The 43,079-nt window shown below is 32.0% G+C and carries 33 protein-coding genes; 21 read left to right on the forward strand and 12 right to left on the reverse strand.

Going from position 1 to position 43,079, the window contains the following annotated elements; genetic code table 11:
• From purL to ACHZC3_RS02945, 6 genes are all read right to left on the reverse strand, one after another.
• Window positions 1-2,796: phosphoribosylformylglycinamidine synthase (gene purL, locus ACHZC3_RS02920; RefSeq protein ID WP_394758381.1), on the reverse strand; the 2,796-nt coding region annotated here is incomplete at its 3' end.
• A gap of 130 nt (window positions 2,797-2,926) precedes the next feature.
• On the reverse strand, window positions 2,927-4,591 hold the full coding sequence (locus tag ACHZC3_RS02925; protein WP_394758382.1) for a S8 family serine peptidase: 1,665 nt from the start codon (window positions 4,589-4,591) through the stop codon (window positions 2,927-2,929).
• An 82-nt stretch (window positions 4,592-4,673) separates the two neighbouring features.
• Entirely contained in the window at window positions 4,674-6,515 is a 1,842-nt protein-coding gene (locus ACHZC3_RS02930; protein WP_394758383.1) for an endonuclease, read from the reverse strand.
• A gap of 174 nt (window positions 6,516-6,689) precedes the next feature.
• Window positions 6,690-8,546: an endonuclease gene (locus tag ACHZC3_RS02935; protein ID WP_394758384.1), complete on the reverse strand. Its 1,857-nt coding sequence runs from the start codon at window positions 8,544-8,546 to the stop codon at window positions 6,690-6,692.
• 67 nt (window positions 8,547-8,613) lie between these two features.
• Complete coding sequence (locus ACHZC3_RS02940) at window positions 8,614-9,738, reverse strand: endonuclease (protein ID WP_394758385.1); 1,125 nt, start codon at window positions 9,736-9,738, stop codon at window positions 8,614-8,616.
• Between the two features lie 118 nt (window positions 9,739-9,856).
• Complete coding sequence (locus ACHZC3_RS02945) at window positions 9,857-11,071, reverse strand: RsmB/NOP family class I SAM-dependent RNA methyltransferase (protein ID WP_394758386.1); 1,215 nt, start codon at window positions 11,069-11,071, stop codon at window positions 9,857-9,859.
• A gap of 262 nt (window positions 11,072-11,333) precedes the next feature.
• Between ACHZC3_RS02945 and lpdA the strand changes: the two genes are divergently transcribed.
• Window positions 11,334-12,722, forward strand: coding sequence for a dihydrolipoyl dehydrogenase (gene lpdA / locus ACHZC3_RS02950; RefSeq protein ID WP_394758387.1), 1,389 nt, complete (start codon window positions 11,334-11,336; stop codon window positions 12,720-12,722).
• Between the two features lie 220 nt (window positions 12,723-12,942).
• Window positions 12,943-14,853 (forward strand): SPFH domain-containing protein, encoded by a 1,911-nt coding sequence (locus ACHZC3_RS02955; RefSeq protein WP_394758388.1) that lies wholly within the window; start codon window positions 12,943-12,945, stop codon window positions 14,851-14,853.
• Between the two features lie 61 nt (window positions 14,854-14,914).
• Here ACHZC3_RS02955 and ACHZC3_RS02960 read toward each other — a convergent pair whose 3' ends face one another.
• On the reverse strand, window positions 14,915-16,036 hold the full coding sequence (locus ACHZC3_RS02960) for a GTP cyclohydrolase (RefSeq protein WP_394758389.1): 1,122 nt from the start codon (window positions 16,034-16,036) through the stop codon (window positions 14,915-14,917).
• A gap of 2 nt (window positions 16,037-16,038) precedes the next feature.
• The gene (locus ACHZC3_RS02965; protein ID WP_394758390.1) at window positions 16,039-17,019 is read right to left on the reverse strand and encodes a transporter; all 981 of its coding nucleotides are present in this window, start codon (window positions 17,017-17,019) and stop codon (window positions 16,039-16,041) included.
• A 151-nt stretch (window positions 17,020-17,170) separates the two neighbouring features.
• On the opposite strand from ACHZC3_RS02965, the gene ACHZC3_RS02970 reads away from it, so the two are divergent.
• The 8 genes from ACHZC3_RS02970 (at window position 17,171) to ACHZC3_RS03005 (ending at window position 24,052) form a co-directional block, all read left to right on the forward strand.
• Window positions 17,171-17,389 carry a DUF4834 domain-containing protein gene (locus ACHZC3_RS02970; protein WP_394758391.1) on the forward strand — a complete coding sequence of 73 codons (219 nt, stop codon included), beginning with the start codon at window positions 17,171-17,173 and terminating at the stop codon, window positions 17,387-17,389.
• 106 nt (window positions 17,390-17,495) lie between these two features.
• Window positions 17,496-19,913, forward strand: a complete 2,418-nt coding sequence (locus tag ACHZC3_RS02975; RefSeq protein ID WP_394758392.1) for a YfhO family protein — start codon at window positions 17,496-17,498, stop codon at window positions 19,911-19,913.
• A 24-nt stretch (window positions 19,914-19,937) separates the two neighbouring features.
• Window positions 19,938-20,105, forward strand: coding sequence for a hypothetical protein (locus tag ACHZC3_RS02980; protein ID WP_394758393.1), 168 nt, complete (start codon window positions 19,938-19,940; stop codon window positions 20,103-20,105).
• Window positions 20,102-20,566 (forward strand): nucleotidyltransferase, encoded by a 465-nt coding sequence (locus tag ACHZC3_RS02985; RefSeq protein WP_394758394.1) that lies wholly within the window; start codon window positions 20,102-20,104, stop codon window positions 20,564-20,566. The genes ACHZC3_RS02980 and ACHZC3_RS02985 overlap by 4 nt, the downstream gene beginning before the upstream one ends.
• A gap of 1 nt (window position 20,567) precedes the next feature.
• The gene (crcB, locus tag ACHZC3_RS02990; RefSeq protein WP_394758395.1) at window positions 20,568-20,942 is read left to right on the forward strand and encodes a fluoride efflux transporter CrcB; all 375 of its coding nucleotides are present in this window, start codon (window positions 20,568-20,570) and stop codon (window positions 20,940-20,942) included.
• Window positions 20,939-22,216, forward strand: coding sequence for a glycosyltransferase family 4 protein (locus ACHZC3_RS02995; RefSeq protein WP_394758396.1), 1,278 nt, complete (start codon window positions 20,939-20,941; stop codon window positions 22,214-22,216). The genes crcB and ACHZC3_RS02995 overlap by 4 nt, the downstream gene beginning before the upstream one ends.
• Window positions 22,217-22,218: 2 nt before the next feature.
• On the forward strand, window positions 22,219-22,569 hold the full coding sequence (locus tag ACHZC3_RS03000) for a hypothetical protein (RefSeq protein WP_394758397.1): 351 nt from the start codon (window positions 22,219-22,221) through the stop codon (window positions 22,567-22,569).
• Between the two features lie 16 nt (window positions 22,570-22,585).
• The gene (locus ACHZC3_RS03005; RefSeq protein WP_394758398.1) at window positions 22,586-24,052 is read left to right on the forward strand and encodes a lipopolysaccharide biosynthesis protein; all 1,467 of its coding nucleotides are present in this window, start codon (window positions 22,586-22,588) and stop codon (window positions 24,050-24,052) included.
• A 167-nt stretch (window positions 24,053-24,219) separates the two neighbouring features.
• On the opposite strand, the gene ACHZC3_RS03010 is transcribed toward ACHZC3_RS03005, so the two are convergent.
• Window positions 24,220-24,867: a hypothetical protein gene (locus tag ACHZC3_RS03010; RefSeq protein WP_394758399.1), complete on the reverse strand. Its 648-nt coding sequence runs from the start codon at window positions 24,865-24,867 to the stop codon at window positions 24,220-24,222.
• 233 nt (window positions 24,868-25,100) lie between these two features.
• Here ACHZC3_RS03010 and ACHZC3_RS03015 point away from each other — a divergent pair, with 233 nt between their 5' ends.
• Complete coding sequence (locus ACHZC3_RS03015; protein WP_394758400.1) at window positions 25,101-26,288, forward strand: M28 family peptidase; 1,188 nt, start codon at window positions 25,101-25,103, stop codon at window positions 26,286-26,288.
• Window positions 26,289-26,440: 152 nt separating this feature from the next.
• On the opposite strand, the gene uvrA is transcribed toward ACHZC3_RS03015, so the two are convergent.
• Window positions 26,441-29,239, reverse strand: coding sequence for an excinuclease ABC subunit UvrA (gene uvrA / locus ACHZC3_RS03020; protein WP_394758401.1), 2,799 nt, complete (start codon window positions 29,237-29,239; stop codon window positions 26,441-26,443).
• Between the two features lie 150 nt (window positions 29,240-29,389).
• On the opposite strand from uvrA, the gene glpK reads away from it, so the two are divergent.
• From glpK to ACHZC3_RS03035, 3 genes are read left to right on the forward strand one after another with little or no spacing between them, the layout of a single operon-like run.
• Window positions 29,390-30,877, forward strand: coding sequence for a glycerol kinase GlpK (gene glpK / locus ACHZC3_RS03025; RefSeq protein WP_394758402.1), 1,488 nt, complete (start codon window positions 29,390-29,392; stop codon window positions 30,875-30,877).
• The gene (locus ACHZC3_RS03030) at window positions 30,877-32,430 is read left to right on the forward strand and encodes a glycerol-3-phosphate dehydrogenase/oxidase (RefSeq protein ID WP_394758403.1); all 1,554 of its coding nucleotides are present in this window, start codon (window positions 30,877-30,879) and stop codon (window positions 32,428-32,430) included. The genes glpK and ACHZC3_RS03030 overlap by 1 nt, the downstream gene beginning before the upstream one ends.
• A 14-nt stretch (window positions 32,431-32,444) precedes the next feature.
• Window positions 32,445-33,152, forward strand: coding sequence for an MIP/aquaporin family protein (locus ACHZC3_RS03035; protein WP_394758404.1), 708 nt, complete (start codon window positions 32,445-32,447; stop codon window positions 33,150-33,152).
• Here the strand turns inward: ACHZC3_RS03035 and ACHZC3_RS03040 are convergent, their stop codons facing one another.
• A complete protein-coding gene (locus ACHZC3_RS03040; RefSeq protein WP_394758405.1) occupies window positions 33,153-34,445 on the reverse strand; it encodes an anthranilate synthase component I family protein in 1,293 nt (430 codons plus the stop codon).
• Window positions 34,446-34,631: 186 nt separating this feature from the next.
• Here ACHZC3_RS03040 and ACHZC3_RS03045 point away from each other — a divergent pair, with 186 nt between their 5' ends.
• From ACHZC3_RS03045 to ACHZC3_RS03070, 6 genes are all read left to right on the forward strand, one after another.
• A complete protein-coding gene (locus tag ACHZC3_RS03045; protein WP_394758406.1) occupies window positions 34,632-35,549 on the forward strand; it encodes a DUF4349 domain-containing protein in 918 nt (305 codons plus the stop codon).
• Between the two features lie 162 nt (window positions 35,550-35,711).
• Window positions 35,712-37,241 carry a glutamine-hydrolyzing GMP synthase gene (guaA, locus tag ACHZC3_RS03050; protein ID WP_394758407.1) on the forward strand — a complete coding sequence of 510 codons (1,530 nt, stop codon included), beginning with the start codon at window positions 35,712-35,714 and terminating at the stop codon, window positions 37,239-37,241.
• Between the two features lie 130 nt (window positions 37,242-37,371).
• The gene (locus tag ACHZC3_RS03055) at window positions 37,372-39,291 is read left to right on the forward strand and encodes a LysM peptidoglycan-binding domain-containing protein (RefSeq protein ID WP_394758408.1); all 1,920 of its coding nucleotides are present in this window, start codon (window positions 37,372-37,374) and stop codon (window positions 39,289-39,291) included.
• A 43-nt stretch (window positions 39,292-39,334) separates the two neighbouring features.
• Window positions 39,335-41,251, forward strand: coding sequence for a LysM peptidoglycan-binding domain-containing protein (locus ACHZC3_RS03060; protein WP_394758409.1), 1,917 nt, complete (start codon window positions 39,335-39,337; stop codon window positions 41,249-41,251).
• Window positions 41,251-41,652, forward strand: a complete 402-nt coding sequence (locus tag ACHZC3_RS03065; protein WP_394758410.1) for an OsmC family protein — start codon at window positions 41,251-41,253, stop codon at window positions 41,650-41,652. Before ACHZC3_RS03060 ends, ACHZC3_RS03065 begins: the two co-directional genes overlap by 1 nt.
• 16 nt (window positions 41,653-41,668) lie before the next feature.
• Window positions 41,669-41,899, forward strand: a complete 231-nt coding sequence (locus tag ACHZC3_RS03070; protein ID WP_348076065.1) for a DUF3820 family protein — start codon at window positions 41,669-41,671, stop codon at window positions 41,897-41,899.
• 52 nt (window positions 41,900-41,951) lie between these two features.
• On the opposite strand, the gene ACHZC3_RS03075 is transcribed toward ACHZC3_RS03070, so the two are convergent.
• Entirely contained in the window at window positions 41,952-42,284 is a 333-nt protein-coding gene (locus tag ACHZC3_RS03075; protein WP_394758411.1) for a DUF4870 domain-containing protein, read from the reverse strand.
• Window positions 42,285-42,465: 181 nt separating this feature from the next.
• On the opposite strand from ACHZC3_RS03075, the gene ACHZC3_RS03080 reads away from it, so the two are divergent.
• On the forward strand, window positions 42,466-43,079 hold a 614-nt coding region (locus tag ACHZC3_RS03080), incomplete at its 3' end, for a CTP synthase (protein WP_394758412.1).

Genomic DNA, 43,079 nt, shown 5'->3' on the forward strand with positions numbered 1-43,079 from the left:
CGATTGTTTAGAGTCTAAAAGGAAAGAGGTTTTGAACCAAATGTCTCTATATTTTTTTATATCGAAAGTAAAATCCCCAAGGTCTAAAGTTTCAGTCGAAGTAACGGAACCTATTTTATAAAAAGCTACATTATTTTCTTTAAGTTTACTTTCTACAATTTCATCTGATTTGGCTTGAAAAATGACACCAATGTTTTCAGAGAAAAGTAATTTAACCAAATCTTTTTCGTTTATATCTTTAAAATCAATTATAGCACCTAAATTAATATCTGCAAAACACATTTCAAGCAAAGTAGTAATTAAACCACCACTTCCAATATCATGACCTGCAACTATTTGTCGTTCTGTTATTAAATTTTGAATGGTATTAAACGCATTTTTAAAAAAAGTTGCATCTTTAATTGTTGGTGCATCATTTCCTATTTTATTTAATATTTGGGCGAAAGAAGAGCCCCCTAGTTTAAAATCGTCTTGCGAGAAATTAATATAATAAATAGAGCCTGCATTTTTTTGCAAAACAGGTTCAACCACTTTAGTAATATTAGTACAGTTTCCAGCTGCCGAAATAATAACCGTTCCAGGTGCAATCACTTCATCATTTGGATATTTTTGTTTCATTGAAAGTGAATCTTTTCCTGTTGGAATATTAATTCCCAATTCGATAGCGAAATCAGAACAACTCTTTACTGCTGCATACAAACGTGCATCTTCTCCTTCATTTTTGCAAGCCCACATCCAGTTGGCCGAAAGTGAAATTCCATCTAAACCATCTTTAATAGGAGCCCAAATTATATTAGACAATGATTCTGCTATGGCAGTTCTTGTTCCTGCAACAGGATCAATCAAAGAGGCTATCGGAGAATGTCCTATAGAAGTAGCGATTCCTTCTTTTCCTTGGTAATCTAAAGCCATAACCCCACAATTGTTTAATGGTAATTGTAATGGTCCTGCACATTGTTGTTTGGCTACTTTTCCACCTACACAACGATCCACTTTATTGGTTAGCCAATCTTTACATGCGACTGCTTCCAATTGTAATACTTGTTCTAAATAGGTAGCAATATTTTTGGTTGAATAGTCTAATTCTGAATATTTTCTATCGATTGTTTTATCGGTCATCACCACTTTTGGTGAACTTCCGAAAAAGTCTTCCAAAGCATAATCCATTGGTTTGGCACCTGTAGATTTTGATTCGAATGTAAAACGATGGTCAGCTGTAACATCACCAACTTGATACATAGGTGAACGTTCTCTATCGGCAATTCTTTGTAAAATATCAATATCTTTTGTGCCAATAACTAATCCCATTCTTTCTTGCGATTCGTTACCAATGATTTCTTTGGCAGATAATGTTGGATCACCAATTGGTAATTTATCCAAATCGATTAATCCTCCAGTTTCTTCAACCAATTCTGATAGACAGTTTAAATGTCCTCCAGCTCCGTGATCGTGAATAGAAACAATTGGATTGTTATCACTTTCTACCAATCCACGAATGGCATTAGCAGCTCTTTTTTGCATTTCTGGATTAGAACGTTGAATAGCGTTTAACTCGATTCCTTGACTAAAAGCACCAGTATCTGCAGAAGAAACTGCAGCACCACCCATTCCGATTCTATAATTTTCGCCACCAAGAATAACAATTTTGTCACCTGCTTGTGGCTTTTTCTTAATCGCTTGGTCTAGTTTTCCGTATCCAATTCCACCAGCTTGCATAATCACTTTATCGAAACCTAGTTTTCGAGCTTCTTCTTCGTGTTCGAAAGTTAAGATTGAACCAGTAATAAGCGGTTGACCAAATTTATTTCCAAAATCGGAAGCACCATTAGATGCTTTTATCAAAATATCCATTGGTGTTTGATACAACCATGGTCTTTCGTTCATTGCATTTTCCCAAGGTCTAGTTTCTTCTAATCTTGAATAAGATGTCATATATACTGCAGTACCAGCTAATGGTAAAGAGCCTTGTCCACCAGCCAGTCGATCACGTATTTCTCCTCCTGATCCTGTTGCAGCTCCATTAAAAGGTTCAACAGTAGTAGGGAAGTTATGTGTTTCTGCTTTTACAGAAATAACAGAATCAAATTCTTTAATTTCGTAAAAATCAGGTTTGTCAGCTGTTTTTGGTGCGAATTGTTGCACTCTTGGTCCCTTTACAAAAGCTACATTGTCTTTATAAGCAGAAACAATACCGTTTGGATTTTCCGAAGACGTTTTTTTGATTAATTTGAATAGGGAAGTAGGCATTTCTTCACCATCAATAACAAATGTACCATTGAAAATTTTGTGTCGACAGTGCTCTGAATTGGCTTGTGAGAAAGCAAATACTTCTGAATCTGTTAATTTTCTACCTAATTTTGTAGCTAAATTATCTAAATAATCTACTTCTTCTTGACTTAATGCCAAACCTTCTTGTTTGTTGTAAGCCGCAATATCATCAATATTTAATATAGGTTCTGGCTGAATATTAATCGTATAAATATCTTGATTTAATTCGGTATACTTTTGTGAAAGCATAGGATCGAAATCAGTAAATGTTTCCGAAACTATTTGGAATTCTTCAATTCGTATAATTCCTGAAATTCCCATATTTTGAGTGATTTCAACGGCATTTGTACTCCAAGGCGTAATCATTGTGGCACGTGGACCAATAAAAAAATCCGCTAGAACGGATTTATTTATTTGAGCTGAGTCTGCAAAAAGCCAATTTAATTTTGAAATGTTTTCTGCCGAAATTTCACTTTGTGTTTGAACAGCAAAAATTGTGTTGGTTTTGTTTCCGAAGAAAGAAATCATGTTGTTGTGTTTTTATTCCGCTGCGCTCCATACAAGTCGGCGTTGCCTCGGGTGTAGTTGTAATTGCAAATTTAATAATTTCAAATCAAATTTTAGATAAAAAAAGAGACAATTACTGTCGCTTTTATATTTATTGAATTCTTATTTTAAAAATTTTCTTATATTTCTCATTTTCAATTAGTAGTATGTATAAGCCTACTGAGTGGTTTAATTTGATGTTATTTTTATCAGTACTTAAATTAGTCTGAATATTCGATAATAATTTTCCGTCCATACTGTAAATTTTTAATTGAAAATCACCTTGAAATGTACCTTTATTAAAAATTACTAAATTTTTATTTTGCACAGGGTTTACAACTTGAAATTCTTGTACAAATAACTGAAATTCAGAATTACTCAAAACTTGCTGTAAAGCTTGATTTGCATTTACTCTTCCCCATCCGTGATAAATATCAAATCCAGCAGTATCTTCTGTTACTAATCCTTTTTGATCTTCAGCAGTATTTTGCAAAATGGTTCTAATTTGAGATGGTGTTAAAGTTGGGTTTTGTGCTAACATTAAAGAAGCAATTCCAGCAACTAATGGTGTTGCTTGTGAAGTTCCTCCCCAATAACTGCCTCCATTTGTATCACTGTTATAACTTAATCCGTATGTGTAATTTCCTGGAGCTACAACGTTTATGTGATTTCCAAAACTACTTCCGCTGGTTGTACTCCAAAAAAAAGGTGCTGTTCTTTGGTCGTTTGGATTGGTTGATCCAACTGCAATAACATTGGAATATGTTGTTGAGTATCCTGCTGGGTAATAAGTAACGCTATTATTGTTATTCATCATGCAGGCTACAAATGTGACATTGTTAGAATTAGCATAACTAATAGCATCTGATAATAAAGTAGATGCAGAGCTACCGCCAATAGACATGCTGATTATTTTAGCATCATTGTCTACAGCGTAATAGATTGAGTTTGCCATGGCAGCGTAAGAACCACTATTGCTTGCATTTAAAACTTTTAAAGGCATAATTTTACTATTCCAATTAACACCCGAATATAAATTGTTATTGTTTGGAATAGCGCCAATTATTCCACAAACATTAGTTCCGTGTCCATGATCATCCGTTGGATTATTGTCATTGTTTATCCAATCCCAACCATTAATGTCATCGATATATCCATTATTATCATCGTCAATTCCGTTTGATGCAATCTCAGTAGTATTTACCCAAAGTCTTGCTGCAATATCTGGATGCGTAAGTCTTAAACCGCTATCGGGCACAGCTATAATCATATTTGGATCACCAGTCTGAATATCCCAAGCCAGTTCCATATCTACATCGGCATCGTTGGTGATGGTTCCAACACCTGTTAGAGTACCATTGTTAAACAATCCCCATTGGCGGTTAAAAAAAGTATCATTTGGAACAGTTGCCAAAACTGATGATTCTAGTATTCCGCTACCGTTAGCTATAAAATTAGGTTCGGCGTACTCTATAGTTTCTAATTTTAAATAATCTACACACAATTGTTCAACATTTTTATTGTCATTAAAGATTAGTAAAAAAGTCTTGGTGATTTTGAAATTACCAATTGGCTCAATTTTTTGAATACCTTGAATTAAATTTAAGTGGTCTAAAGAGAGTATTCCAAACTTTTTATTAGAAAAATTAATTGAATTTTCATTTGAATCGAGGTTTTTCAATTTAATTATAATCTGATTTTGTTCTTTTAGTTCTGTTTTTTGACTGTAGGCAAGGCTAAATATGGTAAATAGTATTAAAGTAAGTTGTTTTTTCATAAAAAAATATTTGTTTTCAAATTTAATAATTTCAAATCAAATTTAATATAAAAAAAAGCGGCAATTTCTGCCGCTTTCTCGTTTAGTTGATTATCATTTTTTTAGTTACCGATTCACTTCCTTTTGTTATTTTGATTAAATAAATTCCGGGTTGTAAATTTGAAACGGACACATTAGAATTTGCATTTTCTTTCTCAAATACTTTTTGACCTATTAGTGAATAGATTTCGAGGAAATAGTTTTCGTTTGAATTAGCAAATTTGATGCTAAAATTTCCGTTTGATGGATTTGGGTAAATATTGAAATCGTTTACGTTTAATGTTGTTTCTTTTATTTCGATTTCGTTTCCCATTTTATTTCCAAAACCAGTACAAGTATCAACAGCTAAAACATCCCAATCTGTAGTTATATTAAACGTTGCTTTTGGTACAATGGCAGTTGCTTTTCTTCTTAAAGTTTGATCTATTGCAAAGTTCGCAGTTCCACCATTGAAAGTCCCAATTACATCTATAAGAACACCATTTTTAAACAATCCAATAGCATCATTTCCGTTGTATGTCATATCTGTCGAGGTTGTAGATAAATTTGCTGTAGTTGTAGAATAACAAGTTGATGAAATCATACTATTTACAATTACATATTTTCCGTTATTTGCAATTGTTCCAGAAAGTGTTATTCCTGTACTCCAAGCACCAGCTCCATTACTTTGTTTTTTAATAACATAACCAGTTAAACTTTTTGATACACCAGTTGCATTTGCAATTTCTAAGGCTTTATTATTAGAAGATCCTTCAAGATATTCTGAAAAATATAATTCTGTAATGCTAGATGTTGCTGATGTGGTTGTCACACTTAAAGTAGTACTATTTGCAGATACATTTCCGGCAGCATCTTTTGCTTTTACATAAAATGAATAAGTAGTTCCTGCAACTAATCCAGTTACTGATGTGCTTAAGCTTGTTACGGATGTTTTAAGAACACTATTCATATATATATCATATCCAGAAACACCAATATTGTCTGAAGAGGCTAACCAACTTAAAGTAACACCAGTTGTTGTACTATTTGATGAGGTCAAATTTGTAGGAACAGTTGGAGCTTGCGTATCTGGTGTAGGTACTCCTCCTCCCCAAATCATATTTACATATTCTGGATGATCTATATACGGATTTCTATTCCCTTGACGTGTGTAAATAGCATTGTTACGAGCAATTTCTCTAGCACTAACGGGGTCGTTTGCATGCCAAGTTTTTAGCATATTCAAAAAAGCAGTTGAGAATACCTGATTACTGGTTCTATTAAACATTTCAAAAGGATATGTTGCAACAGTATTTTCATAACGAGTAGCAAAATAAAAATACATTCTAGCGATATCCCCTTTAAATTCATTAATTGGTTCAAAAACAGTTCCTGTATAACCAGTTACTGAACTAGACCCTAATTTACTTCCGTTTAATGATGTCCAACTTGCAGTTGCAACCGTTCCGTGAGGATAATTTGACCGTTGCCCATTTACTTTTCCATCAGTAGGAGGAATGTGGTGTGCATCTGAAACCATAGGCGCTGAAGATCCAAATGTAGATTGTGGTACGATATGTTCTCTATTATAACAATTTCCTTCTGTACTATAAGTTCCACATTGGCTTGTCGTTAATGTGAATTTATATGGATCTACACCAGTTGGGTTTTCTGAATAAATATCAATGATTGAATTATCATTTTCATATTGATTGTCCCTGTCCGAAGTGGCATAAGTTGTCCAGAGTCCTGTGTAACCTTTATCTGTATGTGCTTTAATTTTGTTATACAATTGTGTTTTTAGTATGTAACCTGTTCCTGTCGCTGTGCTGTAATAACCAGTAGGAATTTGGGCAAATGAATAAATTGAAAATAGTAACGTGAGTAATTGTATTCTTAGTTTCATTCAGTTATTGTTTATAGGTTAGTTTTTTTTATTAAAATCCATGCAAAAGTATTAGTAATTAAAACAACTTGTACTTAATCAATATTAACTAATAGTTAAATTATTCATTATTGATAATTAATTGTTTACGATAAAAATAGACATAAAAAAAGCGGCAAATTTGCCGCTTTTTAATTAGTTAATAACAATCTTTTTAACAATTGATTTATTATCCTTAGTTACTTTGACTAAGTACATCCCAGTTTGAAGATGAGAAATGTAAATGCTAGATTTATTAGATTCCTTTTCTTCGAATACTTTTTGACCTATTAAAGAAAAAATTTCTATTGAATAATCGCCACTCGAATTAAACTCTATTTTGAAATTTCCATTTGATGGATTTGGATAAATTTTGAAATCACTTTCAGTAAAATCTACGTTAGATAATGGCAAAAAGGTGTGAGTGCCTACATCACTACAAGTATCTACAGAATATGAATCCCATTCGACTGCTTTATTAAAAGTAGTATTAGGTGAAGTAATTGATGACTTTCTTCTTATAGTTTCATTAATTGCAAAATCTGGTGCACCTCCATTAAAAACGCCTACAATATCAATTAGAATTCCATTTTTGAATAAGCCTACTGGATCATTCCCGTTGTATGTCATTTCTGTTGCAGAAGTAGATAAATTTGCACTAGCTGTTGGGTAACAGCCAACTGCAATTAAACTATTTACAATAACAAAAATAGAACCATTGTTTAAAGTTCCAGTTAGATTTATTCCTGTACTCCAAGCACCAGCACCATTAGTTTGTCTTTTTATACTATATAATCCAGTAGCTAAGTCAACAGGAGATCCGGTAAAGTTTGCAATTTCTAATGCTTTGTTATTACTTGATCCTTCTACATATTCAGAAAAGAAAAGCTCTGATGCATTACCACCACCACTTGCTGTAGTTGTTCCGTTTACAGTATTACTTATAGGTGAAGAATTACCTGCAGCATCTCTAGCAATTACGTAAAAACTATAAGTTGTAGATGCTGTTAATCCTGTAACGATTGCAGTAAGACCAGGAACTGACATTGTAAAAACACCATCTTTATATACATCATAACTTGTAATACCTATATTATCTGTTCCAGCTAACCAACTTAACGAAACTGAATTTGAAGTTGTTCCTGTCACCGCTAAGCTTGTTGCAGCAGTTGGGTTTTGTGTGTCAGGAGTTGGATTCCAAACCATGTTTACATATTCTGGATGATCAATGTAAGGGTTCCTGTTATTCTGACGTGCATAAATAGCGTTATTACGTGTAATTTCATATGCACTAACTGGATCAGCTGCATGCCAAGCTAATAACATGTCTCTAAAAGTATTAGTGAAAACTTGATTAGAAGTTCCGTTGAACATTTGGTAAGAGTAACCAGACACCACATCTTCATAACGAGTAGCAAAATACAAATACATACGTGCAATATCCCCTTTAAAAGAGCTATTGGGTTCAAATGCTGTTCCTGTATATCCAGAAACGGAGCTATTACCTAATTTGCCTCCATTATTAGAAGTAAAAGTTGCAGTTGTTACATTTCCGTGAGGAAAATTAGCTCTTACACCATTTACATGTTTATCTGTTGGCGGAATATGGTGGGCATCCGATACCATAGGAGCTAAAGAACCAAAAACAGATTGGGGTACAATATGTTCTCTATTGTAAAATTCACATTCTGTTGTACCACCAGTTCCATTGTCTTCATCTGTTATGTATATGAAAGAACATTCTCCAGTACTACCTGTTGGGTTTTCTGTATAAATATCGTAAACAGTATTGTCATTTTCATAACCAGTACCTGTAAATATATCTCTGTCTGAAGTACCATAAGTTGTCCATAGACCAGCATAACCTCTATCAGTGTGTCCGTTTATAATATTGTATAACTGTGTTTTTAAAACATATCCACTACCAGTTGCTGTACTATAATAACCAGCAGGAATTTGAGCAAAAGTCACTAGTGAGATTAGTAAAAATAAAATTGTAATTTTCTGTTTCATAGGTTTTTAAGTTTTAGATTTTGGGAATCTATTTGAATTGCAAAGTTATTATTTTTTTATAAAAAAATTAATTTATGATGATCTTTTTTGTATCTGAAGCGTTATCTGCTGAGAGCTTCAAAAAATAAAATCCTTTAGGTAAATTTTCTAAAGTATATTTATTTTGATTTCTAACTGGATTAGAAATTTGTTGCATAATCTGCCCATTGATATTTATTATCTGAATTTCGTCTAATTCATTTTCAGTTTCAATATTTATTCTTTGATCGTTTGATGGATTAGGATAAACGTTTATATCTGCAATAAGTTCGAAAGAATCGGTAGATAAAAAGATTGCCGGCCAACGATTTTCTGCAACCGGACCACCCCAAATTACAGTTGCTAAATAAGGATTGTCAATAAATGGGTTTCTGTTTCCTTGTCCATATGTATTACTTGTGTTTCCTAAGTAGGTGTTTCTTTTATCTTCATATTCAGAAACAGGGTCTTCCGCATTCCATTGTAAAAAGAGTTGAATCATATTAATATCTGTAGCAACAGTAGCTCCTGTTCCAACTCCTGTGGGTAAGCACTGAGTAGGATATCTTAAATACAAATACATCATATTTCTAGCTACATCACCTTTCCACTCGTCACCTGGGTACCAAGTTCCAGAAGTTACATCTTGAGAGTTTCCAGAGCCTGCAGCAAATAGTTCGTTAGCACGATTTGCATTTCTGTCAACATCACATGTTCTTAAATGATGTGCATCTGCTCCAGCACCTGTTGTTCCTAAAGGAGGTGTTCCTAATGCTTGAGCATATACATGTTCTCTGTTCCAAGCACATTGGCTTCCAGCAGAAACATCAGCTTCTTTATTTCTTCTTCTGTGTTCATTCCAATTTGTTGATGTTCCAAAATTACTTTCATCAACATAATTACAAACAGTGCTATTATCAAAACCATACAATAATAAAACATTTGTATTTGTTGCGTCCAATGGGTCTAAGTCAATAATTTTTAGAGCATTTTCGCATTGGGCATAATTTAGAACATTTGTATGTGTTGAAGTAATTTTAGTTGCTAATGCATTTTTTAATGGCATACCAGTTAATGTCCAGTTAAATCCATTGTAATATGGATTAGCTGGAGCTCCTGCTTGTGCAAACCCTAAAGTAACGCTCAGTAACAATAATAAGTAGATTTTTTTCATGATAAATAAATTTAAAAAAATTGGGCGAGCAAACATAATCCAAATTTTAGAATTAAAAATTTAAAAAAGAACTTTTTAATCAAACTTTAAGTTTTAATAACATAGAATCGAATATTTTTTAAGCTTTACGTTCTAACAAAGCCATATAAAACCCATCAAAACCAGACTCTGAAGCCAAGATTTTAGAATCTTTTATAAAGGTAAAGCTTTTTCCAGTTTCTGTTGTTAAAAATTTCTCTATTTGTTCTTGATTTTCAGAAGGTAAGATAGAACAAGTTGCGTAAACTAATTTTCCTCCAGGTTTTACTATTCTAGAGTAACTTTCTAGAACTTCGGCTTGTATTTTTTTGATATTCTCGATGAATTCAGGTTGTAATTTCCATTTTGCATCTGGATTACGTTTTAGGACTCCCAAACCGCTACAAGGTGCATCAATAAGAACTCTATCGGCTTTTTCAGCTAATTTTTTAATAACTTTTGTAGAATCGATAATTTTGTATTCGATATTAAAAGCACCATTACGTTTGGCACGAAGTTTTAATTGTTTTAATTTGCTTTCGTACAAATCCATCGCAATAAGTTGTCCTTTGTTTTCCATTAAGGAAGCCAAATGCAAGGTTTTTCCGCCAGCACCAGCACAAGTATCTACTACTCTCATTCCTGGTTTTACATCAAGAAACGCAGCCACTAATTGTGAATTTGCATCTTGAACTTCGAATAATCCTTGTTTGAAAGCATCTGTTAAAAATACATTTGCTCTTTCTTTTAGCACTAAAGCGTCTGGTTGGTCTGGTAATGTATCAGTATCTATATTCAAATCCATTAAAATGGCACGTAATTTTTCACGGGTTGTATTTAATGTATTTGTTCTTAAAATTACTTTTGCAGGTTGGTTTTGAGCAGCAATTTCGGTAGCCCAAACTTTTTCGCCCAATTCTTTTACACCCAATGCATCCATCCAATCTGGAATAGATTCTTTTATGGCTCTTGTTTTAGATAATTCGTCGAAACGACCTTTTATTTTACGTTCAGGAGTTCCTTCTAGTTGTCTCCAATCTGGAATTGTATAACCACGCATAACTGCCCAAGAAGCAAACATTCTCCATATATTATCTCTGTCAAAAGGCTCTTTAACTTCTGCAATTTCAGCATACAAACGCTTCCAACGCACAATTTCGTAGATGGTTTCGGCAACGAACTTACGGTCTGAACTTCCCCAGCGTTTGTCTTTTTTTAAGGCACGCGCTACTACTTTGTCGGCATATTCACCTTCGTTGAAAATAGCGTTTAATGAATCTATTGTGGTGTAAACTAAATTTCTATGTAATCTCATTTTTCTAAAATTGAGGTGCAAAGGTACAATATAATAGTCGAAAGTCATAAAGTCTTAATGTCGAAAGTATGAGTCTGACAAAAAGTTTATTTTTACTTGAATTTGCGTTCCAGATAGTAGTGGAAATCCTTTTTTGTCTCGTTTTTTTTACGAGACAAAAAAGATTGTAACGGATAGCTGGTTAAAACGCCATAAAAAAAGCCTTGATTATTTTAGTAGTATTTATTATTTGTTTATTTTCGCTATCTGAAAAATCATTATTATGAAATACGATATTATTGTTTTAGGAAGTGGTCCTGGAGGTTACGTTACTGCGATTAGAGCTTCGCAATTAGGTTTTAAAGTAGCAGTTGTCGAAAAAGAAAGTTTGGGTGGTGTTTGTTTAAATTGGGGCTGTATTCCAACAAAAGCTTTGCTAAAATCTGCTCAAGTATTTGATTACCTAAAGCATGCTTCGGATTATGGATTAGTTGTTCCTGCATTTGATAAAGATTTTGGTGCTGTAGTTTCTAGAAGTAGAAATGTAGCTGGAGATATGAGTAAAGGTGTTCAATTCTTGATGAAAAAGAACAAAATTGACGTTATTGATGGTTTTGGGAAACTAAAAGCAGGTAAAAAGGTTGACGTGACTGATAAAGAAAATAAAATTACAGAATATTCAGCGGATCATATCATTATTGCTACTGGAGCACGTTCTCGTGAGTTGCCAAACTTGCCACAAGATGGAGTAAAAGTAATTGGCTACAGACAAGCAATGACGTTACCAAAACAACCAAAATCGATGATAATTGTGGGTTCTGGTGCAATAGGAGTAGAGTTTGCTCATTTTTATAATGCAATGGGGACTGAAGTTACTATTGTAGAATTTATGCCAAATATTGTTCCTGTTGAAGACGAAGATATTTCGAAACAAATGGAGCGTTCTATGAAAAAAGCTGGAGTGAAAATCATGACATCTTCTTCTGTAGAAAAAATAGACACTTCAGGAAAAGGAGTAAAAGCATTTGTAAAAACAGCTAAAGGCGAGGAAACTATTGAGGCTGACATATTACTTTCGGCAGTTGGAATTAAAACAAACATAGAAAATATAGGTTTAGAAGAAGTAGGAATTTCTACTGATAAAGATAAAATTTTAGTAAACGCATTTTCACAAACGAATATTCCAGGTTATTACGCTATTGGAGATGTTACTCCAGGTCAAGCATTGGCTCACGTAGCTTCTGCTGAAGGAATAAACTGTGTTGAAAAAATTGCTGGATTGCATGTAGATCCAATCGATTACGGAAATGTTCCTGGTTGTACGTATGCAACACCAGAAATTGCTTCAGTAGGTTTGACAGAAAAACAAGCAAGAGAAAAAGGATACGAATTGAAAATTGGTAAATTTCCATTTTCTGCTTCAGGAAAAGCAAAAGCTTCTGGTACACCGGATGGTTTTGTAAAAGTTATTTTTGATGCAAAATATGGAGAATGGTTGGGTTGTCACATGATTGGTGCTGGCGTTACAGATATGATTGCGGAAGCAGTTGTAGCTCGTAAACTAGAAACCACGGGTCATGAAATCCTAAAAGCGATTCACCCACATCCAACAATGAGTGAAGCAGTTATGGAAGCCGTGGCTGATGCTTATGGAGAAGTAATCCATTTGTAATTAGATTGTTAGAAAGTTAGAATTTTTGACATCTTAGATTATAGTAACCGTTTTGTGAAAGCAAAGCGGTTTTTTCATGATACAAAATATTGACTGTTAGGTGTTTGAAATTAATTCAATTAAATAAAATCAAAGTAATGTAACTTTTATAATAAGCAGTCGTATAATAATAGATTCTATATTTTTAATCAGAATAATTTTAACAAATAAATATAAAAAAATGACAAGTATTTTTGATTTTTGGTGGATAATCTTAATTGTTTTATCTGTTCTTTTTTACAAATTCGTTTTGCGAGTGTTTTTTGGAATGGTCATCGTTCCTGAGGATAAAATTGGTTTAGTTACCAAAAAATTCGTTCTTTTTGGAGCTGATAAATCACTTCCAGATAGCAGAATTATTGCTACAAAAGGAGAAGCTGGTTTTCAAGCTCAAACATTGGCTCCTGGATTGTATTGGGCAATGTGGATTTGGCAATATTCAGTAGACATGACCTCATTTACAATTATTCCTGAAGGAAAAATTGGATTAATCTTAAGTAAAGATGGGAAAGAGATTCCAACTGGTCGTATTTTAGCAAGAAAAGTAGCAAGTGATAACTTTCAAGATGCAAAAGCATTCTTAGATAATGGTGGGCAAAAAGGACGTCAAACCGCATTTATTACTACTGGATCTTATCGTATTAATACTTTTCTTTTTGAAATTGTTATTGCCGATCAAATTAAGATTTTTGAAAATATGATTGGAATCGTAACTGCATTAGATGGTGAACCGATTACTCAAGGTCAAATAGCTGGTACAAATGTAGATGGGCATAATAATTTTCAAGATTGTGATGAATTTTTGAATAAAGGAGGAAATAGAGGTTTGCAACCTCAAGTAATGCTTGCTGGATCGTATTATATTAATACATGGGCGTTTCAGATTGAACAAAACCCAATGACTGATGTACAAATAGGTTATGTTGGAGTAGTAATTTCATATATTGGAGAAGATGGATTAGATGTTACAGGAGAACATTTCAAACACGGAAATATTGTATCAAAAGGGCAACGTGGAGTTTGGATGGAACCACTTGGACCAGGAAAATATGCGTTAAATAAATATACAACTAAATTAGAGCCAGTTCCTACAACAAACCTAGTCCTAAATTGGGCAGATGCACGTAGCGAATCTCATAATCTAGATCATAATTTATCTACAATAACTGTACGTTCGAAAGATGGTTTTCCCTTTAATTTAGATGTGTCACAAATTATTCATGTTCCAGCTAACGAAGCGCCTAAGGTTATTGCACGTTTTGGTAGTATGACAAATCTTGTTTCTCAGGTTCTAGAACCAACAATTGGAAATTATTTTAGAAACTCAGCTCAAGAAAGCGATGTGATTTCATTTTTAAGTACAAGAAAAGAACGTCAAGAATCTGCAAAAAATCATATCAAAGTGGTTTTAGATGAATACAATGTTAATGCAGTAGATACTTTAATTGGAGATATTGTGCCTCCAGAATCTTTGATGAAAACTTTGACTGATAGAAAAATTGCAGAAGAAGAACAAAAAACATATCAAACCCAAAAGATGGCACAAGAACAACGTCAGGGAATGGAAAAAGAAACTGCTATTGCAGATATGCAAAAAGAAATTGTAAAAGCTTCACAAAGTGTTGAAATTGCACAACGAACAGCAGATGCAACTGTAAAAAAAGCAGAAGGAGATGCTACCAGTTTAAAATTGAATGTAAATGCTGAAGCTGAAGCTACAAAAATGAGAGCTAATGCAGAAGCAGAAGCTACGAAAGCTAGAGCAGGAGCACAGGCAGAAGCTACAAAACTTACTGCAAGTGCTGAGGCTGAAAGAATTTCTAAAACTGGTTTAGCTGAAGCTGAAAAAATTATGGCAGTTGGTAAATCTACTGCTGAAGCTTATCAATTACAAGTTTCCGCTATGGGTGAAGATAATTTTGCAAAATATAAAATTACCGAAGAAATAGGCAAAGGAAATATTAAAGTTATTCCTGATGTTTTAATCACTGGTACAAATGGTTCTGAAGGAGGAATTAGCGGATTGCTAGGTATGAAACTAATGGAAATGATGGATGCAAATAGTGAGAATCAAAATACTAAGAAAAAATAATTTTTAACTTGAATATTATACATCCGTCTTGTTGCAAAACAAGACGGATTTTTTTATAAACCTAAACTAAGTTTTTTCTAAACGTTTTTCTCTTGCAAATAATCTTTGGGTCAAAATTTTTCCAAAGTAATTGTATAGCCAAATTATCTGCTAATTCGGGAGTTCGAATGCAGTTTTTTATTCCCATTTTGGTAAATGTTGTATGATACTCTTTAAAAATAATTGCTGTTGCTCCTTTGTTTTGGTAATCAGGATGAACACCAATGAGATAAAAAAGAACATCTTTACTATTTTTTTTTGCATTTAATAAGTGAAGAAATCCAAAAGGAAATAATTTTCCATTTGTTTTTTGTAATGCTTTAGAAAAACTAGGCATTACAATGGCAAAAGCAATTAGATTTCCATCTTTATCTTCTACATATTTTATAAATTCGGGATTAATAAAACTAATGTATTTTTTTTTAAAATATTCTTTCTGCGTATCTGAAATAGCTACAAAAGATGACAAACTAGCATAGGAAGTATTAAACAAATCGAACATTTTATCTACGTAGGGCATTACCTCTTTTGTAGATTTAAAATTGATTGGTTTTAGTTGGTATCTTTTTTTGATTAATTCTTGGGCTTTATCAAAATATTCAAGTTTTACATTCTCAAACGGGAATTTATTTTCGTGATATATTTTTTCAGTACTATAACCTAACTGCTCGAAATGATTTACGTAGTATGGAAAATTATACCACGTAACCATAGTTCCTATTTCTTCATAACCCTCAGTAAGAACACCTACTTTGTCAAGGTTAGAAAATCCCATAGGTCCTTCTACATACTCTAGATTGTTTTTGCGCCCTAGTTCATATACTTTTTCGAGTAAAGCTTTTGTAACTTCAATATCATCAATAACATCAAACCAACCAAACCGGACTTTCTTTTTTTGTTGGGCATTTACTTCACTCCAATTTATAATAGTAGCTATTCTTCCTACAATTTCATTGTTTTTATAGGCTAGAAAAAAGTAGGCTTCTGCATTTTCGAAAGCTGGATTTTTAGTCTTATCAAAAGTTTCAAGTTCGTCAGCAATAATAGGTGGAACCCAGTATTTATTGTTTTTATATAAAGAAAAAGGAAATTTTATATAATCTGTTAATTCACTTTTAGTTAGGGCTTCTTTTATTACAATCATATTTAATTTTTTTTATCGCCACTTTCAATTTCGTCTAATCTTTTTTGATCTTTTGGTTTGGTTTTGTCGTCTTTACCTTTTTCTTCTTCTTTTCCTTCTTTAATTTTTATGTCTTTGTAGTTCTCTCTAAATCGCCATGACATACCTATTCCTCCATAAAAAATGCTAGGTGTACTTTTTGTGCTTGTTCCAAGAGATGCGTCTATTTGTATATCCTTGTCAAAAAGATAAGCAGCACCACCTCTTAAAACAAAATCAGAATAAAAAGTTCCTTTGTAGCCTTGGTTTTCTATAAATAGTGATAAATGTTCGTTGATACCTCTTGTAAGAGTCATTACATAGTTTAAACTTTTAAATTCTGTAGCAATTTTATCATAAGCTATATTAGTTACTAAAACCCATCTTGTTCCAAAATGATTTTGGGCAATTAGCATCACTTTCGGGCTAACTTGTGGTTCTTTTAGTGTTGTGAAGTTAAATGGGTTATCAGAAAAATTTAGATTTACACCAGCATAACCAGAAAGAGCAGGAATAAATTCTTTCCATTTTATTTTAAAACTATGATTGGCTTTCCAGCTATAAATATTTGGTTTCTCTTCTTTTTTGTTTTTAAAAGGATCATAAATTAAGTATTTAGCACCAAAAGTTAGTTGCCTTACAGCACTTCTGTTTTCAGTAACAAAATTAGATTTGTATTTGTCAAACTGATATTGAAAGTCCCCAATAAGCTCTAATTGTTCAAAAAACAACCCCCAACGAAGTTGTACATCGGCGTTGAAACCAGAAGCTTTATAGTCTAGAAGTTCGTGTTTCTCAGTTATATAGTTCATTCCTCCTTCAGCTTGAAACACAGATTTACCAACTGAAAATGCCATCATAGATTTTCCAGGTCTATTTGAGTTTATTTCTTCAGTAAATTGAGAATAGGTTGAAACGGTTATTAATAAAACGCCAATGAGTGTTATAGATTTGAATAATTTCATAAAAAATTAATTTTGTAAACCAAATGTAATATATTTTATCATTATTTTAAGAATCAAAATTTAATTTTAAAATATAGTTTTGTTATTTTTGAAGAAAATTTATACAATGCAAGAAGCGTCTTTTAATGGTTTTTTTAAAACAATTATATATATGATTGGATTTTATTATCTAGTCAAATTTTTGGGACGAATATTTTTACCAATACTTTTAAAAAAAGTAGTTGATAAAGCCCAAGATAATTTTAATAAACACCAAGGTCAAAATCCTTTTAATCAAACAAATAATCAAGATTCTCAAACTTCCAAAAAAGAGAATCCAAAACCTACAAAACAAGTGGGAGATTATATAGATTACGAAGAAGTGGAGTAGATTTCAGGTTAAGAATATTAGACAGCTACATAAAAAGCTAAAATCTAAAATCTAAAATCTAAAATTTTCCTATCTTCACGCCTTATTTGATTCAATTTAAGTTTTTATGAATAAACTGCAACGTTTTTATCCGCATGCATTGGCTGTTTTAGCCTTTGCACTAGTTTCATTAATTTATTTTTATCCTGTTTTGCAAGGAAAAAAAATCCTTCAGTCAGATATTGTGCAATATACTGCAATGGCTAAGGAGCAGAATGATTTTAGAGCAGAGAATCATGCAGAGCCGTACTGGACAAATTCTGCTTTTGGCGGTATGCCAACTTATCAGTTAGGTGCACATTATCCTCACAATTATATTAAAAGTATTGATGGATTGTTACGATTTTTGCCACGTCCTGCCGATTATATGTTTTTATATTTCTTAGGATTTTATATTTTGCTTTTAGTGATGAAAGTAAACCCACTGAAAGCTTTTTTTGGAGCCTTAGCCTTTGGGTTTTCTACTTATCTAATAATTATACTTGGTGTTGGTCACAATGCAAAAGCACATGCAATTGCTTATATGCCATTAGTTATAGCAGGTGTTTTATTAGTTTTTCAACAAAAAAAATATATTCTTGGAGGTTTGTTAACATTGTTTGCAGCTGCATTAGAAATTAATGCCAATCACTTTCAAATGACTTACTATCTTCTACTATTTTTATTGATTGTATCAATTTATTTTATTTACAAAGGTATAAAAAACAAAGAGTACAAATCACTTTTATTCAGTTTAGGGACTTTTGCAATAGCTGGTTTGTTTGCAATTGGAGCAAATACCACAAGTTTATTAGCAACATCTGAATATGCTAAAGAAAGCACAAGAGGTAAAAGCGAATTAACTTACAATCCTGATGGTTCAAAAAGCAATAATGCTGGAACAATGACTTATGATTATATTACAGAATACAGTTACGGTATAGCCGAAAGTTTCAACTTAATTTCACCTCGAATTTTTGGAGGCTCAAATAGTGAAAATCTAGGAACTGATTCTGCAATGTATGAATATGCAATAGCTCAAAATGTCCCTGAAGACCAAGCAAAAGAAATAGTAAAAGGCTTACCAACTTATTGGGGAGATCAACCTATTGTTGCGGCACCAGCTTATATTGGCGCTATAGTTTTCTTCTTGGCAGTTTTGGCTTTGTTTTGTGATAATCGAAAAATAAAATACATTTTTCTTGCTGGAGCTTTAGTTTCCTTGTTGCTTTCTTGGGGAAAAAACTTCTCTTTATTGACAGATTTCTTTATCAGTTTTATACCAATGTATGATAAATTTAGAGCAGTTTCGTCTATACAAGTTATACTCGAAATATGTATGCCAGTATTGGCAATTATGGGATTGCAATCCTTTTTTAAATTAGAAGAGAAAGAAAAATGGACAAATTTGTGGAAATCTGCTTCAGTAAGTATCGGTATTTTAGCTTTGTTATTTGTTTTTAAAGGAAGTTTTAGTTTTGCTGGTGGAAGTGATAATTATTTTATGGAATCGTATGGTCCAGAATTTATTGAAGCATTAAAAGTAGATAGAAAATCGATGTTTTCAGCCGATTTATTGCGTTCATCCTTCTTGATTTTAGTAGTTTTCGGAGTGATGTGGTTATCTATAAAAAATACAGTTTCTCATAAAGTTGCAGTAATTATTGTGGGAATTATTATGATTGCCGATTTGTTTTTTATTGATAAAAACTATCTGAATTCTTCTAGTTTCGTAAATGCTCACGAAGTAGATCAACCTTATGAAGAGACGTCTTATGATAAAGCTATTTTAGAAGATAAATCATATTATCGGGTTTTTGAAGTTTCTCAAAACGTAATGAGCGATACGAGAGCGTCTTATTTTCATAAGTCTATAGGTGGTTATAGCGCTGTGAAACCTAGAAGAATGCAAGAATTATTCGATTATCAGATTTCTAAAAATAATATGGAAGTTGTAAATATGTTGAATGTAAAATACCTAATTCAAACCAACGAAAAAGGAGAAAAAATAACGATTAAAAGTACAGCAGCTAATGGTAATGCTTGGTTTGTAAAAGAAGTAAAACTTGTGAATTCTGCTGATGCTGAAATGAAATCTTTGGACAAATTAGAAACAAAAAACATAGCAATTATTAATTCTAAAGATTTTAATGTAAAAACCCAAAATTTTATAAAAGATTCAACTTCAACAATAAAACTAACTTCATACGCACCAAACGAGCTAAAATACATTTCTAATAATACTAATATTGGTTATGCAGTTTTCTCCGAGATGTATTACAAAAATGGTTGGAATGCCTATATTGATGGGAAACTGTCAGGTCATGAAAGAGTAAATTATGCTTTGAGAGGTTTAGCAATTCCCGCTGGAAAACATGCAATAGAATTCAAATTTGAGCCACAAGTGGTAAAAACAGGAAGCATGATTTCATTAATAAGCTTTATTGGAATTTTACTATTATTAGGCGGAGGAATTTATTATGAAACTAGAAAAATGGAAAGTTAATTTATTCGTATATTTAATAAAAAAATGAGAAGTAGCAAACTAAATTACGGCGATCCTAAATCTTTAGAGAATAAAAGATTAGATGAAATAAAAAAACTTTCATATCTAGAAAGATTAGAAAGGTTATTTGCTATTTTAGAAGTTACTTATATGTTGAAAACTGCCAAAAAAGTACAATTCAAAACTAAATGAATCAACAAATAGTAGATATTTGGAAATATTTTTTTCAATTCAATGTTCGTTACATTACCATTGGAGGATTTGCTGTTAATATATATGGATACAATAGAGCTACAGGAGATATTGATATTTATTTAGATGACACTAAAGAAAATCGTATCAATTTGCGACATGCTTTTATAGAAATTGGTTTGGGAGATTTTGAATCAATCGAAACCATGCAATTTATTCCTGGTTGGACCGATTTTACTTTAAGTTATGGTTTAAGATTAGATATAATGACAAGTGTAAAAGGCTTAGAAGACAAACCATTTGACACTTTATTAGAATCTGCTACCGTTGTTATGATTGATGATGTTCCAGTAAAATTCATAGATTACGACAACTTAATTATTGCTAAAAAAGCAACCAACAGAAAAAAAGATATTTTAGATATCGAAGAACTAAACAAATTAAATAATCCAGAGAAATAGTTTGAAAAACTTATTATACATAGCACTTGGTGGTGGTTTGGGTAGCGTTTTGCGTTACTTAACTTCTGTGGTTATGAATAAGTATGTACAATCTAATTTTCCGTATGCCACTTTTGTGACTAACATTGTAGGTTGTTTACTCATCGGATTATTTTTTGGCTATTTAGAAAAACAAAATGCGATTTCTCAGGATTTAAAATTCTTTTTAATTACCGGACTTTGTGGTGGTTATACTACATTCTCGACTTTTTCTCATGAAAATGTACAATTGCTGCAAACCAATCAAATTCTAATACCTTTTTTATATATTAGCTTGAGTGTTTTCTTAGGATTAATGGCTACTTGGTTTGGACTTACAATTGCCAAAGCATTATGAAAAAAGTACTAATAATAACCTATTATTGGCCGCCAGCTGGAGGGCCAGGTGTGCAGCGATGGTTAAAATTTGTAAAATATTTACCCGATTATAACATTCAGCCGATAGTTTATGTTCCTGAAAATCCAACGTATCCAATTGTAGATGAAGGTTTGGTTAATGAGGTTTCGGATAAAGCAATTGTCCTAAAAAATCACATTTTTGAACCTTACCAATTGGCTTCAGTTTTCTCCAAAAAAAGTACAAAAGGAATTAGTTCTGGGATTATTCCGAATCAGAAAAAACAAACTTTTTTGCAAAAAATATTGCTTTGGATTCGAGGTAATTTGTTTATTCCTGATGCTAGATTTTTATGGGTAAAACCGTCAGTTAAATACCTAAAAAAATATATTCAAGAAAACAATATTGACACCATAATTACTTCTGGACCACCACACAGTTTGCATTTAATTGGTTTGAAATTAAAGCAAAATTTGAATATAAAATGGTTCGCTGATTTTCGGGATCCTTGGACAACTATTGGCTATCATTCTGCTCTAAAACTATCTACTTATACTCAAAAAAAACATAAAGAATTAGAACGAAAAGTACTGAATTCAGCCGATACTATTATTGTAACTAGTAAAACTACAAAAGCAGAATTCCAACAGATTACTCAAAAACCAATCGAAGTAATTACCAATGGTTATGATGTTGAAAATGTATCTAAACAAGTACTAGACGAAAAATTTACTTTAGCGCACATTGGCTCTTTTTTATCGGACAGAAATCCTATTATTCTATGGGAATCTTTGCAGGAATTAATTACAGAAAACGAATTATTTGCTCAATCTTTTCAGTTGAAACTGATAGGAAAAGTGAGTCAAGAAATTTTAGATACTATTGAAGCTTTTAATCTAAATTCTTATGTAAATAATTTGGGCTATGTTTTCCATATTGAAGCGATTGAACATCAAAGGAAATCACAGGTTTTAGTGCTAATTGAGATAGATTCTGCTGAGACTAAAAGTATCATTCCAGGAAAATTATTTGAATATATGGTGTCTGAAAGACCGATACTTGCTATTGGTCCAAAAGATTCCGATTTTGCTGAAATTATCACTTCAACTAATACGGGAGTTTTCTTTACATACAAAGAAAAAGAACGATTAAAAAGTCAAATTTCAACTTATTTTCAATTGTTTTTAGAGCAAAATCTAAAAGTTTATCCAGTTGGATTACAACAATATTCCAGAAAAATTTTGACGGATAAATTGGCGAAAATGCTAAAATAATTATGAAATACATTTTAATTTTATCTTGCTTTCTATTGTTTTCTTGTTCAAATAAAATTCCTTTTGACAAAGCAAAATGGAATGTGAAAGAGGACGTTTTTTATGATTATCGAGAATTTATGATTGATGATTTATTATCAAAAAAAATTATAATTGGTAAGAATATTCAAGAGTTAGAAGATTTATTTGGAAAATTAGAAGTCTTGGAAGAAGAGAATAATAAAATTATTGTTCAAAATATTGTAACTGATTTTGGATTTGATATTGACCCGATTAAAACGGTTAATCTTGTTATTTATTTAAATGAAAATGATGTTGCAATTAAAACGGAACTTGTAAAATGGGAAAAATAAAGCATAAATTTTAAAAATGGGAATAGTACAAAGTCAATCTATAAAAAACACCATCATTACCTTTTTCGGATTCGGGATTGGAGCAATTAATGCGTTGTTTTTGTACACTACTTTTCTCGGAAAATTGCATTACGGAATTGTGGCTACGGTACTTTCGTTTGCTAATATTATGATGCCAATCATGGCTTTTGGGGCTCAAAATACGTTAATTAGATTTTTTTCGCATTATAAAACAGAGAAAGAAAAAGAAGAATTTTTAACTTTTATGTTATTCTTGCCTTTGGCTTTGGCTGTTCCATTTGGTGTAATTTTTTATATTTTTTACGAACAAATTTCAGCCATCTGGGTAGTTGAAAACCCCACTTTGAGACCATTTTTCTGGACAATTCCAATCGTAGGCTTGTTTATGGCTTATTTCGAGATTTTTTATGCTTGGGTAAAAGTCCACATGCAATCGGTAATTGGAAATTTAATAAGTGAAGTGTTTGTTAGGTTGATTGTTATGAGTTTATTATTTGCTGTTCATTTTGATTGGATTACAAAAGATACTTTTGTTTATTGTCTTGTTCTTGCTTATTTTGTACAGCTTCTAGCAATGAAAATTTATGCGTTTTCTGTAAAAATGCCTGTTTTTAGATTCGTAATCCCAGAGAATTTAAAAGATATTGTTCAGTATTCTTTTTTTATCATTGTTTCTGGTGGTATCGCTGTAATGTTGGTCGATTTTGATAAAGTTATGATTCCGCATTATATGCATGTTAGCAATAACAGTTTATATGCAGTTGCCATATTTATATCGACCGTAATTGTTGTGCCAAGTCGTGCTATGACACAAATTGTGGCTCCAATTACAGCCAAATTAATGATTGAATACAAACATGATGAGCTGAATGATTTGTACAAAAAAAGTGCTATCAATCTGCAAGTTATAGGCGGATTTATTATGATGCTTATCTTTTTGAATATTAAAGAATTGTATCAGATAATTCCAAAAGATTATAGTGGCGGAATTTGGGTAGTTTTTATGATTGGATTGTCAAAATTTTATGATGCACTTCTAGGAAATAACAATTCGATTATTGTAAATACAAAGTATTATAGAACAGTTTTATTGTTTGGGATTTTCACCGTTTTTTTGATGATTGTTTTGAATATGATTTTTATTCCGAAGTATGGAATTGAAGGTTCCGCATTTGCTACCTTACTAACCGTGATGATATACAATACAATCAAACTTATTTATGTGGTTAGGAAAATGAATTTGTATCCGTTTACGATGCGAACTTTGTATTCGTTAGGGATTTTGACGGTTTGTTTTTTGTTATTTTATTTCTGGGATTTTCCTTTTCATCCCATTGTAAATATTGGTTTTAAATCGCTTTTGATTACTATTTTTTATGTTTTTGTAAATTATAAACTAAAAATTTCGGAAGAGTTTAATCAGGTTGTTACTGCAATCATGAAAAAGGCTCGAATATCCTAGCCCAGATGGAAACGGCATCCTTTTTCTTGCTCCTTTAGCAAGGAAAAGATAGAGTGTACAGCTGGATTAGCTCCTAAAAAAAAATAAAAGCTCCACTGTTATTGCTAACGAGTGGAGCTTTGTAAACAAACCAACCTAACCAAATTTATAGGTAACCAGCCTAAAAATTATTTCTTTTCTTCTCTTTTTTCTTCTTCACGATCTTCAATTTTTGCTTTAGTACCATCAGTTTTGTAATAGTAGTAATCGTCTTGATTTGAAGATTCGTTGCTGTAGTTACCATTATTATTTGTGTAACCATTGTGTCCGTTTCCGTGAGTATTTGAATATCCAGAATATCTTTTTACAGTTCCGAAAATATCTACAATTTCGCCTCTACGGTTGTATATAATTTGTAGTCCACCCACTTGAGAAAGAGCAAAACGATTGTATCGCATATATACAGTCCCAATTCTACTTACTCTATCGTTAAAATCGTAGTTAATGAAAGTGTTTCCTACTCTACGAACTCTACCAAAAGCATCGTGCTCGATACGAACTCCGTAATTTTCAGGTCTTCGGTTCACTTCAATAGTCACTCTTTTTCCTGCTGATTTGTAGTGGTAATCACCATGAGAATCATCTGGTCGAGTATTAAAATCGAATTCACCATTTGGGAATACAAAAAACTCAATTCCTCGCTCAGTAAATGATATAGGCTCCTCGAAGCTAAATCTCGCTATTGTTGTATTGTCAGAAAATACAGGATTTTCTGACGCATTTGCCATACTTCCTACCAGGAAGATGCTGGCTACTAAAAGAGTAATTTTTTTCATGATACAATAATTTAATAGTTTGCTTACTCTTTCGATTTTCGGCTTTCTCGAACAAGAATTTTACTTGTTGTATAGGTATAACCAATTTGCGTGCCAAAAATTAAAAGTACATTATGTTTAATATTGATTTTTATTTAAATAATTGATAATTAAACTGTTAAAACTGAATATTTATTGTTTATTTTTACACATATTTTTTGTATATTTGCTAAACCCAAAGCCTACTAATTATTATGAAAACAATTACGCAGAAGTTTATAATTATTTTTTTATTTACCATTAATGGTCTTTTTGCACAAACTTTCGTGCAAGCTTATGCAGATATTGCCAACCAAGTTTCTCAAACTAATGTTACATCAAACCTTACTGACTTTGAGGGATTTGGTATGAAAAGGCGCGGTACATCAGCATTAACCAATACGTTAAATTGGCTAAATACCAAGTATGGTAGTTATGGATATACTTCAACACAAATTGTAGAAGATCCTTATACTTATTCTGGTTCTCCTGTAACAGTAAAAAATCTAGTGGTTACAAAAGTTGGAACATTATATCCTAATATTTTTGTAATTGTTTGTGCACACTATGATTCTATAAACGGTTCCGGTACAAATGATAATGGAAGTGGTACAACTGTATTGCTTGAAATGGCTCGATTATTACAAAATATCCCGACAGAATATTCTATAAAATTCATACATTTTTCTGGAGAAGAAGACGGATTGTATGGAAGCCAACATTTTGTATCTGATGTTGTAAATAGTACTGTTCCTAAGATGAATATTAGATTGGTTTTTAATATTGATGAAGTAGGAGGTATAGCAGGAATGACTAATAATAATATTGTTTGCGAACGTGATATGGGAAATCCTGCAACAAATAATGCACTTTCTAATACTAAAACAAATGAGTTGATTACTTGTGTAGGATTGTATTCTTCGTTAAGTACAACATTAGCAGCTGCTTACTCTTCCGATTATATGCCGTTTGAAGAAAATAATGAAGTAATAACAGGTTTTTTTGAAAAAAATGAAACTACCCATGCCCATACTGCTAACGATTTATTAGTTAATATGGATCCAGTATATGTTTATAATGTTACAAAAGCAGGAGTTGGTGCTTTACAACATTTCGCAATTGCAAGTACAGCCTTGTCTAATGAAGATTTTAATTCTGATTTTCAAGTGAGTTTTTTCCCAAATCCGACTAAAGATTTCATTAATATTAATTTAGGGACATTAACTGAAAAAGAATATCAATTTTCATTGATAGATATAAATGGGAAAGTAGTTTTAGAAAAAACGATTACAAATCCTAATCAGTTAGAAAAAATAAATATTACTAGCCTTATTAAAGGACTTTATTTAGCAATACTAAATGCTGGTGAGAAAAAAATAAGTAAGAAAATTGTAATAGAATAATTATATTTTTCCCACAGATTCACTGATTTTAAAAAAATATATAATCAGTGAACCCAATTTCACAAATTCAGATATATTATAAAATCAGTGTCATTTTTATAAATTAAAATCTTTTATTAATCTTTGAATCTGTGGTAAAAAAATCTAGTTATTTACAACTTCTCCTTCAAATATTTTCCTGTAACTGATTTTTTATTTTTTGCAATTTCTTCTGGAGTTCCTTCAGCAAGTATTTGTCCACCATTTTCGCCTCCTTCAGGACCAAGATCGATAACCCAATCTGCACATTTTATCATGTCTAGATTGTGTTCGATAACAATAATAGAATGCCCTTTTTCGATTAAAGCATTAAACGATTTGAGTAATTTCTGAATATCATGAAAATGTAATCCCGTTGTTGGTTCATCAAAAACAAATAAAGCTTTTTCTTTGGTCGCGCCTTTTACTAAAAAAGTAGCGAGTTTTATTCTTTGTGCTTCGCCACCAGAAAGTGTCGATGATGATTGTCCTAATTGCACATATCCCAAACCAACATCTTGCAAAGGCTGTAATTTTTGCGAAATTTTAGTTTGTTTTGTGTCAATAAAAAAGGTTAACGCCTCGTCGATAGTCATCGTCAGAATATTATCGATATTTTTTCCTTCAAAAGTAACTTCAAGCACTTCTTTTTTGAAACGTTTGCCGTTGCAAGTTTCACAAGGCAAAGAGACATCTGCCATGAAAACCATCTCAACATTGATAGATCCTTCTCCTTTGCAGGTTTCGCAACGACCACCATCAACATTAAACGAAAAATGTTTGGCTTGATAACCGCGATTTTTAGAGAGTTTTTCTTTGGCATACAACTCTCGAATATCATCGTAAGCTTTGATATAAGTTACTGGATTAGAACGGGAACTTCTTCCAATTGGGTTTTGATCTACATATTCGATATGATGGATTTTGTGATAAAAACCACGCATTTCAGTAAACTGACCAGCTTTTTCGCCCACGCCATCAATCTTTTTTTGCATCGCTGGAAAAAGTATTTTCTTAACCAAAGTACTTTTTCCTGAACCCGAAACGCCTGTAATTACCGTAAGCATTTCTAACGGAAACTTAACATCTACATTTTGTAAATTATTCTCACGAGCACCTAATATTTCGATATAAGTAGAGGATTTTCGTCTGGTTTTTGGCACTGAAATTTCTAAATCTCCGTTTAAATATTTTGCTGTTAATGATGATGATTTCAATATTTCATCAAAAGTGCCTTGCGCAACGAGTTCTCCACCAAAAGTTCCTGCTTCTGGACCAATATCAATAATCATATCGGCGGCTTTCATAATATCCTCATCGTGTTCGACCACAATTACAGTATTTCCTAAATCACGAAGTGAAAGCAATACTTTGATTAGCCTTTCGGTATCTTTTGGATGTAAACCAATACTTGGTTCGTCTAGAATATACATAGAACCTACTAAGCTACTTCCTAGGGATGTTGCCAAGTTAATTCGTTGTGATTCTCCACCAGATAATGTAGCTGAGTTTCTATTTAAGGTTAAATAATCTAAACCAACTTCTTGCAAAAATGACAATCGGCTGTTTATTTCTATGAGTAGTCGCTTAGCAACTTTCGTATCGTATTCAGACAATTCCATCCCTGCAAAAAACTGGATTGTATTTTTTATTGGTAAATCGACTAATTCAGGAAGTGTTTTTCCATTTATTTTTATATTATAAACTTCTTGACGAAGTCTTTTTCCTTTGCAAGCATGACATTTTGTTTTTCCTCGATAACGAGAAAGCATGACGCGATTTTGTATTTTATAGTTTTTTTCTTCTAGCTCTTTGAAAAAGTTATTAAGCCCTTGAAAATAATTATTTCCTTTCCAAACCAAATCTTTCTGTTCATCAGTCAGTTGAAAATAAGGCTTGTGTATAGGGAAATCGAACTTATGACTGTTGTTCACTAATTCGTCACGAAACCAACCCATACTTTCGCCACGCCAAGGAAATATAGCATTTTCATAAACAGATAAGGCAGTATTTGGAATCACTAATTCTTCGTCAATACCAATAATATTTCCGTAACCTTCGCAAACAGGGCAAGCTCCATAAGGATTATTGAAACTGAATAAATGAACATTGGGTTCTAGAAAAGACATTCCATCTAATTCAAAATTTGAACTGTATGTATATTTTTTATCTGAATTTACTTCATGTAACGAACAAATTCCTTTGCCTTCATAAAAAGCGGTTTGCACAGAATCTGCTAGTCTATTAAAGAAATCTTCCTCTCCAGAAGTTTCAGGCCGTACAACTATTCTATCAATAACTAAAAGTATATCTTTATTATCTAATGAATGTTGGTCAATTTCATCCAAACGTATCATTTCATTAGTAACTAAAATTCTTGCAAAACCTTGCTGTAATAGTACTTTAAGCTTGTCTTCTAGTTTGCGACCTTCTTCCAAATGAATAGGAGCAAGGAGCAACCATTTGCTATCTAAATCGAATGTTTTTATGTCGTTTATAACATCAGAAACTGTATTTTTTTTAACTTCAAGACCAGAAAGAGGTGAAATAGTTTTCCCAATTCTTGCATATAATAATTTTAGATAATCGTATATTTCTGTAGAAGTTCCAACTGTTGAACGAGCATTAGTAGTATTAACTTTCTGCTCAATTGCAATTGCAGGAGCAATACCTTTTATATATTCTACTTTTGGCTTGTCTAATCGTCCTAAAAATTGTCTCGCATAAGATGACAGACTTTCTACATACCGGCGTTGACCTTCGGCATACAAAGTATCAAAAGCTAAGCTAGATTTTCCTGAACCTGATAAACCCGTAATAACGACTAATTTATTACGAGGTATCGCAACATCAAGGTTTTTCAAATTATGAATTTGAGCACCTTTTATAATAATATTTTTTTTAGGTTCTAGAGTAGAAATATCAGTTTGCATACAGAAAAATCAATTTTAACAAAGGTAATCATTTCTAAAAATAGAAATAGTATTAATAGTAATTCAATTTTTTGAAATTTAAGTTTTTTGAATTTAATTTTGTTAACTAACTTTTTTATCTTTGAAAGATTACCAAACCAAAACCAACTTATGTTAAAATACATTCTCTCCTTAGACCAAGGAACGACGAGCAGTCGCTCAATTTTATTTGATAAAAATGGAAACGTAATAGCAACAGCTCAAAAGGAATTCGATCAAATTTTTCCTCAACCAGCATGGGTAGAACACAACCCGATGGAAATTTGGGAAACACAAGTCGCTACTATTCATGAAGTAATAAAATCTGCTAATATTTCAGTTTTAGAGATTGCAGCAATTGGTATCACAAACCAGAGAGAGACAACAGTTATTTGGGACAAAAATACAGGAGAACCAATATATAATGCTATTGTTTGGCAAGATAGACGAACTGCATCTTTTTGTGATGAACTTAATGCAAAAGGAGTAGACAAAACGATACAGCAAAAAACAGGATTAGTTGTCGATGCTTATTTTAGTGGAACAAAAGTAAGATGGATACTAGATAATGTAGCTGGAGCAAGAGAGAAAGCTGCAAATGGAGAATTGTGTTTTGGTACAATAGATACATGGTTACTTTGGAAATTGACTAATGGAAAAGTTCACGCAACCGATGTTAGTAACGCTAGCCGAACCATGCTTTGCAATATTTCTAATTGCGAATGGGATAATGAGTTACTAGAAATTCTAAATGTACCAAGTTCAATATTACCAAAAATATGTAGTAGTAGCGAAGTTTACGGATACACAAATATCCTTGATGAAAAAACAGAGATTCCTATTTCAGGAATTGTTGGAGATCAACAAGCTGCATTATTTGGACAATTGTGCACACAACCAGGAATGGTAAAAAACACTTACGGAACAGGTTGTTTTATGCTGATGAATACTGGTGAAAAAATGATTCCGTCATATAATAATTTGCTGACAACAGTTGCTTGGAGAATAAAAGGAAAAACTCATTATGCCCTCGAAGGTAGTGTTTTCATAGCAGGAGCAGTTGTGCAATGGCTTCGTGACGGACTTGGAATCATAAAATCATCGGATGAAATAGAATCATTAGCTCAAAAAGTCGAAACTACCGACGGAGTTTATGTTGTGCCAGCATTTGCAGGACTTGGTGCTCCTCATTGGAATCAACATGCTCGAGGAACCATAACTGGACTAACTCGAGGAAGTAATTCATCTCATATTGCACGAGCCGCACTCGAAAGCATAGCTTATCAAACAATGGATGTGTTAAAGGCTATGGAGGCTGATAGCGGTATTAGTATCAAAGTGTTACGTGTTGATGGTGGAGCTACAAAAAATAATTTATTGATGCAGTTTCAAGCCAATGTTCTTGATACTAAAGTTATTCGTCCGGTAGTAACTGAAATTACAGCACTTGGAGCAGCATATTTAGCAGGTTTAGCAGTTGGTTTCTGGAAATCTGTAGATGAAATACAAGAACAATGGCAAATCGAAAAAGTATTCACCTCAGAAATATCTGATTTAGATAGAAATAATTTGATTAATGGTTGGCAAAAAGCAATTCAAGCAACGGTTTCAATAGCATAATGAAAAGAGAAGAGCAACTAAGAAAATTAGAACAAAATTCAGAGTATGATATCATCATTATTGGTGGTGGTGCAACAGGTTTGGGTTGTGCTATAGATGCTGCTACTCGTGGCTATAAAACACTTTTGTTAGAAAAACATGATTTTGCTAAAGGAACATCTTCTAGAGCCACAAAGCTTGTTCATGGTGGTGTGCGTTATTTGGCACAAGGTAATATTCGTTTGGTTCGTGAAGCACTTCTAGAGAGAGGAAGATTACTCAAAAATGCACCACATGTTTGTAAAACTTTATCATTTGTTATGCCATCTTACAAATGGTACCAAAAATGGTATTATGGAATTGGATTATGGATTTATGAATCACTTTCTGGAAAATTAAGTCTAGGCGCAACTAAATTTTTATCAAAATCAAAAACATTAAGTTACTTGCCAGATGTTTCACAAAATAATCTATCGGGTGGTGTTCTTTATTTTGATGGACAATTTGATGATAGTCGATTAGCAATAAATCTAGCCCAAACTGCTATCGAAAATGGAGCAACTATTATTAATTATTTTGGAGTTTCAAATTTTATAAAATCAGAAAATAAAATTATTGGAGTTACTGCGAAAGACACTTTTACAGGAAAAGAAATCAGTATAAAAGGCAAAGCAATTATAAATGCAACAGGTGTTTTTGCTGACGATGTATTGCAACTTGCCGAAGGAAATTTCCAAAAGACAATTGCACCATCACAAGGAATACATTTAGTAGTAGAAAAGCACTTTTTTGCAGGAAATACTGCGATGATGATTCCAAAAACAGATGACGGACGTATTCTATTTGTAATCCCGTGGCACGATAAACTTATTTTAGGAACAACAGACACACCAATAAAAAAAGTTTCAACCGAACCAAAAGCTTTGCAAGAAGAAATAGATTTTGTAATAAGTCATTTCAATAGATATACAACTTCAGATATAAAATATAGTGATGTAAAAAGTGTTTTTGTTGGTTTACGACCTTTGGCAAAAGTAGAAAACAAAAATGCTACAAAAGTTATGCCTCGTGATCATGTTATCAAAGTTTTACCTTCTGGACTTATTCACGTTACTGGAGGAAAATGGACTACTTATCGAAGCATGGCTGAACACACAATAGATAAAGCCATTCAGTTTGCAGGATTAGATTTTGTGAGTTGTAAAACAAAGCATTTGAAGATTCATGGCTGGTCAGAAAAGATATTAAATTCACATCTTTCAATTTATGGTTCGGATGTAATTTATATACAAGAATTAATTAAAGCAGATAATTCATTAGCCGAAATACTCCACCCAAATTATCCGTATACAAAAGCAGAAGTAGTTTGGTTTATCCAGAATGAAATGGCGCAAACAATAGAAGATATTTTAGCTAGACGAATTAGATTATTATTTATAGATGCAAAAGCCGCAATAGAAACTGCACCAATAATTGCTGATATTTTTATTAAAACTAATGACAAAACAACAACTTGGAAACAACAACAATTAGAAGAATTTAATATTTTAGCAAACAATTATTTAATTCATTAAAAAAACAAACAATTATGAGTCCATTTTTAGCAGAATTACTAGGAACAATGATAATGATTATATTAGGAAACGGTGTTGTTGCCAATGTTGTTTTAGCAAAAACAAAAGGCAATAATAGTGGCTGGATGGTTATTACATTTGGCTGGGCAATTGCAGTTTTTTGTGGAGTTTATATTGCTTCTCATGGTAGTGGAGCACATTTAAATCCTGTTGTTACTATAGCATTGGCTAGTTTTAATAATTTCCCATGGAATGAAGTGCCCATGTATATTGCGGGGCAATTTTTAGGTGCTATGATTGGATCAATAATTGTATATTGTATGCATAAAAACCATTATGACGAAACCGAAGATGCTGGATTGATAAAAGCTACTTTTTGTACAGAACCAGCTATTAGAAATACATTTTATAATGTTCTTTCTGAGATTATAGGGGCATTTGTATTAGTTTTTGGAGTGTTATTTATGACCTCATCAGAAACCTCGTTAGGAACATTAAATGCTTTGCCAGTAGCCTTATTAGTTTTAGGAATTGGACTATCTCTAGGAGGAAGTACAGGTTATGCAATAAATCCTGCGAGAGATTTAGGCCCACGAATTATGCATGCTATTTTGCCTATAAAAAACAAAGGAACCAGCGATTGGGGTTACAGTTGGATTCCTGTTGTGGCACCAATAATAGGTGGTTTGTTAGCTGCATTTCTTTTTAAAGTAATTATGTAATTAGCTGTTTTTTAAAACACTTAACATCGCTACAGCTTTCAATAAGCACTCTTCATATTCATTTTCAGGATTAGATGCTGCTGTAATTGCACTTCCAACGGAAAAAGAAACATATTTTTCATCAGAATTATACAAAATACTTCTAATAACCACATTAAAATCGAAATTGCCAGTAGGAGTAAAATAACCTATTGCTCCACTGTATAATCCACGTTTTGTTTCTTCTAAATCTTCAATAATTTTCATGGCAGAAATTTTGGGAGCACCAGTCATACTACCCATTGGGAATGTTGATTTTATAATATCTACTGGCGAAGTTGTATGCAAAACTTCTGAAATAATTGTCGAAATCATTTGATGCACTTGTTTGAAAGTATGAATCTCGCACAATGCTGAAACTTGAACGGATCCTTTTGTAGCAGTATGCGATAAATCATTTCGAACTAAATCTACAATCATAATATTTTCAGACCGTTCTTTAGTATTTTGTGATAATTCTAGTTTCGATTTTTCATCTTTAATAGTATCAGAAAAACGCTTTGATGTTCCTTTTATAGGCTGCGAAATAACTTTTGTTCCTTCCTTTTTTAAATAGCGTTCAGGTGAAGCCGATAACAAATAATTAGTATTGTTTTTAAAATATACAGCAAATGGAGGCTCTGAAATAGCATTTAGTTTATGGTATATTTCTATTGGATTAATTTCAGTGTTTTTAGCAAAAAACTCCATACAAAAATTTGCTTCATAAATATCTCCACGATGAATATGAGTTAATATTTCACTAACTTTTTCTAAATATTTTTCTTTAGAAATTTGTTGTTCAATTTTAAGATTGGCAATCTGAAATCTGAAATCTAAAATCTGAAATCTAATATTTTCAAAATCGAACTCAACCTCATCATCACACATATTTAAGTAACAAATTTCTAATTGATTTCCTTTTAACAAAAAAAGTTTTTTAGGTTGAAAAAAAAATAAATCAGGAAAATGTAAGCCATCTTGATTGTTTGAAACCAAATCTTCGGTATCATTTTTTAAATCATAAGATAAATAACCAAAAAGCCAATCACGAGTTTGCGACTGGTATTGTTTTAAATCCTCAAAAACATTGTGATAGTCTGTTTTTATTGATGTGAATGCATCAACTGCACAAACACAATCATAACTCGAATATGTATCAGGATAATTATTACTGTCTAGAAAAACGACTTCTCTAAACTGATTCCCCCAAGCCAAAAGTTGCTTTTTGAATAAAATTGGATCTTGTAAATCCTTAAAAATAGATGTTCTCAAATCGAAAATGAATATTTAACAAAATTACAACATTTTCTGACTAATGAATCAAAGTTTTTGGCACAGTTTTTATACGAATTAGAATTATATATTAACAAATAAATTCATATTAAATATTTGATTGAAAACTACCTTATTAGCATTTTTTAAAAACTGTAACCTCAATTAATATTAAATATGAAATTTATGAAAAAAACTCCAACAATCGGTTTGGCATTACTGCTAGTTGCAATTGCCTTTTCTTGCAAAGATCGTGCTGCCGAAGCACCAACAACCGAAGAATCTGCAGCAGTAATGGAAGAATCTGTAACTACTGAAGCAAAATCGGCAACTTCTTCATCGGCGGCTGTCGAACCCATGAACTCTAAGCGAAAAGTTATTAGAACGGCAGACATTAAGTTTAAAGTAAAAAATGTATCCAAATCGACCTACGCCATTGAAGATGCAACTACACAATTTGGTGGATTTGTAACTTATACAAATCTTCAGAGTAATGTGTCTGATAAAGTAGAAACAAAAGTGAGCCAAGATAGCACGCTGGTTACGACTAGGTTTACTGTCGAAAATAACATTACAATTCGAGTTCCAAATACTAGATTAGACACAGTAATAAAAAGCATAGCTAAGCAAATTGATTTTCTAGATTTTAGAGTTATAAAAGCTGATGATGTTACTTTGCAAATGTTGTCTAACGAAATGGCTCAAAATAGAAGCGAAAATTCTGAAAAAAGAATTGAAAAAGCGATTGATACTAAAGGAAAAAAACTCAACAATATTATTGATGCCGAAGACCATCTAGATGATAAAAAATTGCAAAAAGACATACATAAACTCGAAAATTTATCCTTAAAAGATCAAGTGAATTTTAGCACACTTACTTTGCAAATTTACCAGCGAGAAACTGTAAAACAAGAAATGGTTGCTAATGAGAAAAGCATCAATGCGTATAGACCTAATATTGGTTTGCAAATATGGGAGAGTCTTAAAACAGGTTGGTTTATGTTAGAAGGAATTATTGCATTTATAGTTCAATTATGGGGAATAGCATTAATTGCGGTTTTAGGTTACTTTGGCTATAAAAAATATCTAAAAAGTAAGATGTAAGCTTCTGGAAAATTAGTAGTTTAAAAAAATCCTAAAAGTTGTGTGAATTTTATTAAAAAGAGTTTGACTTTGATTAAAGAGCCAAACTCTTTTTTTAAATAATTTAAAGATAAAAACCTGCGATTAAACTTTCAAATTTTGTAAAAATGTCTATTTTTGCACATGCAACACAACGTACTAATTTTAGATTTCGGGTCACAATACACACAACTTATTGCCCGTCGAGTTCGCGAATTAAATATATTCTGCGAAATTTTTCCATTCGATAAAATCCCTTCGGATTTATCCAGTTATAAAGCTGTAATTCTTGGTGGAAGCCCATTTTCGGTTCGTTCCGAGGAAGCTTTGCATCCAGATTTATCACAAATTCGAGGCAAATTGCCATTGCTGGCCGTATGCTATGGAGCTCAATATTTAGCTCATTTTTCTGGTGGAGAAGTAGCCGCATCGAATACTCGTGAATATGGTCGCGCGAATTTGACTTATATTAAAGAAAATGAAACCTTCTTTGAGAATGTAAATCTCAATTCACAAGTTTGGATGTCCCATAGCGATTCAATAAAAAATTTGCCTACAAACGGAATCAAATTAGCAAGTACAAACGATGTGGAAAATGCAGTTTACAGAATAGAAGGCGAAACAACTTATGCAATACAATACCATCCAGAAGTATATCACTCGACCGATGGTAAGCAAATGTTAGAGAATTTCTTGGTAAAAATAGCAGAAGTTCCTCAAAACTTTACGCCTAACGCTTTTGTGGAAGAAATGATAACGGAATTGAAAGAAAAACTACAAGATGACAAAGTAGTTTTAGGACTTTCAGGTGGAGTCGATTCGACAGTAGCAGCGGTTTTATTGCATCAAGCCATTGGTAAAAACTTATATTGTATTTTCGTGAATAACGGATTGTTAAGAAAAAACGAATTCCAAAATGTATTAGATCAATACAAAGGAATGGGTTTGAATGTAAAAGGTGTTGATGCTGGTGATAGATTTCTTTCTGAACTAGCAGGAATTTCTGATCCTGAAACCAAACGTAAAACTATTGGACGAGTTTTTATAGAAGTTTTTGATGATGAATCAAAAATTATAGAAGATGTAAAATGGTTGGCTCAAGGAACAATTTATCCAGATGTAATTGAATCGATTTCTGTAAAAGGACCATCAGCAACAATCAAATCACATCATAATGTAGGTGGTTTGCCTGATTATATGAAATTACAAATTGTAGAACCTTTGCGTATGCTTTTTAAAGATGAAGTGCGTAGAGTAGGAGCAACTTTAGGAATTGATGCTGAATTATTAGGAAGACATCCGTTTCCTGGACCAGGATTATCTATTCGTATTCTGGGAGATATTACGCCTGAAAAAGTTCAAATTTTACAAGATGTAGATGCTGTTTTTATTAATGGATTAAAAGAACATGGATTATATGATAAGGTTTGGCAAGCAGGAGCCATTTTGCTTCCAGTAAATAGTGTTGGAGTTATGGGCGATGAGCGTACTTACGAAAAAGTGGTTGCCCTGAGAGCAGTAGAATCGACCGACGGAATGACTGCCGACTGGGTACATCTTCCTTATGAATTCTTGATGAAAGTCTCAAATGATATTATTAATAAAGTGAAAGGTGTAAATAGGGTTGTGTATGACATTAGCTCGAAACCACCTGCAACTATCGAATGGGAATAGTTTTTTTAGATGAAAACCTGTTTTTTATCGATGAATGGATTCGATAATCAAAAATGTTAAAATAAATTATGATAAGTCATTACATTGGATAACTTTGTAATGACTTATTTTTTTAAACAAATCTTATCTTATGAAGTATTTAGTGGTATTATTTTTATGTATTTCAAATTTTGTTTCTGCACAACAAGAAAAAACACTCACTCATAAAGTGACAAAAGGAGAAAATATTTTTCAAATTGCAAAAGCATATAATATTACTCCATCGGATATTTACAAAGTGAATCCTGGCACTGAGAATGGTGTTCAAGAAAATCAGATTATAATTGTACCTAATAATCTGTCTATTTCTTATAATTTAAAAAAAGCAGATACTCCAATTGTAAATTCTCAAATAAAACATTTAGTCTTATCGAAAGAAACACTATATAGTATCTCTAAGCAATATAATGTTGATGTCGAAAATTTAGAAAAAACAAACGAAGAAGTACTCAAGCTAGGTTTGCAAGAAGGACAAACATTAATTATCCCTGAAGCAATCAAAGTTAGAGCAATTTCTACTATTTCTGGAAATAAAAACAATCATCAAGTACAAGCTAAAGAAACACTTTTTAGTATTGCTAGACAATATAATGTTTCGGTGCAGGATTTAGATAATTCTAATACAGATGTCCTAAAAGACGGATTGCAAATTGGTGAAAATATTGTTATTCCAAACAAGAAGAAAACATTAAACGGTCAAGCTAGAATTATTAATACAGAAACAATTTTTCATATTGTTGAACCAAAAGAAACAAAATATTCAATTGCAAAAAAGTATGCTATTTCTATCGAACAATTAGAAACACAAAATCCTGAAATTATAAATGGGTTAATAGAAGGCAATAAATTAGCTATTAATGTAAAGCAAATAAAACCAAAAAACGACAACGAAGAACTCATGATTGCTCTGGCAGAAAAACAAGCTGCTATTGAGAAAAATAAAGCTAAAACTGTCGAAATTGAAGATTTGCAAGACAAACTAATTGTTCAGAAACAAATGAATCAAAAAGTTTTAAAAGTCAATTCATTAAAAGTCAATCTTAATGAAATTGATGAAACTAAAGGAGGTTCTGCTCAAAAACTGAAACTGGTTTTGGAAGCCAATAAAAATATTCAAGAGATATTAATCTCAAAGCTAGATTCACTTGTAGTGACAATGGGTGATGATCTTGAAATGCTTAAAAATAAAGACATTGATGACTTAGAAGAATCTAAAAAAGCAGAAAGAGATTCTTATAAAAATATAGGACAAACAAACGAAATGTTAATGGATCTTAAAAAAGATTTAGCAGATAACAGAAAAATATATACTGGATTAATGAATAAAGTGCAACGTATTAATTTGCAAGAAAATCACGAATACAAGAAAAAGGTAAACGAAAACCAGAAAATAAAAAACAATCCTAAAGAAGATGTTGAATTGCTAGAAGTGATAAAAAAGATTCAAACCAAACAAGAAGAAAACGAGAAGCGTAACAAACAATTGTTTACAAAAATAGATTCACTTGGCGTAGAAAAAAATGCGGAGTTAAAACGCAGAATATCTAAAGCTACTTTTTATAGCTCAGAAGCTAGAGATTATGATGATAAATTAGCACAAGCAAAACTAAAAAGATATCAGAAAAATGCTTTAGAAACCAACAAAAATTTGGCTAGTAATTCTCAGAAAAAACCATCTGCCGAAGAAATTAGAAAATCACTAAAAGACAAGGATTACAACGAAAATAAAGCAGTGAAAATTGAAGTTCTCAATAACCTAAAAGATGTAGAAGAGGGTTTTTATCTTATTGCAGATGCTTTTCCAGAAGCTGGACCAAGAGACGCTTTTGCAAAACAACTTACGGATTTAGGCGAGGTAAATACAGGATTTTTTTATAATATTAATATATTCAAATATTATGTTTTTACTAAAAAATTAAAAAATGCTGACGAATCTCTTTTTGAATATAATATAAAGAAGGAAAATCCTCTTTATAAAAATATGTTTATTGTTCAAATTCAAAAAGAATAATAAAACGGCACGTTTTTAGTTAAATACTATACAAATTTACGACATGAAATACCTTATATATATCGCATGCTTTTTGTTTTTTGGAACCAATATTTCATTGGCACAATCAACAAATTTGATAAAACACAAAGTGCAAAAAGGAGAAACGATACCTGAAATTGCCAAAAAATATAACGTAACTCCTTTAGATATATACAAACTAAATCCTGATGCACAACAAGGAGTCTCAGAAAATACAGTTTTATTGATTCCTAATAAAACCAAACAAAAAACGGAAACTATTTCAACTAATAATGCAAAAAAGCATACTGTTTTAGCTAAGGAAACCTTGTATAGTTTGTCTAAATTATATAATGTTTCTATTTCAGATATAGAAAAAGCGAATGTCGAAGTGCTAAAAGAAGGGATGAAAATAGGAACTATTTTAGTTATTCCAGCAAAAGGAAAGTCAAATCCTATTGAAACACCGAAACCGAATGCTAGTAAAACTTCTGTTTACCACCAGGTTCAGCCTAAAGAAACAAAATACGCTATCGCAAAGCAATACGGAATTACCATCGAACAATTAGAAAAGCAAAATCCTGAAATTGTAAATATTGAATTGCCAATAGGTTATAAACTTTATATAAGTGGAGAAAAATCTGTCGTAGAAACAAAACCAATCGTTACTCCTGTATCAGTTCCAAAGCCATTAGAGAGTTTGTATATAATAAAACCTAAGGAAACGTTATATAGTATTTCAAATCAATTTGAAGTAACACAAGAAGAATTAGTAGCATTAAATCCAGAGTTAAAAGATGGTGTGATAGAAGGAATGTCTATCAAAGTTCCTATAAAATCATCAGCTTTAGTCGTTAAAAAAGAATACAAAGATTTAACCAAAAGCATCCGAAGCGGAACAAACAAAAAACTAGCTATTTTACTTCCATTTAATTTGACAAAGCTAGATCAAGATACAATCAATTCGACCAAAGCTCGACTCAAAAAAGATAAATTCTTGAATATGACGCTTGACTTTTATTCAGGCTCTTTAATGGCGATTGATTCTGTCCGAAAAATGGGATTAAATGTAGATGTGACTATCTTAGATTCTAATGAAACCAAATCAACTTCTAATGTAACAAGCTTAGTTCAAGATAATAATCTAAAAACTTTCGATGCGATTATTGGTCCATTTTACCAAAATAATGTCGAAAAAACAGCTAGTTTATTAAGTGAGAATAATGTACCAGTAATTTCGCCATTGTCTAAAGATTATGATAAAAAATTTCCAAATTTAGTTCAAGCAACACCATCTTCAGACGATATAAAAAATGCCATGTTCGATTTTATGCGAGCAAAAAGCGGAAATATAATTGCCATTGTAGATCCGAAGAAAGCTGCAATAAAGCAATATATTTCAGAGAATCATAAAGATGTAATTTTTGCCGAATTTACCGAAAAAGGAAGTCTAGACATAGAAAAATTGAAATCTCTTTTAATAAAAGACAAAACCAATTTTGTCATTATGGAAACCGAAAAAACAAACCTTATTTTGAGTATAACCAATACTTTATCAGGTTTGTTGTCCAGTTATGATGTAAAATTAGTGATTTTAGGAGAAAATGATGCTTTAGATTATGAGGAAATTTCGATGACTCGATTAACCAAGTTAAAAATGCATTATCCATCACTTACTCGTGTAAACGATTCGGACGAAGCAACTATTTTCGAGAATACGTTCAAAAAGAAAAATAGAATCCTTCCCAATCAGTTTGCAACTCGTGGTTTCGATGTCACTTTTGATGTTTTATTGCGTTTGGCACAAGAAAAATCCATAACTGAAACACTAAATGATTCAGCAACAGAACAAATTGAAAACAGGTTTTACTACAAACAAAATCCAGATGGAGGTTATACAAACAAAGGCGTTTATATCTTATTTTACGATACAGATTTAACCATAAAAGAAGCAAAATAATGACATCAAAAATAACTTATTTAGGCGATTTAAGAACATCATCTGTTCACATACAATCGGGAACCGAAATTCTTTCGGATGCACCAATAGATAATAACGGGAAAGGAGAAGCATTCTCACCAACCGATTTAGTTGCCAATGCTACAGGAAGTTGTATGATGACTATCATGGCAATAAAAGCAAGAGATTTGAATGTCGATTTAGTAGGAACTACTATCGAAGTTATTAAAATTATGCAAGCCGAACCTAGAAAAATTGCTAGAATAGAAATCATCATGAATATCCCGATTTCAGTCAATGAAAAAACAAAAATTATTCTAGAAAGAACAGCTATGAATTGTCCTGTTTTATTAAGCTTAAATCCAGATATTGAAAAGGATATTACTATAAATTGGAAATAGTATAAGACATTAAACTTTGGACACAAATCAAAAACAACTCATCAAATTAGCTCACACTAAAATGCCTTTTGGTAAATACGAGGGCTATTTTCTTATAGATATTCCAGAATATTATATTGTTTGGTACAGTAATAAAGGTTTTCCAAAAGGAGAATTGGGAGAACAGCTCAAATTAATATATGAACTCAAACTAAACGGTTTAGAAGAACTAATTAGAAACATAAAAAAGAAATACCCAAAACCATAAAAAAATCCTGTCTTATTTTTAAGACAGGATTTTGCGTTTTAAAATTATAAATTTACTTAATAAAATCAAATTTATCAACAAATAAATTTCCAACTAACGGAACTGGTTTTTCTTCTTCATTTACGGCATTTACAATACCAATTATCCAAAGAACAAATATTCCAAGACCAATAATTGTAAATAAAATACTTGCAGAAGGAGCAAAACTTACCACAACACCTTCAATAATAAAATTTAAAATTCCTAAAAGTGCTAATCCAAAGGATTGTTTTAAATGAAATTTTGCCAAAGAGGATTTTTCAGGATTATTGCCATACATAATAAATGCAATTACCCATCCTATAATGGTAATATAGCTAATGATTGAAATTGTTTTTTTGTTCATAATATTTGTTTTTTTGGTTGGTTAGATTTCAAATATAAAAAATTAATTTTGAATAATTAGAAATTTTTACCAAAAAAAGTATTGAAAATTAACTAGTAATTGTCAATTTTCCATTGCTAATTATCAATTAATAATTGTACTTTTGCCACGTTTTTTTACACAACTACAACAACACAACACAATGAATCAAACAAAATATATTTTTGTTACTGGAGGCGTTACTTCTTCTTTAGGAAAAGGAATTATTGCCGCATCGTTAGCAAAATTATTACAAGCAAGAGGTTATAGGACAACCATACAAAAGTTCGATCCTTATATAAATGTCGATCCTGGAACACTAAATCCGTACGAACATGGCGAATGTTATGTAACAGATGATGGAGCAGAAACCGACTTAGATTTAGGGCATTACGAGCGTTTTTTAAATGTTCCAACATCTCAAGCAAATAATGTAACAACGGGAAGAGTTTATCTTTCGGTTATCGAAAAAGAACGTCGTGGCGAATTTTTAGGTAAAACCGTTCAAGTTGTTCCTCATATTACAAATGAGATTAAAGAACGCATGCAATTACTAGGAAAATCAGGCGATTATGATATAGTAATTACAGAAATTGGAGGAACAGTAGGGGACATAGAATCATTACCATACATCGAATCTGTACGTCAACTGGTTTGGGAATTAGGCGAAAATAACGGAATTGTAATTCACTTAACGTTAGTGCCTTACTTAGCTGCAGCGGGAGAATTAAAAACAAAGCCAACGCAACATTCGGTAAAAACCTTGATGGAAAGTGG

The organism is Flavobacterium sp. (genome assembly GCF_043720215.1).
Lineage (GTDB): Bacteria > Bacteroidota > Bacteroidia > Flavobacteriales > Flavobacteriaceae > Flavobacterium.

Excerpts from the sequence above, each read along its gene's own strand:
- ACHZC3_RS02925 (WP_394758382.1), bottom strand. The coding sequence starts at position 4,591 with ATGAAAAAACAACTTACTTTAATACTATTTACCATATTTAGCCTTGCC.
- ACHZC3_RS02930 (WP_394758383.1), bottom strand. The coding sequence starts at position 6,515 with ATGAAACTAAGAATACAATTACTCACGTTACTATTTTCAATTTATTCA.
- ACHZC3_RS02935 (WP_394758384.1), bottom strand. The coding sequence starts at position 8,546 with ATGAAACAGAAAATTACAATTTTATTTTTACTAATCTCACTAGTGACT.
- ACHZC3_RS02940 (WP_394758385.1), bottom strand. The coding sequence starts at position 9,738 with ATGAAAAAAATCTACTTATTATTGTTACTGAGCGTTACTTTAGGGTTT.
- ACHZC3_RS02945 (WP_394758386.1), bottom strand. The coding sequence starts at position 11,071 with ATGAGATTACATAGAAATTTAGTTTACACCACAATAGATTCATTAAAC.
- lpdA (WP_394758387.1), top strand. The coding sequence starts at position 11,334 with ATGAAATACGATATTATTGTTTTAGGAAGTGGTCCTGGAGGTTACGTT.
- ACHZC3_RS02955 (WP_394758388.1), top strand. The coding sequence starts at position 12,943 with ATGACAAGTATTTTTGATTTTTGGTGGATAATCTTAATTGTTTTATCT.
- ACHZC3_RS02960 (WP_394758389.1), bottom strand. The coding sequence starts at position 16,036 with ATGATTGTAATAAAAGAAGCCCTAACTAAAAGTGAATTAACAGATTAT.
- ACHZC3_RS02965 (WP_394758390.1), bottom strand. The coding sequence starts at position 17,019 with ATGAAATTATTCAAATCTATAACACTCATTGGCGTTTTATTAATAACC.
- ACHZC3_RS02970 (WP_394758391.1), top strand. The coding sequence starts at position 17,171 with ATGATTGGATTTTATTATCTAGTCAAATTTTTGGGACGAATATTTTTA.
- ACHZC3_RS02975 (WP_394758392.1), top strand. The coding sequence starts at position 17,496 with ATGAATAAACTGCAACGTTTTTATCCGCATGCATTGGCTGTTTTAGCC.
- ACHZC3_RS02980 (WP_394758393.1), top strand. The coding sequence starts at position 19,938 with ATGAGAAGTAGCAAACTAAATTACGGCGATCCTAAATCTTTAGAGAAT.
- ACHZC3_RS02985 (WP_394758394.1), top strand. The coding sequence starts at position 20,102 with ATGAATCAACAAATAGTAGATATTTGGAAATATTTTTTTCAATTCAAT.
- ACHZC3_RS02995 (WP_394758396.1), top strand. The coding sequence starts at position 20,939 with ATGAAAAAAGTACTAATAATAACCTATTATTGGCCGCCAGCTGGAGGG.
- ACHZC3_RS03000 (WP_394758397.1), top strand. The coding sequence starts at position 22,219 with ATGAAATACATTTTAATTTTATCTTGCTTTCTATTGTTTTCTTGTTCA.
- ACHZC3_RS03005 (WP_394758398.1), top strand. The coding sequence starts at position 22,586 with ATGGGAATAGTACAAAGTCAATCTATAAAAAACACCATCATTACCTTT.
- ACHZC3_RS03010 (WP_394758399.1), bottom strand. The coding sequence starts at position 24,867 with ATGAAAAAAATTACTCTTTTAGTAGCCAGCATCTTCCTGGTAGGAAGT.
- ACHZC3_RS03015 (WP_394758400.1), top strand. The coding sequence starts at position 25,101 with ATGAAAACAATTACGCAGAAGTTTATAATTATTTTTTTATTTACCATT.
- uvrA (WP_394758401.1), bottom strand. The coding sequence starts at position 29,239 with ATGCAAACTGATATTTCTACTCTAGAACCTAAAAAAAATATTATTATA.
- glpK (WP_394758402.1), top strand. The coding sequence starts at position 29,390 with ATGTTAAAATACATTCTCTCCTTAGACCAAGGAACGACGAGCAGTCGC.
- ACHZC3_RS03030 (WP_394758403.1), top strand. The coding sequence starts at position 30,877 with ATGAAAAGAGAAGAGCAACTAAGAAAATTAGAACAAAATTCAGAGTAT.
- ACHZC3_RS03035 (WP_394758404.1), top strand. The coding sequence starts at position 32,445 with ATGAGTCCATTTTTAGCAGAATTACTAGGAACAATGATAATGATTATA.
- ACHZC3_RS03045 (WP_394758406.1), top strand. The coding sequence starts at position 34,632 with ATGAAAAAAACTCCAACAATCGGTTTGGCATTACTGCTAGTTGCAATT.
- guaA (WP_394758407.1), top strand. The coding sequence starts at position 35,712 with ATGCAACACAACGTACTAATTTTAGATTTCGGGTCACAATACACACAA.
- ACHZC3_RS03055 (WP_394758408.1), top strand. The coding sequence starts at position 37,372 with ATGAAGTATTTAGTGGTATTATTTTTATGTATTTCAAATTTTGTTTCT.
- ACHZC3_RS03060 (WP_394758409.1), top strand. The coding sequence starts at position 39,335 with ATGAAATACCTTATATATATCGCATGCTTTTTGTTTTTTGGAACCAAT.
- ACHZC3_RS03065 (WP_394758410.1), top strand. The coding sequence starts at position 41,251 with ATGACATCAAAAATAACTTATTTAGGCGATTTAAGAACATCATCTGTT.
- ACHZC3_RS03075 (WP_394758411.1), bottom strand. The coding sequence starts at position 42,284 with ATGAACAAAAAAACAATTTCAATCATTAGCTATATTACCATTATAGGA.